Below are 55,240 nucleotides of genomic sequence, written 5' to 3'. Positions count from 1 at the left end.
CCCAGCCCACCGGCAGGGGCACGCTCTTTCATCAGGACTCAAACGTCCAGGAGCCCAGAGTGCTCACCTGCCAGCGGCTACCCGACCCGAGTCTGCCGGATGGCCGACTCACGACTCATTAGGTGCCCTTCACCTCGTCCGCATCGCGCGGTGGCTTCGGGGGTGGGTGTTCAGCGGAAGTTGGCCGAGGAGAAATGCGCGGGTTGCGCCGCGTTTCGGCCACGGGGTGGGAAGCGGTAGTAGGCGATGGCCGCGGCGACCAGGAAACCGATGCCGATCAGCGTGTAGGCGTTGCCGACGATCTGCTGCGAGAACGTCCAGTCCAGCTCGCGGTCGTCGGTGTTCGGCAGGTACCACTGCGGCCCGATGAGCACCGTGAGCGCGCACAACCCCACGGTCAACAACACGCCGTACCAACGATGCCGCAACGACATGGCGAACAGCAGCGCCAGCGTCGGCGCGGCCCACACCCAGTGGTGCGACCAGGAGATCGGCGAAACGAGCAGCACCAGCACCGCGTTGATCATCAACGCCAGCGGTGCGTTGGCCACCCCCAGCGCGTAGCGCATGCCGAACACCGCCAGCACGAGCAGCAGCACCGACCCGGTCAGCCACAGCGAGTTCAGCGCCAACCCGGTCAGCTCCTGCTTCGCCAGCAGGCTGCGCAGCGTGAGGTTGCCCGCGTAGACGGTGCCGATGGAATCCCCGGTGGACACCATCTTGTCCAGCCACCAGTCCGCCGAGTCCCGCGGTGCGGCGAGCACCCCGATCAGCACCGTGGCGGCGAAGGTCGCCCCGCTGACGGCCATCGCCCGGAAATCCCGACGCAGCAGGAACAGCAGCAGGAATCCCAGCGGGGTCAGCTTGATCGCTGCCGCGATGCCCACCAGCAGCCCGCGCGGCCACTTGGTGCGCGGCAGCAGGCAGTCGGCCGCGACCAGCGCCATCAGCATCAGGTTGATCTGCCCGTAGTTGATCGTTTCACGAGCCGGTTCGAGCAGCGTCAACCACGGCATCAGCAGCGCGGTGGCCACCGCCACCTGCCCGGCGCGCGGCGCGAGGTAGCTCGACGAGCGGGCCAGCGAGTAGGCCGTGATCAGGATCGAGACGTGCGACAGCACCGACACCGCCACGATCGCCGCGTCGACCGACAGCCAGGTCAGCGGGATGAACAGCAGTGCCGCGAAGGGCGGGTAGATGAACGGCAGGGTGGCGCTGTCCGGCGTCTCAGGGGTCAGGTCGTCGCCGTACACCTGGTAACCGTTCAGCCACGCGCGGGCACCAAGCCGGTAAATCTCGGTGTCCATGTAGCCGCGGGTGTCGATCCAGTGCACGAACCAAATCGCGAGGATCTCGATGATGATCGCCGCGACCAGCAGGTATCGCCCATCACGCGCGGGTGCCACCCCGTTGCTCACCGCCCCAGAATTCGGCGCCCGCACGCACGCCCAACGTCAGCACGCGGCGTGCGTGGGGCGCGGTCGACGCCGGAGGCGATGCTACCGAAACACGACTCGCCGGATGGGCCGCCTGATGGGTAATAACAACGACGAATAGCTGCGAACGGTACTCGCCAGATGACTCGTTGTGGTGAGAACTGCCTGTTCAAAGGCGGAAACGCGGCCCGCTGACGTGATATCGACACTCCTCGTAGCCATGCGTAGCGGAGAACGTCAACGCGGTTTCGGGCCGGTGGTTCGCCCCCGCTACCCTCGACGGCTGTGAGCTTCGCAGGCTATGACCTGATCGTTGTTGGTTCCGGATTCTTCGGCCTCACGATCGCAGAGCGCGCCGCCACCCAGCTGGACAAGCGGGTGCTGGTGCTGGACCGTCGTGACCACATCGGGGGCAACGCCTACTCGGAGGCGGAGCCCGAAACCGGTATCGAAGTGCACCGCTACGGTGCCCACTTGTTCCACACGTCGAACAAGCGCGTGTGGGACTACGTGACGCAGTTCACCGAGTTCACGGAGTATCAGCACCGCGTATTCTCCCTGTACCAGGGGCAGGTCTACTCGATGCCGCCGAACCTCGCCACCATGAGCCAGTTCGCGGGTCACTATTTGAGCCCGGAGCAGGCCCGCCAATGGGTTGCCGAGCACGCCTCCGAGATCGAAGGCGACGCCGACAACGCTGAGGAGAAGGGCATTTCCCTGGTGGGGCGCCCGCTGTACGAGGCGTTGTTCCGTGGCTACACGGCCAAGCAGTGGCAGACCGACCCGCAGAAGTTGCCCGCCGGGATCATCACCCGTCTGCCGGTCCGCTACAACTTCAACAACCGGTACTTCAACGACAGCTTCGAAGGCTTGCCGGTCGACGGCTACACGGCCTGGCTGCAGAAGATGGCCGACCACCCGAACATCGAGATCCGGCTGAGCACCGACTTCTTCGACGTGCGCGGCGAGCTGCCCGCCGACGTGCCGGTGGTCTACACCGGCCCGCTGGACCGCTACTTCGACTTCGTCGAGGGCGAACTGGGCTGGCGCACCCTGGAATTCGAGACCGAGGTGGTGCCCACCGGCGACTTCCAGGGCACCTCGGTGATGAACTACGCCGACGAGAACGTCCCGTACACCCGGATCCACGAGTTCCGGCACTTCCACCCGGAGCGGGACTACTACCCGACGGACAAGACGGTCATCGTCCGCGAGTACTCGCGGTCCGCGGAAAGCGGTGACGAGCCGTACTACCCGATCAACACCCAGGAGGACCGGCAGAAGTTGGCGGCCTACCGCGAACTGGCCAAGCAGGAGGCCAAGGAGCGCAAGGTCATCTTCGGTGGTCGACTGGGCACCTACAAGTATCTGGACATGCACATGGCCATCGGCTCGGCGCTGAGCATGTTCGACAACAAGATCGCCCCCTACTTCACCGAGGGGCGTTCGCTGGACGGTTCGCTGGAGGACTGACGTGACCGACCGGACCCCCCGAGAGGACCGATCCGCGGCTGCGGGCGAGAGCAAGCTCAGCGATGTGACGTCGATGCGGGCCGGGACCGCCGACGTGGCGCCCGAGCAGGTGCTGCAGCGCGTGGTCTTCCCGCGTGGCGAAGACCCGCTGGACGTGCGCGCGCTGTACATCGACGAGCCCACGGCGCTGAACAGCACCGCGACCGTCGTGTCCCGTCGCCGCCTCCTGGTGCCCGCGCACAGCAAGATCTCGCTCGCGTCCTACTTCAACGCGTTCCCGGCCAGCTACTGGAAGCGTTGGACCAAGGTCGACGAGGTCGTGCTGCGGCTGAAGGTCAAGGGGGCCGGTCGGCTCGACGTCTACCGCTCCAAGTCCAACGGCGACAGCGTCCACCTGCAGGGCACCCCGGTGGACAGCGCGGACTGGACGTCGCTTGAGTTCCGGGTGTCGCTGACGCCGTTCGAGGACGGCGGCTGGATCTGGTTCGACCTGTTCACCAACGACGTGGCGCTGGAGGTCGACGAGGCGGCCTGGACCACCGACCTGCCGCTGCCCAAGCAGAAGGTGCTGATCGGCACCACCACGATCCGGCCCGCGGACTGCGTGCTGGCGTTGCAGACGCTGGGCGAGGACCCGCAGGTGATGGACGTCGTGGAACGGGTCGTGGTGGCCGACCAGGGGCCGCAGAAGATCCGCGACACCGAGGGCTTCGACGAGGCCGCCCGGCGGATCGGCGACAAGCTGCACGTGATCGAGCAGGACAACCTCGGCGGCTCCGGCGGCTTCACCAGGGTGATGTACGAGGGCGTCTACAACTCGGACGCCGCGCAGGTCATGGTCATCGACGACGACATCGCGCTGGAGCCGGACGGCGTGCTGCGGGCGAACGCCTTCGCCCGCGCCGCCTCGCAGCCGGTGATCGTCGGCGGCCAGATGCTCAACCTGCAGGCCCGCTCCCGGCTGCACACCATGGGCGAGGTGGTCGACCTCGCGAATGGCATCTGGCGGGCCGCGCCGGGCGCGGTCACCGACCACGACTTCGCGCGGAAACCGCTGCGCAAGTCCACGAAGCTGCACCAGCGCATCCACTCCACCTACAACGGCTGGTGGATGTGCCTGTTCCCGCGCGAGGTCATCGAGCGCACCGGGCTGCCGCTGCCGCTGTTCATCAAGCACGACGACTCGGAGTACTCGCTGCGCGCGGGCGGCCACGGGTTCCCGACGGTGACGCTGCCGGGTGCGGCGATCTGGCACATGCCGTGGACGGACAAGAACGACGCCACCGACTGGACCGCGTACTTCCACACCCGCAACCGGCTGATCCTGGCCGCGCTGCACAGCCCGGAGGAAGTCAAGACCAGCATCGTCAAGCAGGGCCTCAAGCTCACCCTCCGGCACCTGCTGTCGATGGAGTACTCCACGGTCGCGGTGCAGCAGAAGGCGCTCGAAGACTTCATGGCGGGCCCGGAGGGCCTGTTCGACAGCCTGCGGACGGCGCTGCCGGACGTGCGGGAGCTGCGCAAGGGCTACGACGACGCCAAGACGTTGCCGTCGGCCCGCGAGTTCCCGCCACCGTCGGCGGATCCGATCATGGCCGAGGGGCTGCTGAAGCCGCCGGTGAACCCGGCGGTGATCGCGGCGCGCGCGTCGAAGGCGCTGCTGCACAACCTCAAGGAGCCGTCGAAGACGGCAACGGAGCGCCCGCAGCTGAACGTGCCGGCCGCCAGTGCCCGGTGGTTCCTGCTGGGCAACCTGGACAGCGCGACCGTGTCGAACGCCGACGGCAGCGGCGTGGCGTTCCGCCGCCGCGACCCGGAGGAGTTCCGGCGGCTCGGCATGCGCGCGTTGGCGAACTACAAGCGATTGGGCCAGGAATGGGCCCGGCTGCGGGCCGTCTACCGAACGGCGTTGCCCGAGCTGACCAGCGCGGAGGCCTGGAAACAGGTCTTCGACCAGAAGTGACCTCGACTTACCCGGAGACGATGTGGCAGAGCTGACGACGGTGACGGCCCCCGAAGAACCGGTCGCCGCACCCGCGGACGAAGTACCGGCGGCGGTCACCCCCGAGACCGTCGCACTGCGCAAGGTGCAGGGCGTGCTGGCCAAACCAGCCGTGGTCAAGACCGCACAGGCGATGTCGCTGTTCGGCGAGCACGCGGGCGGCTGGCTGGCCATCGGCGCGCTCGGCGCGCTGGTGGACCGCAAGCGCCGCGGTGAGTGGCTCACCGCCGCCGCCGGGGTCGCCGTCGCGCACGGGGCCTCGATCGCGGTCAAGCGGGTGGTGCGGCGCCGCCGCCCCTCCGACCCCGACGTGCAGGTGCTGGTTGGCACGCCCAGCCAGTTGAGCTTCCCGTCCTCGCACGCGACGTCCACGACGGCCGCCGCGGTGCTCTACGGCGGGTTGGTGGGCAAGAAGCTGACCCCGGCGCTGGTGCCGCCGATGATGGTCAGCCGACTTGTCCTGGGGGTTCACTATCCGAGCGATGTGGTCGCCGGTTCGGCGCTCGGCGGTGCCGTGGCGTGGGGCGTGCGGCGATTCATGAGACGGCGGAGGAACCGTGGCTGACAAGAAGGAAACCGAGGCCGACGCAGTTTCGGTCAAGGCCGACACGACGGGCAGCAACGGCGCCAAGGTCGGCGAAGCCGTGCTGACGGAACCGCGCGAGGATGCCGACGCCAAGGTCGACGCCGGTAAGTCCGGGGACGTCGTGGAATCCGGCTCCGAGGACGCGGCCAAGCAGGCCGAGGTCGAGGCGGATGCGGACGGCACCATCGGCGCCGAGTTCGGCGACCAGGTGCTGGAGTCGCAGCCGAGGAAGTCCGAGGACATCAAGGACAAGTCCTCGGACGCCTACCACGCGAAGGTGACCGCGAAGGCGGGCACCACGGCGGGCCTGGTCTCCGGCCTGGTCAAGGAGCTGCGCCCCAAGCAGTGGGTGAAGAACGTCCTGGTGCTGGCCGTGCCGTTCGCGGCGGGCGAGATCCTGGACCCGCGGATCCTCGGGCACGCGGTCGTCGCGTTCATCGTGTTCTCGATGGCCGCGTCCGGCATCTACTTCGTCAACGACGCGATCGACGTCGAAGCCGACCGGCAGCACCCGACGAAGCGCAACCGGCCGATCGCGGCGGGCCTGATCCCGTTGCCGATCGCCTACGCGGTGTGCGTGCTGCTGCTCGGTGGTTCGCTGCTGATCTCGGCGCTCGTCGGATTGTTCAGCGGCACCGGGTACGGCCTGCTCGCCGTGATGGCGGTCTACATCGCGGTGCAGCTGGGCTACTGCTTCGGACTCAAGCACCAGCCGGTGATCGACCTGTGCATCGTGGCGTCCGGCTTCCTGCTGCGCGCCATCGCCGGTGGTGCCGCCGCGAACCTGAACATCACGCAGTGGTTCTACCTGATCGTGGCGTTCGGATCGCTGTTCATGGTGGCGGGCAAGCGCTACGCCGAAGTGAAGCTGGCGATGGAGACGGGTGCGAAGATCCGCAAGTCGCTGAAGGCGTACTCGCCGTCCTACCTGCGGTTCGTGTGGGCCATCGCGGCGGCGATCACGATCATGTCCTACACGCTGTGGGCGTACGACATCCGCACCGAGGAGATGTCCCGCTGGGGCCTGATCTCGACCATCCCGATGGTGGTGGCGATCCTGCGGTACGCGGTGGACATCGACAAGGGCGTGGCGGGCGAACCCGAGGAAGTGGTCCTGAAGGACAAGGTCCTGATGGTCCTCGGCCTGATCCTCGCAGGCTGCCTGTTCCTGGCCTTCTACCTGTAGAACGACGCAACCAGCGCCCCCGGCCGAACCCCGGTCGGGGGCGCTGTCGTTCGCACCGCGACTCGTTGACCAATAGCACCATTGGCTGACAGAGCGCTGTCCGGTTGACGTTGGATCCTCCTGCGCAGCCCGTAGTTGGTGAGGTACGGGTTGTTCATTTCTTGATCACCCGGAAGGCGGCGGGTCTTCATCGTTCGGGGTAAGAGTGGGGCGTTCCCCGAACGTTGGAGGTCGTTGTGCCTGAACCCACCGCCGTCTCGCGGCGAAGCGTGCTGCTGGGCGGAACCCTCGCCGGTGCTGCTGTACTGTCCACTGTGGCTGCTTTCCCCGCGGCGGCGCTGCCCGGCGCCGGTGCCCTCCGACGCGGCGAGGTCTTCACGCTGGGCGTCGCATCCGGCGATCCCGCGCCCGACGGCGTCGTGCTGTGGACCCGGTTGGCGGCGGATCCGCTGGCCGAGGACGGCATGGGCGGGATGCCGAACAAGGCCCTGCCGGTGCAGTGGGAGGTCGCGGAGGACGAGCGGTTCAAGCGGATCGTGCGGCACGGCGAGGCGCAGGCCGCGCCGGAGCTGGGGCACAGCGTGCACGTCGAGCTCAGCGGGCTCCGCCCGGACCGCGAGTACTTCTACCGCTTCCGCGCCGAGGGATCGCTGTCGCCGACCGGCCGCACCCGCACCGCCCCGCTACCGGGTGCGATGACCGGCCTGTCGATGGCGTTCGCGTCTTGCGCGCAGTACGAGCACGGCTACTTCACCGCCTACCGGCACCTCGGTGAGGACCACCCCGACCTGGTGCTGCACCTGGGCGACTACCAGTACGAGTACAAGGCGGGCGATTACGTGGCGCCGGGCGGCAACCCGCGCGACCACGCCGGACCCGAGACCGAGACGCTGGCCAACTACCGGCAGCGGCACGCCCAGTACAAGTCCGACCCGGACCTGCAGTTCGCGCACGCGGTGGCGCCGTGGGTGGTGGTGTGGGACGACCACGAGGTGGACAACAACTGGGCCGACGAGATCTACGAGAAGCCGGAGATCCCGCAGCCGAATTTCCTGGCGCGCCGCAAGGCCGCTTTCCAGGCGTACTACGAGAACATGCCGTTGCGCCGCGCGCAGGTCCCGCGCGGCATCGACATGCGGCTCTACCGGCGGGTCCAATGGGGACGGTTGGCGACGTTCCACATGCTCGACACCCGCCAGTACCGCGATGACCAGGTCGGCGGTGACAAGTTCCCGAACGCCGACCCGGCCCGGCTCGACCCGTTGCGCAGCCTCACCGGTGCGGAGCAGGAGCGCTGGCTGTTGCAGGGGCTGCGGACCTCCCGCGCCAAGTGGGACGTGCTCGGCCAGCAGGTCATGTTCGCCGAGATCGACTACGCCAACGGCGAGACCGAGGCCTACAACCCGGACGCCTGGGACGGCTACGTCGGGTCCCGGCAGCGCGTCATGCAGGGCTGGCAGCAGGCGAAGGTCCGCAACCCCGTGGTGCTGACCGGTGACGTGCACAGCAACTGGGCCAACGACATTCACAACGGCGACGCGGTGGTGGGCACCGAGCTGACCACCACCTCGATCACCAGCGGTGGCGACGGTTCGGCGAACCTGACGGACCAGCAGAAGGCGTACCTGGCGGAGAACCCGCACGTCCGGCTGTACAACAACCAGCGCGGCTACATCCGCACCAGGTTCACCGAAGGCGAGCTGCGCGCGGACTACCGGGTCGTCCCGTACGTGTCGAAGCAGGGAGCCCCGGTGGAAACCCTGGCCTCCTTCGTCATCGAAGACGGCAAACCCGGCCTCAACGAGGCCTGATCCCTCCAGCGGCGCCACCCGGGTTTCGCGAGAAATCGACGTTCACCCGGGTGGGCCCGTCAGTCGCCGTCGAGGCCGAGGTGGCGGATCACGTCGTGGGCCATCGCGATGGCATAGGACTGGCCGCGGTCCTGCGGGTAGATCTGGGACATCGTGGCCAGGGTGACGCCGGGCATCGAGGTGCGGTGGCCGGGGATCAGCGCCCGGTACTGCGGGGTGACGATCGGCTGCGCGAAGCCCGCCTTGGAGAAGTGCCAGTCCACGATCCAGGACCGGTCGAAGTCCGGATTCAGCTTGCGCAGCCACGGGATGTAGCGCGCCAGCAGTTCGGCGGGCTCGGTGGTGAACCGCCAGTCCTCGCGTGGCACGTAGTTCCCGACGTAGACGAGGTGCCGTCCGCCGTACTCGCTGGGATCGACCATGTTGGTGTGCTCGACGACCGCTAGGAACGGGAACGCCGGGTCGTTGATGTTCAGCCAGTAGTACGGAATGACGCTGCGGTCGCACTCCAGGATGAAGCACGTCGCGCCGAGGTACTGGTTGCGCCACAGCACGTGATCGGCCTCGATCCCGGCCGCCTTCGCGAAAACCGGTTGTGGCACGGTCACGATCAGCTGGTCGAACTCGTAGCTGCTGTCGTCCGCGGTGCCCACCAGCACGGTCGCGCCCGGCTGGCGGATCGTCGACACCGGCTTGCCGAACTCGACCTTCCCGCCGCGCTCGGTCACCGCCTCCAGCAGCGCCCGGTACACCTGCTCGAATCCGCCGTGCACGTAACCGAGTTCGAAGGTGCGGTAGTGGATCCGCGCCCACAGCCAGGCCATCGAGATTTCTTCGGCGTTCGTGCCGAACTTCCCGGTCAGCAGCGGTTCCCAGATCGTCTCGGTGACCCTGGGCCCAGCCCACCGGCGCATCCAGTCCAGTGCCCGCACCGAGTTGAACCGCTGTCCATTTCGGACCGCCTTCAACGCCGCCGACGACGCCCCGAAGCGGATCCGGTCCAGCAGCGAGAACTTCGGGAACCGCAGCATTTCCTGCGGGGTGCCGAAATCGTAGAGGCCCCCGTCGACGTACACGCCGGTGCTGGGCCGGTGGAACCGCAGCAGGTGGCCGAGCCCGAGTTCCTCGACCAGTTCGATCATCGCCCGGTCGGTCCGGAAGCTGTGGTGGTAGAAGCGCTCCAGCGCGGTGCCGCCCACCTCGATCGACGCGGCCAGTCCGCCGAGCTCCGCGGAAGCCTCCAGCACCGTCACGTCGTGCCCGGCCTTGACCGCGTCGAAGGCCGCCGTCAACCCGGTCGCGCCAGCGCCGACGATGCCCAGTCTCATCCGAAGCTCCACTTCTTGTTGATCGCGTATTGGAAGATCAGCACCACCGGCAGCGAACCGGCCTTGACCAGGTTCGGGTCGATGCCCAGCCAACCGGAGAACACCTGTAGCAGCAGGAAGGTCAGCGCGATCCCGGCCAGCCCGACGGCGTAGAACCGCAGGAACCGCACCAGGATCCGATCCCGCTTGCGGAAGTTGAACAACGCGTTGAGCACGAAGTTGTTGGTGATCCCGGCCGTCGTGCTGATCGCGTTCGCCAGCTGCGGGTGCAGCCCGATCACGTTGAACAGCAGCAGGAACAGCAGGTAGTCCAGCAGCACACCGCTGGCACCGATCACCGCGTAGCGCAGCAGCGACCGGCTGATCAGCCCGTCGCGGGCGGCCAGCGGTTCAGTCTTCGTCATGCGAGATCACATTCCGCACGATGTACAGGGGACGCTGTTGCACTTCCTGGTAGATGCGGCCGACGTAGCTGCCGATCACCCCCAGCGACAGCATCTGCAGCCCACCGAGGAACAGCATCGCGACCATCAGCATGGTCCACCCCGAGACGGTGATCGCGGGGAAGAAAAGCCGTAGTGCCACCGCATAAATGATGCCCAGCATCGCCAAACCCAAGCTGATGAACCCCATTCGGGTGATCAGCTTGAGCGGCACGGTGGAGAAGCTGGTGACCCCGTCGGCGGCCAGCCGCAGCATCTTGCGCATCGGGTACTTGGTTTCGCCCGCGACCCGCTCGTCCCGGTCGAAGAGCACCTCGTGCTGTTGGAAACCCATCGAGGCGACCATGCCGCGGATGAACCGGCTGCGTTCCCGGAAGCCGCGCAGTTCCTCGGCGGCCCGCTTGTCGAGCAGCCGGAAATCACCGGTGTCCACCGGGATCTCGACTTCGGCGCAGCGCCGCAGCACCCGGTAGTAGGTGTGCGCGGTGGCTCGCTTGAACGCGGTGTCGCGGCGGGTGCGTCGCCGCGCGGACACGATTTCCGCCCCGGCCAGCCACGCGTCGATCAGCTCCAGGCTGACCCTCGGCGGGTCTTGCAGGTCGGTGTCCATCACGATCACCGCGTCGCCGCCAGCGTGGTCCAGCCCGGCGGTGATGGCGATCTGGTGGCCGAAGTTGCGGGCGAAGTCCACCACGCGCACCCGAGGGTCGTTCTTGGCGAGGTCCTGCAGGATGCCCAGCGAGCCGTCGGCGGAGCCATCGTTGACGTAGACGAACTCGTAGTCGAATTCGGGGCGGCTGGCCACCGTGGCGGTGAGTTCCTCGTGGAACCGGCGGATGCCGTCGGCCTCGTTGTAGACCGGCAGCACGTACGAGATCAACGGTGGCGTGCCCTCGCGGGTGGCCCGTTGCTGCTGCGGCACCGGAATTCGGACCTGGTGGCGCATCGTGTCGGCCATGGTCACTCCCCTCGCCAACCCCACCGTGGAAAAGGAACGCTCTGTACGTCGAATTGGTTGCCTGGTATCGGGTAATCCATCTGAATCAAGTGACCCCATTCGGCGTATTCGGGGGTCTTCTCAACTCCGAGTAGTCGAGTGGGTATTTCTTTCTGGGTGCCGACCTCCGCCATCCCGGCGAAGGTGCCGCCGATGCCGCGCGTGTAGGCGGCGGTTCCGCCGAAACCCAATCCGCTGGGCGGCTTGAGCAGGTACGCGGGCGGTTCCACCAGTCCACCGGCCACCCGCGGCATGTCCCGCGCGCACGGCACGTTCCAGGTCATCGACCAATCCACCAGGATCGGCGCCTTGCCGCGCAGGTACTCGGCGAGCGGGATGACATCGCGGACGCGCGGCCCGGCCACCGCGACCCAACCAGCTGGGTCAGTCGTGTCGTCGACCGCCCGGATCCGCACCCGCTCCGCCCCGCTCGGCACCTCGTTAGCGGAAACGTGCAGGTCACGCCATGCGGGATGGTCCTGCGGACGGTCCTCGACGACGCGTTCGGCCGGATATTCGGCGCGCTCGTCGGAGTCCAGCCAGGTGTCGTCGAGCACGCGTTCGCCGACGATGCCAGTGGCGGAGCCGAATTCGAGCGCGACCCGGTTGCCGTCGCCGCTGCGCCCGGCCACCGCGACGGCGAGTTCCTGGTTCGCGGCCAGCCGGGGTAGCGGATACCAGCCGGTGGTCAGCGTGCCGGTGGAGATCTGGCCGCCGGTGAGGCTGCCCCACAGCTCCCGGACGCCTTCCGGTGCCGCACTGCCCGGCGCATATCCGGTCCCGGCGCTGAAACCGATCGCCTCGGCGCGATCATGCGAGGTCAGCGCACCACCGGGGACGTCGGGGATGGCGACCACGTGGTCCGCGATGCCGCAACTGCCGCCGACGATGGCGGCGATGCCCTGCCCACCGATCGAATACCCGCCCGCCTGCCGGATCGGCGCGGCGATGAACGAGTAGAGCAGGATCGCCACCGTCACCCCCACTGCTCCCGCGCTGATCACGGCGGGCATCCTGATGAGCATTCGCCGGGCTCGGTCCCCACGCGCACGTCCAGGTAGGACGGAGACCACCAGCAGCAGCACGCCAACCGCGAGAAACCACCACCCGGGACTGTTCAGCGGCCGCACCGGCTGCTCTCCCCAGGGCACCCCGTATTGCGAGTGCAGGAACCAGTTGTTTTTCCCAGCGAATGCCAGCGCTGCTGCGAACACGGCGAGTGCGGTGCACAGCAACCCGGCCACCAGCACCGCCCGATCGCGGGCCAACTGCCGGGCACCGAGTGCGATCAGCACCACACCTGCGGTCAGGGTAGCGGCTCCGACCCCGACCAGCGCGCCGAAGTAATGCGTCCATTTGGACGGTGTCAAGGTCATCAGCGCCATGCTGAGCACCAGGCAGACCGGCAGCACGTACCCCAGCCGCAGACCGGGCAGCCGTCCCGCGCCGCGCAACAGCAGCAGTCCGCTGTAGACGACCACCGCCAGCGTCAACAGCACCGGGGCCCGCCGGGCCAAGTCGCCTTGCAGGTCGAAGCCCAGCAGGTACTGGTAGCGCACGATCTCCTGGAACCACGGCACGTCCGGGCCGTAGAAACTGTGCAGCTCGGTGGCCTGCCGGATGCCGAAGAGGGACTGGTCGGCGAACATCGCCACGATCCCGGTGGCCGCGATGCCCGCCAGCAGCGCCGTGACCGACACGCTGAGCAGCCGCCAGATCTGCGGCAGCAGCGCCACGAACGGCGCGATCGCGGTGATGCCCATCGGGCTGACCGCCACCGAAAGCCCGGCCGCGAGCGCGGCCAACCCCAGCCAGCTGACCTGGCCGCGCCGGACCGCTTGCAGCACGCAGGCGAGCACGGCCGCCAGTCCCAGCGCCACGAAGGGCTCCGGCCGGATGCCCAACCCGAAGGGCAACCACCAGGCCAGGAAGCTCACCGCCGCGAGCACCCGGACCGCGCCGCGTCGGCCGTGTTCCGGCAGCACCGGGCCGAGGATGCCGCGGCTGAGCACGAACCAGGTCAACACGGCGGCGAGCACGCTGGGGATCCGCATCGCGAGCGGGTTGATGTTCCACTCGGCCACCGGCACCAGGAGGTGCTGGACCAGCGTGAACGGTGCCTCGGAGGCGTTCTCCCAGCGGTAGTAGTTCCCGATGTCGCCGGTTTGCAGGCCGTTGCGGACGGTCATCGCCGCGAACGAGTCGTCGGGCGTGGTGGGCCCCAGCGCCCACCAGCCGCCGAGCACCGCGAGCACGGCGAGATCGACGAGGTAGCGCAGCGCACTTCGCCGGGCGACCGCACCGGGAACCGGTGCCTTCCGGCAGCCGCGGTCGTGTGCGACGAGCATGGCGAAAGCCAGTGCGACCAGCAGGATCTGGGCCGCGATGAGGAGTTTCTTGGTGTTGGTGGGGGAGTTCTCGAACCAGTTCGCGGTGCTGACCCGCACTTGGGCGCCAGCGGCCTGCTGCGGTGCCAGGTCGGTGGCGAAGGCGACGATGTCGCGGATCCGTTCGCCAGGCAGTTCGACCGATCGGTCGCCGATGCGGGCGCGGCTGCCGGTGGTGTCGGCGTCGATCGCGACATCGCAGGCCTCGGCGATCGGCACGCGCAGCGCCTCGCGGCCCGCGACCAAGGCGATCACCTGATCGTTCGCGGTGGTGACGGCGAAGCCCTCGGTGGGCTGGCCGGGCAGCCGACTGGCCACCAGCGTGGTCGGGGTCTCGCGCTGCTGTCCGGCCCGCACCACCGGGCACGGCACGTGGACGTGAACCTCGGTCGGTTTGTAGGGGACGACGAATGCCAGGGTGCTTTCCGGTAACTGCCCGGCCCGCGGCCAGGTCACCGTGACCTGCTGGGTGTTCACCGGCGCGACCGCGACGGCGATCGCGGCCAACAGGCCCAAGACCCCGACGATGAAACTGACGACAGTGGACAGTGGGCGCTTCCGCTTGCCGGTGGGGCCGCCCGCGGTCGTGGACGTCGGATCGGCCAGCTCCGCGGAAGCCTGTCCGATCCCGTCCGGCACCGGCGTTCCCCCTGGTCAACTCGGTTGAATTGCGGCGAACTCCAGTCTTGGCCAACTCCGCGGATCCCGCAGCGCCTGAACGGGGCTTCCTCGTCAAGATTTCACAATGCGGAAATTTTTCTGTTGGTGGATCTCGGGTCAGTGCTCCTCGAAGGGGTAGGCGGTGTCGCCGTCGGCGCCGCCGATGACTTCGCGGTGCTGCGTCGTGGTGTAGGCATCGCGTTCCGTTTCGTAGCGCACCGCGTAGAGGTGGCCCCAGGTGTTGCCGGGAGCATCGCGCAGCCGACTGGGCAGTTCGAATCGCCGCGACAGCATCGGCACCCCGGCGAACACCCCGCCGATGGTGGGCCCGAACGCCATCGACGCTTCGCCGCCGGGTGGTGTGAGAAGCATCCGAGGACTGGTGGCGGTGCCGTGCGACACCTGCGGATATCCGAACAGGCAGGGGAACACGAAGCTCATCGGCCAGTCGATCAACACCGGCTCCTGCCCGTCGAGCGCCTGCCGCAGCGGTACTACATCTCGCACCACCGGGCCGCCGACGGTCAGCCAGCCCTGCTCGTCGCTGGTGCGGTCCTCGGCGAGCACCCGAACCCGGTCGGCACCGGCCGGGATCTGGTCGGGCTCGATGGTGAGCAGCCGCCAGTCGCGGAAATTCCGCCAGTCGATCGGTCGACCGTGGCGCGGATCGTCGAAGGGCAGCTCCGTCGGCGGTGGATCGCGCAGCTCGTGCACCCCCACCGGCCACACCTGCCGACCTTCCGCAGTGCCGAATTCCAACGCCAGCGAGTTGCCCTGCTCGGGCCGCCCGGCGACCCACACCGACAACGCCTGGTCCCCGGTGAGCTGCGGCAGTCCGAACCAGCGGGAGGTCAGCGAACCGGTCGTCTGCGGCCCGCCCACCTGGCTCGTCCAGGCGAACTGGCTGGCCGAAATCGGCGCCACCGCGTCCTCGGGGGCGTTCGGATCGCGCGGCTGCACCGGCCGCAGCGGTTCGCCGGGCTGTTCTTCGCGCAGGTCGGGCTCCTGCGGCGGGGAGCCACCGACGGTGAAGCCGTCGAGCTCGGCAGCCCCGTCCACCGGCGTCAGCTGCGCGGCGATCGGCAGCGTCTCCACCTCGTTCTCCATCCCGCAACTGCTGGCCCGGATGCTCTGCCAGTTCATCCGCGCGATGGAGAACCGGTCACCCATCGTCTGCGGCGCCGCGATGAACGATCCGATCAACACCAGCACGGACGCCAGCGCCGCCAACCCGAGCACCGAGGTGGGCACGGCGGTCCACATGAGACTGTCGGTCGGCCGGTGCGACACCATCGCGCGGATCCGGGTGAAACCGAAGGTGAGCACCCCGATCGCCGCGCCGGTGACCAGCCACAGCACCGGGTTGTCCAGCGGCAGATCGGGTTGCACGGGAGTGTCGGACCACGGCATCGCGAAGTCGGACTGCATCGGCCAGATGTTCGGACCCATGAACGCCAGGGCGGCGGCCACCGATGCGGCGATCCCGCCGAACACGCCGAGCAGCCGCGCTTCTCGCTTGGCGTGGGCGAGCTTGCCGACCCGAGCCAGCAGCACCACGGTCACCGCGAGCAGCGCCGAGCCGACCCCGGCGAGCGCGCCGAAGTGGTGGGACCACTTCGACGGCGTCAACCACAGCCCGGCCAGCACCGCCGCGACGGAGCCGAGCAGCACCGGCAGGTCGGTCAGCCCGGTCCAGCGGTGCACCTGCCGCATCGCGCAGGACGCCGCGATCAACACGCCGGTCACCACCAGGAAAACGGCCAACCGCTTGCCGGACGCTCCCCAGATCGTCGTGCTGAGCAGGCCCACGTACCGTTCGATCTCCTGGTACCAGCCGAGACTCGGGCCGAACTCGTCGTGCAGCGCGGTCGCCTGCCGGACACCGCCCAGCGTCGAGTCGGCGAACATCGCCACCAGACCCACCGCGGCCAGGCATCCGACCAGCACCACCCTGGTGGGCACGCTGATCCAGCGCGGCAGCGCACCGCGCTGCACGAGCACCCGGCCGATGCGCGGCGCGAAGAAGAGCACGATGAGCAGCGCGCTGACCCCGGTCGGCGTGATGGCCACGGTCAGCCCGGCGAACAGCGCCGCGAGGCCGAGCCAGAAGTGCGGCGCCCGCGTCCGGCTGATCTTCAGCAACGCCGCGACCAGCGCGGACGTGCCCAACGCGACGAACGGTTCCGGCCGGATCCCAAGACCGAACGGCAGCCAGCAGGCCAGGAAGAACACCGCGGTGAGCACGTGCAGCGGCAGTCGCCGGGTGCCCCGGCAGACCGGCGCGACGATGCCGCGGCTGACGATGATCCAGGTCAGCAGCCCGGCGAGCGCGCTGGGCAGCCGCAGCCAGGCGGGCGCGAGGCTGTCTTCGGACACCCAGCGCATCAGGTGCTGCACCAGGGTGAACGGTGTCTCGGAGGAGTTGAACCAGCGGTAGTAGTTGCCGATGTCGCCCGCGCTGTCGTAGTTGCGGATCGTCATCATCGCGAAGCCGTCGTCGTCGGTGAGCGGCCCGATGACCAGCCAACCAGCCAGCACCGCGGCCACCGCGGCATCGATCGGCAGCAGCAGCGGTCGCAGGCGCACCGCGGCGAGCGCGGGCGGGGCGTGGACGAACAGCAGCACCAGCGACGCGAGGGCGAGCAGCAGCGCGGTGCTGATCAGGGTGTGCTTGACGTCGGTCGGCGCGGTGTCGAACCACGAGTAGGTGCGGGCGGTGACCGAAAGCCCGGCCGCTTGCGGCGGTTCGAGGTCGGTGGCGAAGGTGAAGATCTCGGGCGCGGCGATGCCCGGCAGCGTGATCGGCGGATGGTCGTCGACGGTCACCACCGACTGCCCCGAGTCCGCGTGGATCGCCAGCGCGCAGGCTCTCGGCGGCAGCGGCACCTGGAGTTGGCCGAGCACCAGTTCGGGTTCGCCGAGGCGGGCGGTCAGGACCAGGCCTTCGCGGTCGCTGCCTGGCGGCAGCGTGGTCAGGACCGTGGTCCGATGAGGTCGGTCGAGGGCGGCGCGCAGCACCGGGCACGGCACGGTCGCGTCGAACGATGCCGGTCGGTAGGGCGCGAAGAACGCGGTCGTGGACTCGACTTCGGCTGCTGGCCAGCGCACTTCGGTCCGATCCACGAGGACGGGCGCGAATGGCAGGGCGAGTGCGCAGGCGAGGCCGACGACACCGACGCAGCACGCGATCAGGTGCGCCAGCAACTGCCCGAACCGCAACCACGACCGCCTCGGCGGCGCCTCGGCCGTTTCGGCCGGTTTCGGCTCGGCTGGCAGGTCGAGTTGCGGCGGCGGACTGCTCCAGTACTTCACCCGCGCTCCTCGGAAGTTCGAAAACACATCGCCGGTCATCCTGGCGAACACCACGCGCCACCGTCGGCGGCGGCACGCCGAATTCGTCCAGCCGATTGACGATCCGCACCCCGTGATGGTTGTCCTCGCCGCGTTCACCGCGGTGCTGCGGCAACCGGTCGTGGCGCTGGGCGTGGTGTTCGTGCTGGCCAACACCGCCCTCGCGGTGTTCTTGCGCACCGCGGCGCGCGGCAGCGGATATCCCGGTTGGGTCGGCGCGGTCGTTCAACCGGTGCGACTCATGCGCGGCCGATGGCCATGATGTGCGGGCTCGCGCCGAGGAGTTCCGGAACCGCTTCGACCCGGCGGAGGGCGCGCAGCACCGCCTCGCGGTAGGTGGCGTTGGCCAGGCGGTCGCTGTTGGTGGCGTAGGCGGCGGCGCTTTCGATGGCCAGCAATTGGATGTCGTCGAAGTCGGCGTCGGCCAGTTCGTCGTGGAGTTCGCCGGGGCGGTGGAAGAACGTCAGCGTGAACCAGCCCGGGTGCTTCTCGGGATCGTTGCGGTGCACCCCGTCGCGCACGTCGCCGTCCGCGATCACGTCGAATTCGGGGTCGGCGATCTCGCCACCCCGAACACCGTCGAAAGTGGACGCGTACCGGGAAACCGCCGCGGCGAGGAGGATTCCGCCCGGCCGCAGCACGCGGTGCCCCTCCCGCAGCGCGCGAATCCGGTCCTGCCGGTCGATGAGGTGGTAGAGCGGTCCGAGCAGCAGCACCGCGTCCGCGCTGTCGTCGTCGAACGGGAGCTCGCGAGCGTCGCCGACCCGGGCCGAGCTCAGCGGGGCGTCCGGCTGCTCCTGGGAGGCCGCGGCCGCTGCCTCGACGTGCGGCGGCCACGCGTCGACCAGGTGCACTTGATATCCGTTGCGCGCCAACGGGAGCGCGTAAGCACCTCGCGCCCCGCCGACGTCGTAGACCACCGCTGGAGCCGATGGCAGGAACCGCTCCAACAGCTCGGTAGTGCGCAACGCCTCCAACAATCCCCAGGTGGACAACCGATCCCGTTCAGGATCAAACCGGTAGTACCCAGAGATCGCACCCTCAAAGTCCGCCACACCCCCAACCTACGCCCACCCACAAACGAAAAAACCCACACCAGACGAGCCAGCTCCGGCACCAGATCGAACATCGCCAAACCGAAGAAGTTCGGCGCGCCTTGGAATGGTCAGATGAGTAACCCAGATGGGTTCCGGAGCGCGGTTTGGGGGTGGGTGAGGGGCACCCGTGACCAAGTTACTGGGTCACGGGTGCCCCTCACCGTGTCGTCGTTATTGCTTGGGATAACTTCGTCCTTCTCCATCGCGTTCCTTCTCATGTGTAATTCCCGGGCGGAAACTTCTGGTTCTAGGGTTGGGTGAGACGGCGGTCGGGTTTCGTAACCCCCATCCCCCGGCCTGGCCGCCGTCTCCCTGGTTTTTCTGAATCCTTTTCTTGTTGGGTGGTAATGGTGTTTGGTTCGTCTTTGGTCGGGTCGGTGGTGTATTGCGCTGCATGGTGGGTGGCGGCATGCTTTGTGGCCTGCGGAATTGCCTTGGGTGGGGCAGATCCGCGAGACTGTTCGCGGCGACACCGTCACGTTGGCTTAATCATCCGAAGTAGACTGGATCGATCCGAACTGCGGATTCTGCATGGCTCGGGCGCGAGAACCCCGCGATGCGCGGGAAAGGGGATCGAAATGACCGGAGTGGTTTGGATATCCGTGGTCGCCGCCCTACTCGTGGCGCTCGGATTCTTCCCGCTGCGCAGTGGGAACGGGCAGCACGCGCACGCCGGTCCCGGCACCGTCAGCGTGTGGCAGCTCCGCGACAGCGTCGCGCAAGAGCGCGACGCAATCGCGTGGGCCGCGCAAGAGCGCGAGACAATCATGTGGGCCGCAGAAGAAATCGCGTGGCCGACCGAGGATCCCGACCGGGGCCGCCACCACATGCGCAACGTCGACATGCTCTGCCACCGGCTGGCGCTCGCGATCCTCGAACACGGTGTTTTCCGCGCCACCGCACCGATGGACGTGTGCCCGCCCAAAATCAACATCGCGTTCGGGTGAAAACAAAAGCACGGGGCCCGGTTTCCCGGACGCCCGTGCCCCTGCTGCGGTCCGGCGGTCAGTTCTTCAGGTAGTCGACCACTTCGCCGCTGTCGCGGTGCCATTCGATGAAGCCGCGTTCGAACTCGTTGGCCCGGCCCAGCGGGCTGTTGGACTCGCCCGTCACCGGATATCCCAGGTAGGAGCGCTCCCAACCGAGCTGCGCCCAGCGGGCGCGGATCCCGCCGTACACCTCGTGCGCGCCCGCCCACGGCGTCCAGTAGATCGACGCCCCGCCAGCACCGGTGAAGTGGTTGTAGCGGCCGATGCCGTCCGCGGTGGTCTGCTCGTCGGTGGTCGGGTAGCCGAGCACGCCGCCCGGACCGCTCAGCTCGATGTAGCGCTGCGCGATCACGCCCTGCATCGAGTGCGCACCCGTCTGCGGGCTCCACGCGATCCCGGCCGGGAACCTGCCGTCGCCGTTGAACTGGTTGTAGCGCCCGACACCGTCAGGTGCGGCGAGTTCGTCGGTGATGGGGTAGCCCAGCGGGCCGCGTTCCCAACCGGATGCCGCCCACTTGTCCCGGATCGCGCCCCGCACCGCGTTCGGGCCCGACGGTTGGGTCCAGTAGATCGACGCGTTCTCGTGCTGGGCGTTCGGCGTGACGAAGTGGTTGTAGGCGCCGAAACCATCCGGGGTGAGCCGGGTGTCGGTCGCCGGATAGCCGAAGGTGGCATCCTCGCCGAGCTCGCGGAAGTGCTCCAGGATCCGCCCGACGACCAGGTGCGCGCCGGTGCGCGTCGACCAGTAGATCGCCGAGTGGATCACGCCGTCGGTGGTGCGGAAGTCGCTGTAGCGGCCACCTCCGCTGCTGGCCAGTTCGTCGGTGATCGGCACGCCGAGTTCGGCGTGTCCGCCCAGGTCGAGGAATCGGCTGTAGATCATCCCGCGAACCACCGTCACCGCCGTGTCGGGCGTCCAGTAGAACCGGGCGTGGGTGAAGTCCTGCCAGCGCAGGCCTTCGAGCTCGACGACCTCCGGTCCGACCGGCGCGCCGACCTGCGCCCGCTCCTCCGGGGACATCGACTCGTAGCGCTGGCGGATCGCGCCTTCGCCGGGGTCGGCCTCGGCCGGTGCGGTGGGTGCTTGCGATCTCGGCGCTGCGGTCGGCTCGCTCGGGACCTCGGCGGATGTGCTCGGTTCGGTTTGCGCTGCGGCCGGTGCGGTCGCGGTCAGGCCGAGAAGCACTGCGGCAGCGGCGATTGCCGCCGCGAATCGTTTGACGTTCACGCGAAACCCTTTCGTTCAGGGACATCTGTTGATCGCCGCTGAGCCGCAAAAAGTTGCCACCGTATCGGGTGATCTTTTTGGATGCTCCCGGTAAGCCGCGATTTCCGGGCACCCGAAAGGGCCGCAGTTCCAATTGGAAATGCGGACGTTCCGTGGACCCTCCGAAAGTTCAGGGCAGGTGGAGGGTCCACGGACACGGCACCCGGTGAACCCCACTTCGCCAGGTATCCGCGCTTCCTCTGCGCGCAGCGCGTCGGGAAGTCGAAATCCGGGCGGAACCCGCAACAGGACCGCCATGTTGTCATCGCCGCGAGGCGCCGAAACGTTGCCCGGCGTCGGGTTTTCGACGTTGCCGTTACCGATCCGCGACCTGCCGGTCGGCCTCGCGAGGCGGTTGCGCGCCCGAGTTGCGCTCGATCACCGGGTAGTCGTTGCGCGCCAGCGTCGGCAGCCGAGTCCAACCCCACCGGATCTGCTGCGAAACGCTCAGGTCGAAGCGGCCGACCGGGTGCCGGTAGCGGATCACGAACGCATTTCCCCAGGTCAACCTGGGTGGGCCGCCGGGGAGTTCGGCGGCCAGCCGGGTCTGCGTCCACTGCCGGGTCGTCTGCACCCACGCGCCGCCCCACTCCAGGTAGCTGATGTTGTCCAGCCATTCCGGGGGCAGCGTCTCGAATTCGGTGAGGCGCACCGTCGGCGTGTCCGTGATGCCGTCCCGAACACCAACCTGGTCCACGCAGGGCCAAAGCGGTGCGTTCACGTGGTTGGCCAGCACCGGTTGGCCGCGGGTGAGCTCGGTGATCGGGCGGGCTTCGGTCAGCTTCGGCTCCGCGACGGCCAACCAGGACTGCGCACCGGTCACCTGGTCCACCGCGACCACCCGCGCCGATTTCGCACCCGGCGGGATCTCAACCGCCAACTGCTGCCATTCCCGCAACGCCGACCTGCGCAGTTCGGGGTGCAGTTCCTCGGCGACGATGCCGTCGGAAACCGCGAATTCCACCCGGAGTTCCTGGTCGGCGAGGCGGCCCGCCACCGGCACGGTGACGTGCGTGCCCGGCCCGGACAGGGCGTACCAGCCGGTGACGAGCCGACCGACACCCGGCGTCGTGCCGTCCGGCCGGTCGTCGTGCCAGCTGGTCGTCGGCTCGGACCACGGTTCGGCGGGCAGCGGCGCGGGACCGGTCAGGAAGTCCCCGGAGAGCTCCGGCTGCGTCGGTGGGCCGAGGCGTCCCGACGGCAGTTGCACCCGCACGTCGCTGGCCAGGCCGCAACCGCCGCCGAACAGGGTTTGCCAGCCGGAACGCGCCACCGTCCAGCCGGGCGCCTGCCCGATCGGCGCGTAGCAGAACAGCGCGACCAACAGCAGCACCGAACCGATCGAGGCAACCCCCAACATCGCGCGGTCCGGGACCAGACGCACCAACCTGCCGTGCCGACGACGCCACCGCGCCCACAGGTGTGCGAGCAGCGCGACACCGATCCACAGCAGCGGATTGCGCAGGTACAGCGGGCCGAAGTGCGGTTCCAGGTTGTTGGTCTGCGGATCCGGGTTGAGGTGCTCGCCGAAGCGCTGCCCGGCGTCGGAGAACGGCACCCACCAGTTGTCCCCGGCGAAGCTCAACGAGATCGCCCCGATGATCAGCACCATGCTCGCCCCGACGACCACCGGACCGGCCCGCCTCGGCAACGGCGAACGCAGCAGAGCCGCCGCCAGCAGCACCGTCGGCGCGGCGGCCACCGCGTGGAAGTGGCTGACCCACTTCGTCGGGCTGAACGCGATCAGCACCAGCGCCGCCGCCGTGGTGATCGCGCTGGTGATCAGCAGGCGGCGAACCGGATCGCGCCCCATCCCACCGCGCCCGCTGGACAGGGCGACGACCGCGACGAGCGCGAGCGCCAGCAGCACCGGTAATCGCCGTGCCCACCCGGCGGTGTCCAGCAGCGTGTTGTAGTGCTCGAACTCCTCGTACCAGGGGAATGACAGGTAGTACCAGCGGTGGATATCGGTGGCTTCGAGCACATCGCCCAGCGTCGCGTCGGCGAAACCGACCGGCACGACGACCGTCGCCGAGGCCGCCGCCAGCAACAGCGCCGCGATCCGGCCCGACCAGGGCTGCCGACGCAGCCACCGCACCAGCCACGGCACGCTGAGCACCAGGGGAGCGGCTGCGACCAGGCCGGACGGCGACGCCGTCAGGGCCAGCGCGGCGAACGTCGTCGCCAGCGCCAACGCGCCGATCGAATGGCGCAGGTTCGACGCCTCGGCGAACAGCAGCGCCGCCGCCGCGCAGACCACGATCACCGGCTCCGGTCGCAGCGACATGCCGTAGGACAGGAACCAGACCAGGTGCGCGACGAGCAGCGCCCACGGCACCGCGCGGAACTTCGCCGCCCGGCCGAGCATCGTCGCGAACACCACCCGAAGCAGCGCCCACGTCACCAGCCCGCAGAACATCGGGATCAGGCGCATCCACCACAGCGACCAACCACCGAGCTCACCCCACCACTGCAACAGGTATTGGCTGAGCACGAACGGGTTCTCGGTGGCGTTGAACATGTAGACGAAGTTGCCGAGGTAGCCGGTTCCGCCCGCGTTGCGGGCCATCATCAGGTACCAGCCGTCGTCCATGTTGACCGGTCCGAGCACCACCCACGCCGCGGCCACCAGCACCATGACCGCGTCGGCGGCGGCCACGCGGGGCATGGTCAGCACCCGCATCGACTGCGGTCCCCGCCAGCGCCGCCACGCGAGCACCAGCACCGCGAACAGGCAGCCGAGGTGCGCCAGCAGCAGCGCGATCTTCCAGGCGCTGGGCGCGGATTCGTAGCGCGCATCGGTGTGCAAGGCGACCTGGAGACCGACCGCCGAGCCGGTCGTGGACAGCTCGGAGACCTGCGGTGGGAGCAGATCCGGGCGGCTGCGCAGGAGCGTGCCGTCCCGGAAGATCCGCAGGCCCGTGGCGTCGGCGTGGACCCGGTACGCGCAGTTCGCGCGCAGCGGGTCGGCGAGGACCTCCACCCCGTCGACCAGGAAACGCGCCTGACCGGCCTGTGCCACCACGTCAAGACCGGGGGTGTCCAGGGCGTGCGTGCGCAACGCCGATCCGGAACTCGTGCGCAGCGTCTGGCACGGGATCGTGGCGTCGAAGTCCAAGGGGCGGTACGGCGACAGCGGCAGCACCGTCGAGGGCGTCGCATCACCAGCCTTCGGCCAGGTGACCAGCGGCATGTCGGCGTTGACCGGCGCCAGCACCGCGAGCAGCCCCAGCACGATCGTCAGCCCGGCGAGCACCGCTACGCGGCGGTTCCCGGACACCCCGGCGTGGCGGTGCGTCGCTGCCGGGGATCGGTCGTGCAGGACTGGCGGAACGGCTCCCATACCTTGTGGACATTTGACGGGGCCAAGAGGTTTGCCCGTCCGAGTCACGAGTCGATCACAACTCGTCAAGCCGTCAGCGCCGCCGAAAAAGCGGTGAACTTCCCGTGAAATGGGCACTTCGAGCCGCAGCAAGCCGCGCTGCGCAACAACAACGGGGCCGCCGGAGATGCGACTCCGACGGCCCCGTGGGTGTAAGAATCAAAGCAAAACGAGTTCGAAGGCAGGCTCTAAACCGATCAGAACGACAGGCGGCGGAAGATCACCCGCGGCACGTGCCGCAGCACCGTCATCACCCAGCGCATCTGCGCGGGCGCGTACACCTGCTCCTTGCCGGTGCGCACCGCATCCACGATGACGTCCGCGACCTGCTCCGGCGTCTGCGCCATCGGCGGTGGCTTCAGGCCCGCGGTCAGCTTGGTGTGCACGAAGTTCGGGCGGATCACCGTGACCTTCACACCGGATTCGCTGAGCGCGTAGGTCAGCCCGGTGTAGAAGACGTCCAAACCGGCCTTCGAGGAGCCGTAGACGAAGTTCGAGCGCCGCGCACGCTCACCAGCGGGCGAGGACATTACCGCGAGATTTCCGTGGCCCTGCTTGCGCAGCTTCTCGGCCAGCAAGACACCCAGCGCCACCGGCGCGACGTAGTTGATCTCGGCGACGGCGCGGGCGGCCTCGACCTGGGTCCAGCCCTTCTCGTTGTCGCCCTGGATGCCGAAGGCCACCAGCGTGACGTCGATGTCGCCGTCGGCGAAGGCCTTCTCGACGACCTCGGCGTGCGTTTCGGGCTTGCGGGCGTCGAAGTGGAGCGTCGAGACGGTGCTGCCGGTCTCGCGCAGCCGCTCGGCGGCGGCGTTCAGCCGGTCCGACTCCTCCGGGCGATCAGCGAGGATGATCCGCAGCGGACGCCGTTCGGCGTACTTCTGCGCCGTCGCCAGTGCGATGTCGGAGGTGCCGCCGAGCACGAGCAGGGATTGGGGGTTTCCAACCGCGTCAATCATAGGGCCAACCTTCGGGACAGATCGGAGCGGAAAATGCCGTCGGGGTCGACGGCGGCGCGGACCTCGCGCCACTCGTCGAGCCTGGGATACATCTGCCGGACCATCTCCGGCGTGGTGCGCGAGTCCTTGGCGAAGTAGAGCCGCCCACCCGCACCGAGCACCATCTCGTCGAGCTCTTCGCAGAACCGGTGCAACCCGGCCTTGATCGGGAAGTCCATGCTGAGCATCCAGCCCGGGTGCGGCCAGGACAGCGGTGCCGGGTTGCTCTCGCCCATCCGCTTGAGCACGTTGATGAACGACAGATGTCCGGAGTGGACGGTCTTGCGGATGATCTGCGCCAACGTGCCCTCGCCGCCGCTCGGCACCGAGAACTGGTACTGCAGGAAACCCTTCGAGCCGTAGCCGCGGTTCCACTCCCCGAACAGGTCGAGCAGGTGGTAGAACTGCGTCAGGTTCTGCACCTTTCCCCTGCTGTGCTTGGGGAAATTGCGGTACGAGACCTCGTTGAGAACCGGCGCGGTGATCTTGTTGACCATCCCGTTCGGGAAGATGTCCGGCACCGTCAACAGCTGCGGAGCGTCGAACTTCAGCGGTTCACCACGCAGTTCGGCGGGAAGCTCGTCGAGCGTCGCCAGCGAGCCGCGCGAGAACCCGGCTCGACCGAGCTTCGCGCCGGTGGAGATGGTGTCCAGCCAGGCCATCGAGTAGTCGTAGGTGTCGTCCGAGCCGTCGGTGAACAACTCCATCGTCTCGTCGAGGTTCGACGTGCGGTCGTTGTCCACGACGAAGTAGCTGGTCTCGGTCTTCTTCATGCGCACCTTGGCGCGCAGCACGATCCCGGTCAGCCCGACGCCACCGACGGTCGCCCAGAACAGCCGCGCTGCCGGGCCGTCCGGGGTGAGCGTGCGGATCTGGCCGTCGGCGGTGAGCAGGTCCATGGACAGGACGTGGTTGCCGAAGCTGCCGTGCGAGTGGTGGTTCTTGCCGTGGATGTCGCAGCCGATCGCGCCGCCGATGGTGACCTGGCGAGTACCGGGCATCACCGGAACCCACAGCCCGTGCGGCAGCACGGCGCGCATCAGCTGGTCCAGGCTCACACCGGCGTCCACGTCGACGAACCCGGCGTCCGGGTCGATGTGGTGGATCCGGTTCAGCCGGGTCATGTCGATCACGGTGCCGCCCGCGTTCTGCGAGGGGTCGCCGTAGCTGCGGCCGAGACCGCGTGCGATCACGCCGCGATCGTCGGCGGTGCGCACCGCTTCCGCGATCGCGTCGAGATCCGTGGTGCTGAGCACCCGTGCCCTGGTCGGGGCGGTTCGGCCCCAGCCGGTCAGCGTCCGTACCGTGGTGGTCATCTACAGGCTCAGCCTCCGGGACAGGTCCGAGCGGAAGACCCCCTCCGGGTCGACCGTGGCGCGGATCTTGCGCCACTCGTCGATCCGCGGGTACATCCGCTCGATCATCTCGGCCGAGGTGCGCGACTCCTTGGCCAGGTACAACCGGCCGCCAGCGCCGAGCACCATCTCGTCGAGCTCCTGGCACAGCCGGTCCAGGCCGGGCGTGATCGGGATGTCGACGGTCAGCGTCCAGCCCTTGCGCGGGAAGGACATCGGCGCCTGGTTGCTCTCGCCGAAGGTCTTAAGCACGTTCAGGAACGACACCTGGCCGGATGAGCTGATCTTGTCGATCGAGCGGCGGAACATGTCCTCCTGCCCGAACGGCACCATGAACTGGTACTGCAGGAAGCCGTTCGAGCCGTAGACCCGGTTCCACTCGCCGACCAGGTCCAGCGGGTGGAAGAACTGGGTGATGTTCTGCACCATGCCGAACTTCGTCGGCGCCTTGCGGTACCAGACCTCGTTGAACGCGGTGATGGTGAACTTGTTGACCAGGCCGTTGGGGAAGATCGGTGGGGCGGTCATCAGCTGCGGCGCGTTGAACTTCAGCGGGTCCTTGCGCAGCTTCTTCGGCAGGTCTTCGACCTTGGCGGAGTTGCCGCGGGTCAGCAGCGCGCGACCCATCTTCTCGCCGCGGGCCAGCGAGTCGAACCAGGCGACCGAGTAGACGTAGTTGTCGTCCGAGCCGTCGGTGAAGTGCTCGATCAGCTCGTCGAGGTTCTTGGTCTGCACGTTGTCGACCAGGAAGTACGCCGTCTCGACGCGCTTGAGCTGGACCGTCGCGCCCAGGATGATGCCGGTCAGGCCCATGCCGCCGACCGTGGCCCAGAACAGTTCGGCGTGTTCGCCGTCCGGGGTCAGGGTGCGGACTTGGCCGTCGGCGGTGAGCAGGTCCAGCGACAGCACGTGGCTGCCGAACGAGCCCTGCGAGTGGTGGTTCTTGCCGTGGATGTCCGAGCCGATCGCGCCGCCGACGGTGACCTGGCGGGTGCCCGGCAGGACCGGGATCCACAGCCCGTACGGGAGCAGGCGGCGCATCAGGGTGTCCAGCGACACGCCCGCGTCCACGACCACTGTCGCGTTGTCCACGTCGATCTGGTGCACCCGGTCGAGGGCGGTCATGTCGATGACGGTGCCGCCCGCGTTCTGCGAGGGGTCGCCGTAGCTGCGGCCGAGACCGCGTGCGATCACGCCGCGAACACCGGCGGTGCGAACCGCCTCGGCGATCGCCTCGATGTCCGGGGTGCTGACGACGTGCGCCCTGGTCGGCGCGGTGCGCCCCCAGCCGGTCAGCGTCTGTAGCTCGTCGTTTACCGATCCCACCCAGCCGAGTCTATCGGCGGGGTGGATGCCGATACGGGCGGGTGCGCCCGGTCCCGGGAGGAGTGCGATGGGGCATCGCTACACTCGCGTGGGACGTGTGTGCGGTCCGTGCGGAGCTGCTGGCTGGCGAGGTCGGGTTGCCGCGTCTTCGGCGTCTAGCCGGGTGCCCAGGTGCCGAATGCCCTGTCGTCGGATCCCGAGGTGAACCAGTGGCCGTGGCCGAACCCGCAGCCCAGACCGACCCCAAGCGTCTGGGCGTCTTCACCCAGCTGCTCCGCTTCATCATCATCGGCGGCGGATGCGCCGTGATCGACTTCGGGACGTATTCGCTGCTGCTGGGCCTGGCTGGTTGGCCGGTGTGGCTGTCCAAGTCGATCTCGTTCATCCTCGGCACCACCGCGTCGTACCTGATCAACCGGAAGTTCACCTTCCAGGGCGCGAGCACCGGCAACGCCACCGCCAAGGCGGGCGCGTTCGCCCTGCTCTACACCACCACGTTCTTCGTGAACATGGGCTCGAACCAGGTGCTGTGCGTGGTGTTCAACGCGAACGAGCCGTGGCAGTTCACGCTGTTCTGGGTCATCGCCCAGGGCCTCGGCACCTTGATCAACTTCATCATGCTGAAGGTGCTCATCTTCCGCGATTGACGCCGCGTGCTCGTGAGCGGTCGCTCCGGTGCGAACCTGTCTTTGAAGTGGTCGTGTCGGGCCGTCCACCTCGGGTGAGGTGGGCGATTTCGCGCGAAATCGCCGTCTCCCACGCGGGGCGGGTGGCGATTTCGCGCGAAATCGCCAGGTCTGCTACCCGCACCGCAAAGCAAGACGAGCTCAGTTGCGGAAGCCGGTGCCCCGGGCCGGGGCACCGTAGGCGTTGGCGTCGGAGCGGGTGGTTTCGATGTGCGCCGTGGCCACGTGTGCGAAGTTCACCGCGAACCGGCCGCCGTCGGCCGTGGCGAGCGACTTCGTGTGACCGTTGGCCATCAGGTCGGCCAGCACGTCGCGCAGCGCGTCGGCCTCGGCCGAGTCGAGCGCGATGTGCAGCGGCTGGCTCACTCCGGCGAGGTGCAGGACAAGTCCGGGTCGCGTATCGGGCATCAGATCTCCCAGTCGCAGGTGCCCCGACGATCGCCGGGGCAGCTTTCCTTGCTGGTCAAGGACTCCGCCACCCAGCGCACCACGAACCGGCCGGTGCTGGCACCCGATTTCACCCTCAGCAGACCCGGAACCGGTGGCCACCAGCCCTTTTCGCTCACGGCGTATCTCCCGAAGAGCTCGGCGACCGGCTCAACACCGGGTCGCCCGCCGACGACCGCCAGGTCCACGGAAAGGCCATCGCCGACATGGTCGCCGGGGTCGTGGCCGCCTACGGCACCGCCGAAGACCCGCACGCCTACGGGGAAAGCTTCAGTCGGAGCGTTTGCCCCAACGTGCTGCCTTACACCGTCGGCACACCGGCCGCCTACGGCTTCGCCGAGTGGAACGGCCGTTCGCTCACCGACAACGCGCCTGACGTCATGTTCTCGCTCGCCACCAACACGCCCTTCACCATCGGGCTCACGAAGGAGTCCGTCGCCGCCAAGCCGACTCGCACCTTCCCCTACGTCCCGGCGGTGTAATGAGAACTGACGTCTGACGCGGGCGGTTCGAAGCCCTTGACGTCGTTGCGGTCGCCCTGGGATCGCTGGGCCGATCGGGAATGGCCGCTGACGTGAACAATCCCGAGTGCTATCCCGAGCGGTTGCGGGAGGCCGACACCGTGGTGCAGCCGATCTCGGCGTGCCCGGAAGCCATCGTGGGGGCAGAACTGTGCGTCGGCGCCCGCGACGGCAGCATCGCGGCCACCAACATGGACTCCGGCGGGCCCGCGCTGGTCCGCGACGGTGACCGTTGGGCGCTGGCTGGCACGGTCAGCGGCCCCAGCAGCGGCGGGCCGACGCTGTTCACCGACGTCACCAAGCACGCCGACTGGATCAACGGCATCGTCACCGGCACCTCGGTGCCGCCGGAAGTCCCGATCCCGTCCCTGGCAGGTCGGGTGGACCTGGGCAACTGCGTGGGCTCGGTGGTCCGCACCGCCACCTCCCGGTCGGAGGATCCGGCTCTGGTGCTGACCAACGGCCACTGCGTCGATGGTCAGCGGCCCGCACCGGGATCGGCGCTGGTGGATCAACCCGCCGACCGCGAGGTGAGCATCGGCGACCGCGAGGGCTACCCGCAGGCCACGGCCCGGGCGTCCCGGCTGGTGTACGCGACCATGACCGGCACCGACATCGCGCTGTACCGGCTGGACAAGACCTTCGGACAGCTGGACGCCGAGGGCGCGAAGATCTTCCAGCTCGCCACCGCGCCCCCGCGCGCGGGTGACCAGGTGGACGCGATCAGCGGGGCCCGCCGCTACAGCTGCACGGTCGAGGCCGTGGTGCCGCACCTGCGCGAAGAGGGCTACCAGCAGGACGATTCGCTGCGCTACGCGACCACCGACAACTGCCACCTCGGTTCCGGTGATTCCGGCACCCCGCTGGTGGCCACCGATGGCAACACCGTGGTCGGGCTGCACAACACCAGCAACCGGGACGGCGAGCAGTGCACGGTCAACAACCCCTGCGAGGTGGCCGAAGACGGCACGGTGACCGCCGAACGCGGCCGCGGCTACGGCCAGCAGGTCAACGCGATCCCGGCCTGCCTGACCACCGGCTCGGCGCTGGACCTGCACCAACCGGAGTGCACCCTGATGCGCCCGGCCGCCTGACCAGCAGGCCGCGAGGGCTCGCGTTCGCGGGCGCGCAGCAGGCCTGCGCGCCCGCCCCGAGCTGCTCAGAAGCCGTAGAGCGCGGCCGGATTCTCGACGAGGATCCGGCGCCCCGCCTCGGCGCCGGTCCACTCCAGCAGCCGGTCGAGGGCTCGCGCGTCGTCCACCGCCTGGAACGGTTCCACGGTCAGCCGGTTGGCGGCGGTGCGTGTCCGGCCGCCGGTGTGGGGCCAGTCGGTGCCCCACAGCAGGCGCTCCGGTGCGGCGCCGACCAGGGCGCGGGCCAGCGGCGCGACATCGGCTTGGTCAGCGGCACCGGAAATCCGGTGGGGCGCGGAGAGCTTGACGAACGCCGCACCCGATCGCAGCAGGTCGACCAGCTCGGCGAAACCGGGCTGCTCGGGGCCCGCCGCCGCGCGGGCGAGGGCGAAGTGGTCGAGCACCACCGGCACCGGCAGCCGGGCGAGCTCGTCGGCCAGTGCGGCCACCACGGGCAGCCCGGTGAACACCTGCAGGTGCCAGCCCAAATCCGCGATCGCGGCGGCGGTCGCCCGCAACGGCCCGAGCGCCGCCTCGGGTTCGTCAACCGCGAAGGTCGCCAGGTTGACCCGGGCGCCGCGCACTCCCGCGGCGTCCCACTCCCGCAGCGGCGGTTCGGCCGCTGGATCGAACACCACCACCGCGCGAGCGCGATCGCCCCGCTCGCGCAACTGCCGCAGCAGGCACGAGTTGTCGGTGCCGTACGGGCTGGACTGCACGAGGACGGCGCGGCTGACTCCCAGCCGCCAGTGCAACTCGTCCAGCTGCGCTCCGCTGGCCTCGCCCGGGGTGTACGTCCGGTCGGCGGCGAACGGGAACTCCGGGTCGAACACGTGGACGTGGCAGTCGCACGCGCCAGCAGGCACGCCCGTCACGGCTGGGCACCCGCCAGGTCCGACAACCGGGCCAGCACCCCGGAATCCGCCGGCACCCCATCGCGCAGCTGCCGGTGGTAGCGCGCGAGCTCCAGCTCTCCCGGCAGGCGCACGGGCTGCGCCGGGTCCGCGGCCGGGGTGCTGCGCAGAATTCCGGCGAAGTCCGCCATGCGCTCGTCGAGCGCCGCGGCGGGCAGCAGCTTCGTGGTGTCGATCAGGAAGAACACGTGCCCGAGGTTCTGCGGGCGCTCCGGGTCCTCGCTCCACGAGCTGATGCGGGTGAGGTATCCCGCTCCCGACAGCAGTCCGGCGAACAGGTCGATCATCACGGACAGCCCGTACCCCTTGTGCCCGCCGAGCGGCTGGAGGAACCCGTCCAGCGCGGCGGCCGGGTCGCTCGTCGGCCGCCCTTCCCGGTCGGTGGCCCAGGTGTCCGGAATGGACTGTCCCGCCGCGGCGGCGGCCCGGATCTTCGCCCGAGCCGCGACGCTCATCGCGATGTCCAGCAGGATCGGGTCGCCCTCCGCGGCGGGCACCCCGATCCCGAGCGGGTTGTTGCCCAACCGGGCCTCCCGCCCGCCCCACGGCGCGATCGTGGTGGTGGCGTTGCTGGCGATGATGGCCGCGAAACCCTGCTCCGCGGCCCGGAACAGGTAGGGCATCACGGGCCCGAAGTGGTTGCTGCCGCGGACGAAAGCCGCCCCCAGGCCGGTCTCGCGGGCTCCGGCCAGCGCTGCGTCGAGCGCGTGGGAGCCGACGAGCGGGCCGATGCCGTTGGCACCGTCCACCCGGGACAACGCCGGGGTGACCTGGTCGACCACCACCTTCGCGGCGACGTCGACCCCACCGAGGCGCGCGCGATCGAGGTACTGCGCAATCCTGGCCACCCCGTGCGTGCGGATGCCGAAGAGGTCCGCGAGCACAAGCACATCAGCGGCCCGCCGGGCGTCCTCTTCGGACATGCCGCCCGCCACCAGTGCCAGGCCCGCCAGCGCACGCAGCCGGTCGACCGTGATTCGGGTGTCGCTGGTCATCGGTCTCCTTCAGGGTCGGTGAGGTCGAAGTGGGTGGTGGTGGCGAGGTCTTCGCCGAACCACGAGCGGATTCCGGCGAGGCGCTTGCCCACGTATTCCGGACCGGATGGGGTCCAGCGCATCGGGACGTCGTGACCGGGCACCAGAAGCGTGTCCGGGTATTCGCGCCACAGGTCGAGGATCTTCCGCACGGAGGCCTGGCTCGCGTCGCGGTCGAGGGTCATGTCGACATCGCCACCGAGCAACTCGGCCCGGTTCTTCGCCGCGTCCCCGCTGAACAGCACCGTGCCGTCGGCACCGCGGACGCGGTAGACGACCGAGCCAGGGGTGTGCCCGGGCGCGACGAACGCGTCGACGCCGGGCAGGATCTCGCCGTCGCGGGCCACGCGCCGCGTCCGCGGGTTGCTCGCCAGGTCCGCGGCGTACAACTCCGGCAGCGGGTCGAACGCGGCCTGCCGCCCGGCCGCCCAGTCCAGTTCGGCCGCGCCGATCCAGACCGCGGCCGACGGGAACAGCAGGTAGTTCGCCGCGTGGTCGTAGTGCGCGTGCGTGAGCAGCACATCGGTGACCTCGGCGGGGTCGACGCCATGTGCGGCGAGCCGCGCCGCGAGCAGCGAGCGCATCCCGAACGAGCCGGTGTCGGCCAGCAGGAGCCGCTCGCCGTGGCGGACGAGCGTGACGCTGCTCCAACCGAGCCCGCCGTGCTCCGTGCTCTTGCCGGGATATCCCTGGGTGAGCGGCAGAACGTTCACCGGGCACCGCCTTCCGGTACGACCGCGGCCGGGGCAGCCGCGCTCGACTCGTCGTGGTCGAACGTGTTCCGGGCCAGCAGCGCGACGATCGCGGTCACCAGGCCCAGCGCCGCGAGGTAGACGCCAAGACCGTAGGGGCCTCCGGTGGCGTCGTTCAGCCACACTCCGATGATCGGGCCCGTGCCGCCGAACACGGCCTGCGCGACGTTGTACGCCAGCGCGCCCGCGGTGACCCGTACCGCCGTCGGGAAGATCTGGCTGATCGCGAGCAGCGCGGGCAGGGCCAGCAGTCCCTTGCACGCGCCGATGATCGCGCTGCCGGTGACGGCGCCGAGGCCACCGGCCGACGCGAGCGCCAGCGACGGCACTGCGGCGATGGCGACCACCAGCCCCATCAGGCTGAGCGCCCGGCGCAGGCCCAGCCGGTCGGCCACCGGCCCCATCACGAGCGTGCCGACGATGACGAGGAGGTTGCTGACGATGGTCGCGTTGTACGCCTCGTCGCTGCTGAGCTTTCCGACCTTGATCAGGAAGGTCGTCAGGTACGACGTGATCGTGGTGCTCAGCAGCGCGTAGCTCGCCGTGGCGACGATGAACACCACGATCTTGCCCCAGTGCAGGCGCAGCGCGTCCCGCAACGGCGTGGCAGCGGTCTTCGCCTTCTCGCGTGCGGCGGCCAGCATTTCGAACTCCGGGCTCTCCTCGACCCTCGATCGCAGGTACACCCCGAACACGGCGAGCGGCAGGCCGACGAGGAAGAGGATCCGCCAGCCGAAGGTGTTGTACTGGTCCTCGGTGAGCAGGCTGGAGCACACCCGCGCCAGCAGGGATCCGCACAGGATGCCGATGAACGTGGTGGCCACCAGCGCGCTGACGTTGCGGGCGCGCTGCGCGACCGGGCTGTGCTCGAACACGAAGCTGATCGCGCTCGCGTACTCGCCGCCCGCCCCCATCGACTGCGCGAGGCGGCACACCAGCAGCAGCAGCGGCGCGATGATGCCGAGCTGCGCATAGGTCGGCAGCACGCCCATGCACGCCGTGCCGAAGCAGGTGAACAGGATCGAGATGGACAGCGCGCGGCGGCGGCCGAACCGGTCACCGATCCAGCCGAACAGGATGCCGCCCACGGGGCGCGCGATGTAGCCGAGCGCGAAGACGGCGTAGGTGTTGAGCAGTGCGACCGCGGCGTTGTCGCCGGGGAAGAACTTGGCGGCGATGATCGTGGCGACCACCCCGTAGACGCCCCAGTCGTACCACTCGGCGAAGTTGCCGGCCGACGCGGCCACGATGGTCCGGACGCGGCGGGCGCCGGTGAACTCCAGCTCGGTGCTCATAGCGGGTCTTTCCGTTCTCGTCACGAGGAAATGGGGTCAGCCGACGCGGTCCGCGATCGCTCGCGCGACCGCCTCGGGACCACCCGGCGCGGAACCATCGGGGGCGATCCGGACTTCCCCGTCTTCGAGCGCGTTGGCCACGGCCGCGCGAACGAGCCCAGCTTCGGCGGCGTGCCCGAGGTGGTCGAGCATCATCGCGGCGGCGAGGATCTGCCCGATCGGGTTGGCCAGGCCCTTCCCGGCGATCGAGGGGGCACTGCCGTGGATGGGTTCGAAGTAGGCGCTGCCGTCACCGATGTTCCCGGAGCCGCACAGGGAGATGCCGCCGACGGTCGCGCCGCCGAGGTCGCTGAGCACGTCGCCGAGGAAGTTCTCCATCACCAGCACGTCGAAGTCGCCGGGCCGCAGCACCAGGGCCTGGGCTGCGGCGTCGGCGTAGAGGGTCTCGGTCTCGATGTCCGGGAACTCGGCGGCGACCTCGAAGAAGATCTCGCGGAACAGCGCGTGGCTGCGCAGCACGTTGCTCTTGTCCACGCACGTCACGCGGTGCTTGCCGTCGCTCGGCGCGCCACCGCGGCCAGCCGCCAGCTCGAACGCGCGTCGGCAGACCCGCAGGGTGCCTTCCCGCGTGGTGATGAGCGCATCCGAAACCGCCCACCGGTTGCCCACTCCCTTGCCGCGGGAGGCGTAGAGGCCTTCGGTGTTCTCGCGGACGATGACGTAATCGATCCCGCCGGGCCGCACGCTGCCGAGCGGGGACGTGACGCCGGGCAGCAGCAGCGCCGGGCGCACGTTGGCGTAGGCGTCGAGGCCGGTCCGGAGGATGCCGCCGAGCAAGCCGGCCTCGGTGCCGTCCGGGAACCGGACGTCGGGCAGCCCGACCGGTCCCTTTAGGGCCGCCGCGACCCCGGAACGCAGATGTTCCAGGTCTTCGGCCGAACACGCCGTGCCCGTGCGGCGGTAGGTGTCGGCGCCAGCGTCGATCTCGGTGTAGCGGAGCTCGAAGGAGCCCTTCGCGGTCACCGCGCCGAGCACGGTGAGCGAGGCGTCCACCAGCTCGGGGCCGATGCCGTCTCCGCGGATGACGGCGATGTCATGAACCTGCACTACCGCTCCAGCTTGAAAATCAATATAATCAATATTTAAGTGTCAATGTTGACGAATCTGCGGAGACAGTAGTCGCGTGCGAAAAGCCGTGTCAACCCGGCCTTTCCGCGCCGCGACAACGACTCGTCGCTCGTGATCGAGTCAGCACGATCACTAGACTCGACGAAAATCAACACTCGGATCGGGAGGCGCCACTCGTGAGCGATCACACGGAGGTCTTGTCGATCGCCGAGGCAGCCGACGTCCTCGGCGTCAAGCCGAGCACGGTCTACGCCTACATCAGCCGTGGTCTGCTGAACCGTCGGCGGCTGCCCCGAGACCGGCGCAGCTGGCTGTCCCGCAGCGAAGTCGAAGGGTTCGGGCAGCGCAAGGGCACCCGAACGCTGATCCGCGAGAACGAGCCCGCCGAGCAGGAGGCCGCGTCCTCCGTGGCCCGCATCGACGACGACACCCTGCTCTACCGCGACCGGGACGCCGTCGAACTGGCCAGGACCTCGTCCTACGAGGAGGTGGCCGAACTCCTGTGGGGACAGCCGGGCCCGGCCCGCGCGGCCGAGCTCGACCCCGAGCTGGTGACCGCGATTCACCGGTTGCAGAACACCATGCCGCCCACCAGCCTGCCGCTCGACCGGCTGAAGGTGACGGCGATGCTGCTCGGCGCCCGCGACTCGTTCCGCTACGACCTGACCGCTCCGTCGGTGCTCTCGGCCGCGCGCACGCTCGCGCCCGCCTTCGTGGCGTCCCTGCCCCAGCAGGGCGCGCCCGACGCGCCCGGCCAGTCCATCGCCGACCGGTTGTGGGGTCGGCTCACCGCCGAGCCCGCCACGCCGGAGGCGATCGGGGTGCTGTCGGCCGCGCTGGTGCTGCTCGCCGACCACGGCTTGGGTCCGTCCACCCACGCCGTCCGCGACGCAGCGGCCACGGCGGCCGATCCGTACTCGGCCGTGCTCGCCGGTATGAGTGTCGCGAGTGGACTCCTGCTGGGCGGCGGTTCCTCCCTCGCGGTGCAGGCCTGGCTCGGCGACATCACGTCACCGGACTCGGTGTCGCGGGTCCTCGAACAGCGCCTCCTGCGCGGCGACCGGCTGTCCGGCTTCGGCCAGCCTCGTTACCGCGGCGCGGATCCCCGCGCCGCGGCCCTGCTCGAAATGCTCGCCGCGGCCCCGGCGGACCGGGAACGCCTGGCCATCGTCGAAGCGGCCACCGAGCTCGTCCGTCGCCGCCGCAACCTCGAACCGAACGTCGAGTTCGCCCTCGGCGCCCTGTGCTTCGTCCACGGTATGACCGAAGGCGCGGGTGAGGCCGTCTTCGTGATCGCGCGCACCGCTGGCTGGATCGCGCACGCCGTGGAGACCTACGCCGTCCAGTAGCCGGTGCGACGCGACCGCAGCGAGCTGCCCAGCTGAACGACCGGCGCTGCCGCGAAGATCGCCGCCTACTGCTGGGAGTCCTCGTCCTCTTCGGTGGGTTCGAAGCCCTTGACGTCGTTGCGGTCGTCGGAGCTCGGCACGTCGCCCGGCAGTTGCACGGTCTTGGACGTCGGACCCGGCGTCCAAGTGCCCCAGTGCGTCTCCTGGTGCACGTCCATCGCCGCCTGCGCGGGCAGCGCGTCCGGCTCGTACGGGTCGACGGCGTACAGCGAGCCCCAGTCCCGGTGGATGTTGTTCTTCAGGTACGTCGGCAATTCGCGCATGCTGGTCGCCACGTTGAGCCAGCCGAACGGTCCGCCCGCATCCGGTGAGGACCAGCCCTGCCCGATGTCGCGCACCTCGGCCCCGGCCGCCACCCGGAACTTCGGGATTTCGGCGATGCCGTTGTGCACGCCCGGCAACTGCAGGCACGGGTTCACCAGCGCGGCGGTCCACTCCACGAACGTCGGCTGGTCCCCGACGAAGTCGGTCATGTTCACCAGCTGCGGCGCCCGCGGCGCGCTGACCGCCACCCAGCCGTTGGGCCCCAGCGAGTTGTCGGTGGCCACCACCCGCATCTTGGTGGCGCCCTCGGACTTGCCGCCGAGGGTGAACCGGAAGTCCCGCCACGCCGGTCCGGGCTGCTGCACCACGTACTTGCGCTCGGTGATCTGGAAGCCGTGGTCGGTGTCGTGGCCGAACTCCAACGCCACCGAGTTCGCGCCCAGCTCCGCACCGGCCAGCGAGAGCACCACCGGCACCTCGCCGTTGCGCGCCCGATCCGGCAGGTCGTACCACTGGGTGCGCAGCTCCCCGGTGCCGGTGCCAGCGGCGTCGTAGCTGCCCCACACCGGGGCGTTGTCGTTGCCGAACTGGTGCGGCGGCTTCCAGTCCGGTTCCTGCGGGTCGGAGCCGTCGCCGGGCGGCAGGCCGGGCCGGTTGAACCCGACCATCTTGGCCCGCATGTACTGGTCGGCGTCCTCCTTGCCCTCCAGCCGCTTGGGTGGGACGCCGATGTCCTTGTCCTCCGACGGCGCCGCCTTGCCGGGCTGGTTGCTGGACACCCGGAGCATGCCGACCTGCGGGTTGGTCTCCACGTAGACGTAGTCCGACAGCCCGCAGCTGGAGCCGACGATCTGCTTGATGTTGTCGGCGCCGAGGCTGTAGCTGCCCCACTGCTTCTGGATGACCTTGCCGAAGTTGGCGAGCTCGAAGAGCACCAGCAGCGCGCACAGGATCGACAGCGGCGCCGTGCCCAGCCGCAACGCCCTGCTGCGCTTCTCCTCCCGCCCGAAGCGCTCGTCGACCACCTTCGGATTGTTCTCGTCGATGCGCAGGTGCTCGATGAACGCCACGACCAGCGCGATCCCGGCGATGATCAGGAACACCGTGCTCAGGTGGTGGCCGTCGATCTGCGGCGGCATGTTGTACCAGGGCACACCCCAGCCCGAGACGTACCACCAGGCGTTCGGCCCGGTCGCGGCGAACGCCAGGATCACCATCAGCATCGCGAAGAACGCCGCGCGGTTGCGCTTGGACCGCAACACGGTGCTGCTGGTGGCCAGCGCGGTCAGCGCCGCCAGCGCGCCGCCGAACGCGGCGAAGATGCCGAAGTGGTGAGACCACTTGGTGGGGGTCAGGACCAGCACCACGAACGACAGCGCGGTGATCGCGAGCAGCCGTCGGCTCGGGCCGAGTGCGGCGCCCCGGATCCGGCCGCGCCGCAGCAGCACCACCGCGCAGGTGGCCAGGCACAGCATCACCAGCAGCACCGGGAACCGGCGGGTCATCGAGCCGTCCGGCGTCTGGCTGAACAGCAGGTTGTAGCGGCTGAGCTCCTCGTACCAGCTCTGGCTGGGGCCGATCTCGGTGCGCAGTTCGGTGGCGTCCATGACCGACTGCCAGGTCTGGTCGGCGAACACCAGCGTCAGGATCACGAACCCGGAAGCCGCGATCGGCGCCAGCACCGGCAGCCAGCCGAATTCCTGGGCCCGCTTGCGCACCAGCCGGAACAGCGGCTTCAGCGCGGCGATGAAGGGCAGCACGGACACCATGCCGTGCGGGTTCGCACCCACCGACAGCGCCGCGACGACCAGTCCGAGCGCGGCTGGCATCAGCCGCCCGGTGGCCACCGACCGCTCGACGGCGCACAGCGCCAGCAGCGAGAACAGCACCACGACCGGCTCGGGGCGCAGCCCGTTGTTGTAGGGCAGCCAGAACGCCAGGAACACCGCTGCCGCGGCCCAGCCAGCGGCGTTGCTGCGGCGCACCTGCTGGCCGAGCCGGGGCAGCACCTCGCGGCTGATCAACAGCCAGCTGACGATGCCCATCAGCAGCGCGGGCAACCGAACCCAGGGCGTCGAGGTCGACACCTGCACCCACAGCGAATACAGCTCGTAGAACCAGCCGAACGGCGCCTCGGGAACGCCGAACCAGCGGTAGTAGTTGCTGATGTAGCCGAAGCTCTCGCGCGCCCGCGCGATATTCAAGATGTAGCCGTCGTCCGAGGTCATCGCGCCGATGACCCACCAGATGAGCAGCGCGCCGATCACCGAGACGTCCCGGAACGTCGGTTTCCACCAGCCGCTCGGGATCAGCTTCGGCGGACGCCGACCGGCCCGCACGTCCAGCCGCCGCAGGCAGATCACCGAGCCGATGAACGCGGCCACGGCGAGCACCATCACCGCGATCTTGATCTCGGTCGGCTGGCTCTCGTAGCGGTTGTCGACGCGGGCCTCGAAGGACACGCCGCGCACGTCGTCGATGCCGTCGTTGAGGCTGGAGTAGATGCCGGTCAGCTGCGGGCGCTGGTCGCCGCGCAGGTTCGCCAGCGACTCGTCACCGACGCTGGCCGTGGTGCTGTAGGCGTCGGAGTGCAGCGAGACCGAGCAGTCGCCCGCGGGCAGCGGCACCGTGCCCACCTGCTGGCCCTTGGTCAGCAGCGTCAGGTGGCCGCCATCGACCTGCAGCGTCAGCCCGGTCAGCTTGCCGTAGTCCGACGACGGCGGGTTGGTGCTCAGCAGGTTGGCCGGGCCGTTGGTGCGGTCGTCCAGACTGCGCACCGAAGCGCACGGCACGTCGGCGCGCAGCCACACCGGCGAGTAGCTGACCAGCGGCGCCGACACCGATTTGGTGCCTTCGGCGGTCGGCCACTTCAGCGTCGTGATGTTGAAGTTGACCGGAAGAAACGGCACCGTCAGGGCGAGCAGCGTACCGAGCAGCCCCAGGACCGACGCGAACACCTTCAGCCGCTTGGCTGAAGGTTGTCGACGGTTCGTCTCGGTGTGCGCCGAAGCATCGACCGTTCGGCGGCTTTCTTCTTGGCCACTGAGCACGATTGGAGAATAGTAGTTGCTGGTCCGGGCCCTTTCGCGGCATTGGGCCGGTGTGCGAATGGCCACCATGGCCAAGGCCGTGAGCTGCGAACTCAGTCCGTTCTCAGGTCGCTCTTAGTGTCTTGTGACAGTTCGGTTACCAATGCCTGTTCGCGCGGTTTGCGAGGCATGACCTCGCTAACCGAACTCGACCGCCGGACAAGTGGTGAAGCCGCTTTCCGCACAAATTAACCAGGCGCGAGTTCTCCGGCGGACAGCCCGAGCCGACATATGAGCGAGTCGGGCATCCGAACCTGGACGATCCCGGCACCCGTCAATTCGGTCAGCGTCGGAAGAACTTCTCCTGCTGGCCCTGCCGGAGCAAGCGCAGCCACTCCCTGAACGCCTTCGGATCGCGGCGCTGGCCCACGAAGTACAGGCCGAACCGCAGCACCTCCAACGCGCCGATCTTGCGCATTCCCGGCTGCGACAGCAGGTAGCCGCGGTTGCGGTAGGTGTAGTAGCGCTTCACCGCGTCCGACGGGTCCTGGGCGTGGAACCGGCCGCCCAGCATCGGCTTGAACTCCGCGGAGCCGTCCGGGTGCAGGAACCGGGTCTTCAGCGTGGTGCCGAAGGGCAGCCCGGAACGCACCACCCGGCGGTGCACCTCGACCTCGTCACCGCGGAAGAACAGCCGGTAGTCCGGCACCCCAACCACGTCCAGCGTCGAGGAGCGGAACAGCGCGCCGTTGAACAGCGACGCGATGCCCGGCAGGAAGTCACCCTCGCCGAGCTCGCTGACCCGCCGCTTCCAGGTCAGACCGCGGCGCAGCGGGAACGCCAGCTTGTCCGGGGTGTCGATGTTGACCACCACCGGCGACACCGCGGCCAACCGGCGCTTGGTCGCCACGTCCAGCAGCGTCGCCAGCGCGTGCTCGTCGGCCGGTCGGCCGTCGTCGTCGCCCAGCCACACCCATTCCGCACCCAGCGACAGCGCGTGCAGCATGCCGAGCGCGAAGCCACCGGCGCCGCCGAGGTTGCGCCGCGAGACCAGGTAGGTGCTCGGGATCGGGCAGTCGTCCACCACGTCTTGCGCGGGCTGGTCCGGGCCGTTGTCGACCACCACCAGGTGATCCGGTAGCCGGGTCTGGCTCGCGATGATCTTCAGGGACTCGGCCAGCAGCTCGCGACGGTGCCTGGTGACGATCACCGCGACTACGGACCCGGCAGGTAGCTGCTGTGCGGAGTCGGTGCTCATGAGCCTTCTTCGCTCCCGATCGTGGCCCTGGATTCACCGATCCGGGCCAGGGCTTCGTCACTCAGGTTCTCGAAGGGGTCGTACCCCTTGTACTGGGTCAGCACCTCGCGCAGCGACCCCTGCTCGCGCATCCCGCCCTTGTCCATCCAGATGGCGGTGCTGCACAGCTCGATCAGGAACTCATCGGAGTGCGAGGCGAAGACCAGGATGCCGGATCGCTTGACCAGGTTGTTGAGCCGATCCCGGGCCTTCTCCAGGAATTCGGCGTCCACCGCGCCGATGCCCTCGTCCAGGATCAGGATCTCCGGGTCGATCGAGGTCACCACACCCAGCGCCAACCGCACCCGCATACCGGTGGAGTAGGTGCGCAGCGGCATCGCCAGGTAGTCGCCGAGCTCGGTGAACTCGGCGATCTCGTCGACCCGCTTCTCCATCTCCTTGCGGTTCATGCCGAGGAACAGGCCGCGGATGATGATGTTCTCGTACCCGGAGATCTCCGGATCCATCCCCACACCGAGGTCGAACACCGGAGCGACCTTGCCGACCACCCGAGCACTGCCCCGGGTGGGCTCGTAGATGCCGCTGAGCAGGCGCAACAGCGTCGACTTCCCGGCGCCGTTGTGGCCGACCAGGGCCACCCGGTCGCCGTGCCGCAGGGACAGGTTGATGTCGTGCAGCGCCTCGATTATCGGCACCCGGCTGTCGGTGCCGATCTTGCCGCCCGCCTTGCCGAGCACCGCCTTCTTCAGCGACCGGGACTTCGCGTCGAAGATCGGGAAGTCGACCGCCGCGTTCCAGACGTCAATGCTGACCACAGTTATCCAGCCCCCCCGATCAGACCCAGTACGTGACGCGTGCTCGGTAGTTGCGCATGACCAGCAACGCGATCGCCCATCCCACGATCGTGCAGCTGAGGACCACGATCCAGTGGTAGATCTGCTGGTCCTGGCCGATCAGCGGATCGCGGACGATCTCGATGTAGTGGTAGAGGGGGTTGAGGTCCGCGAGGTTCGCGCGCCAGCCCAGCTGCGGGGCCTTCGTCTGCAGGATGTTGGCGTTCCACACGATCGGCGTCATGAAGAACAGCAGCGTGGAAAGGCTGTTGATGACCGGCGGGATGTCCCGGAAGCGGGTCGCGATGATGCCGAACAGCAGAGCCACCCACGCGCCGTTGAACATCAGCAGCATGAACGCCGGTATTGCCGCGATCACGGTCCAGCTGATCGGCATCTGGAAGATCGCCAACACGACCAGGTAGACGACCATGTTGTGCGCGAAGAAGAGCGACTGCCGCCACACCAGGCGCAGGATGTGCACGCTGATCGGCGAGGGCAATTGCTTCATCAGGCCTTCGTTGGCGATGAAGACCTCGGTTCCCTCGGTCAAGCAGCCGAGGATGAAGTTCCAGACGATGAAGCCCACCGTCAGATAGGGCAGGAACGTCCGGATGTCCTCGCCGAACAGCTGCGAGTAGAGCAGCCCGAGGGCGGTCGCGGTCATGCCCATGCCGATGGTGATCCAGAGCGGGCCGATGACCGAGCGCCGGTAGCGCTGCTTGATGTCCTGCCAGCCGAGGTGTGCCCACAGCTGTCGCTGCGAGAGTCCGTCGTTGATGTCCTTGAACGCCTTGCGCCAAGTCCTCGACGACGTTTCGGTTGGGGCTGGGGGTCTGTCTACCGTGCTTGTGGCCTGCACAGTGCGTCAGAGTACCGATCGATGGGATGCCGTCCGGCCCTGGGCTTCACTCGTAGGCGTAGGCACCTCGTGACGCCCGGTGCCCAACCTCCGCTGTGCAGGCCCTGAGCGTCACAGGTACTGGCCGCCGCTGCGCGGTTGGCTGCTCTCGGCTTCGCCGGTGCTGCCCATCGGCAGGCCGCGACGCATCTGCTCCAGTTGTGCGCGGGCCGCCATCTGCTGGGCGAACAGCGCCGTCTGCAGGCCGTGGAACAGGCCCTCCAGCCAGCCGACCAGCTGGGCTTGGGCGATCCGCAGCTCCGACTCGGACGGCGTCGCGTCCTGGGCGAACGGCAGCGACAGCCGCTCCAGCTCCTCGATGAGCTCCGGCGCCAGGCCCTGTTCCAGTTCGCGGATCGAGGACTGGTGGATCTCCTTGAGGCGGCTGCGGCTGGCCTCGTCCAGCGGTGCCGCCCGGACCTCCTCAAGCAGCTGCTTGATCATGGTGCCGATGCGCATCACCTTGGCGGGCTGCTCGACCAGGTCGTTGATGTCCTCGCCGCGCTCCTCGGCATTCCCGGAGGCCCCGATCGGCTTGCCGTCCTCGCCGACCACGAAGACCTGCGGCCTGCCCTCGCTCTGATCGTGGTTCATATCTCCATCCTGGCGGGTCATTCGATCTTGTGGGTCGATTTGCGTAGCTGGTCACCTAGCGGAACTTCAGGCGCCCCGCGGTTGGGATCCCCGACATCATGCACGTCCAACGCACCACCTCGGTTCGGTCCTCCCGAGGAGACTTCCGCACACCCACCTCACGCGGCGGGAAGACGGCTTCGCCGCTGGCCTGACGCCACGGTGCGGTGGAGCACCCGGTGCCGATCCGCGTACCGGGGTCCTACGGCAGCGGGGACTCAATTCTCCCGAGCACTCCGCTGGGTGCGTCAGTGCTGACCCGCGGTGCCGAGTGATGCGATATCGACCACCCGGCAGCGAGATCGAGACGCCTCCTCCGTACGGTGTCACCATGGCGTTCGACGTCGCGGCGGTTCGCGGGCTCTTCCCCGCGCTCGGCGACGGGTGGGTGCACCTGGACGCTCCGGCGGGCATGCAGGTTCCTGAACAAGTGGCGACCGCGGCGTCCACTGCGCTGCGGGCCCCGGTATCCGGTCCGGGTGGGATCTTCCCCGCGTCGCAGCGCGCCGAGGCGATCGTGGATGCCGCCCGTCGCGCTATCGCCGACCTGGTGGGTGCCAATCCGGCCGGGGTCGTCCTCGGCCCGAACTCGGCCGTGCTGCTGCAACGGCTCGCCGACGCGCTCGGCGACGGCTGGATGATCGGGGACGACGTGGTCGTCTCCCGGCTCGACCACCCCGCCAACGTCGCGCCGTGGCAGCGGGTGGCGCAGCGTTCCGGCGGCACGGTGCGCTGGGCCGAGGTCGACATCGAGACCTGTGAGCTGCCCACCTGGCAGTACCAGGAGCTGGTCACCCCGCGGACGAAGGTCGTCGCGATCACCGCCGCGTCCGGCGCGGTCGGCACCCGACCAGATGTGCGCCCGGCGGCCGAAGCCGCGGCCGAGCACGGTGCCTTGTGCGTGGTGGACGCCGCGGCCGCGGCGCCGTTCGTGCCGTTGGACATCACCGCGATGGGCGCGGACGTGGTGGCGGTGAACGCCTCGGCGTGGGGTGGCCCGCCGGTGGGTGCGCTGGTGTTCCGGAACCCGGCGATGCTCGACCAGTTGCCGTCGGTGGCGTTGGAGTCCGGCGCGCGCGGCCCGGAGCGCTTGGAGCTCGGCCCGCATGCCAACCCGCTGCTGGCCGGGCTGGTGGCCTCGGTGGACTACCTGGCGGGGCTGGACGATTCGGCGGTCGGGCCGCGCCGCGAGCGGCTGCTGACCTCGCTGGGTTCGGTGAAGTCGTACCAGGCGGGGCTGCTGGCGAACCTGACCAACGGGCTGCGGCGGCTGCGGCACGTGATGGTGATCGGCGATGCCATGCGCCGGGTCCCGTCGATGGCGTTCACCATCAACGGCGTCAAAGCGGTGGACGCGGTCGAGCACCTCGCCGAACGCGGGGTGTGCGCCTTCGCGGATCCCGGCACCCACGGAGTGTTCGCGGTACTCGGCGTCGGCGAAGTCGGCGGCGCAGTCCGCGTCGGCCTAGCCCACTACACAAACGCCTCCGAAGTGGACCAACTAATCCGAGCAGTCGCCGACCTCAACTAACCGCGCCCCGATCGAGTGGTGAGTGAAGGGCACCTTTGACCGAGTAAGTTGGTCAAAGGTGCCCTTCACCCGGGGTTTTTGCACCCGATCGGGTTGGGTCAGCGGACCAGGAGGATCTTTCCCCGGACGTCGCCTGCTTCGAGCATCGCGTGCGCTCGGGCCGCTTCCGGCAGCGGCACCCGGTCGTGCACCAGCGTCCGAACCTTTCCGGACTCGACCAGCGGCCAGAGGTCCTGTCGCGTGGCGGCCACGACGGCCGCCTTGCCGTTCGGGCCCTCCACCGGCCGACCGCGCAGCCCGAGCACCGAAATCCGCAGCCGCTTGACCAGCATCTTGCCCATGTCCAGCTCGGCCTTGCGGCCGCCCTGCATGCCGATGACGGCCAGGTGCCCGTCGGCGGCCAGCGCGGAGAGGTTGCGGTCCAAATAGGACGCGCCCATGTTGTCCAGGACGACGTCCGCCCCGCCGAGCTTCTTGACGATCGCGACGAAGTCCTCGTCCCGGTAGTTGACGACCGGATCCGCACCCAGCTCGGCGCACAGCTGCCGACTCGCCGCCGACCCGGCGGTCGCCACCACCCGCGCCCCGAGCGCCTTGCCGACCTGGATCGCGCAGGTGCCGATGCCACCGGCACCACCGTGCACCAGCAGCAACTGTCCACTCCGGAGCCCGGCTTCGAGCACCACGTTGGACCACACGGTGCAGCCGACCTCGGGGATTCCCGCCGCTTCGACCAGGTCCACCCCGGCAGGTTTGGGCAGCACCTGCGCGGCAGGCACGACGACCCGTTCGGCGTAGCCGCCACCGGCGAGCAGCGCGCACACCTCGTCGCCGACCTGCCAATCCGCCACGCCCGCACCGATTTCGGCGATGGTGCCGGAGCATTCCAACCCGAGGATCTCGCTGGCGCCCTTCGGCGGCGGGTAGTTGCCCTCCCGTTGGCTGAGGTCAGCGCGGTTCACCGCGCTGGCGGCGACGTCGATGAGCACCTCGCCCGGACCTGGCCGCGGGTCGGGGTGTTCGGTCCATTCCAGCACGTCCGGTTCGCCCGGCTCGCGGATCGAGATCGCGTACATGACGTCGACGGTAGTCAGCTCGGTGGCCTCCGCTGTCGCGGCGGTGCGAAAACCCGTGCCGAGTCGGACAATACGGGAAATATGGGAAAGAATTCCTGCTTCTTAACTCTTCCCGGTACGGACTTGACTTCGCTGAGTGATCCTCTCAAGGCTAGCCAACAAAGAATCCACCCGAAGCGGGGAGCACGATGAGTTTGCGAACCATCACACCCAGGCGCTCGGCGGCGGTTCTCGTCGCGACCTGCGCGGCCGCGTTGTGCACCGTCACCCCGGCCACCGCAGCGCCAGCCGATCTGGGTTCTCAGATCAACGGAAACGCCGTCAACCGTCACCTGATCGCGTTGCAGCGGATCGCCGACCAGAACGACGGGAACCGCGCATCCGGGCTGCCGGGCTACGAGGCGAGCGTCGACTACGTCGTCGGCAAGCTCCGCGGCGCGGGTTTCGACGTCACCACACCGGAATTCACCTACCAGGCTTACTACCTCGACTCGTTCAGCCTGGCGGTGGCCGGTCAGCCGACCGAAGGCGATGTCCTGGAGTACTCCCCGGCCACCCCGCAGGGCGGCATCACCGCACCGCTGGCGGTCGCCCCGGTCGACGACACCCCGGGTTGCGAGGCCACCGACTACGACGGCACCGACATCACCGGTGCTGTCGTGCTGGTGCAGCGCGGGTCGTGCACCTTCGCCGACAAGCAGCGGGTGGCGGCCGACCTCGGCGCGGCGGGCGCGATCATCTACAACAACGTGGACGGTCCGCTCAACGGCACGCTCGGCGACCCCGAGGCGGCGCGGATTCCCAGCGCCGGGGTCACCAAGCAGGTCGGCGAGGCGCTGGCCGGACAGCCGGGCGCCGAGGTGAAGCTGGACATCCAGGCCCGTCTGGAAACCGTCACCACCCGCAACGTCGTCGCGCAGACCCGCACCGGCCGCACCGACAACGTCGTGATGGCGGGCGCGCACCTGGACAGCGTGCCGGAAGGCGCCGGTATCAACGACAACGGCACCGGCAGCGCGGGCCTGCTGGAGACTGCGCTGCGGCTGGGCGGCAACCCGGCGGTCAACAACGCGGTGCGCTTCGCCTTCTGGGGCGCGGAGGAATCCGGCCTGGTCGGGTCGACGAAGTACGTGCAGAGCCTGACCTTCGAGCAGCAGCTCGACATCGCCCTGTACCTGAACTTCGACATGATCGGCTCGCCGAACGCGGGCTACTTCGCCTACGACGGCGACGACTCCGACGGTGTCGGCTCCGGGCCGGGCCCGCAGGGTTCGGCGCAGATCGAGCAGGACCTCGTCGCCGCGATGGCCGGTCAGGGCGTTGCGGTCGAGGGCGACGACTTCGACGGCCGCTCGGACTACGGCGAGTTCATCGCGGTCGGAATCCCCTCGGGCGGGCTGAACACCGGTGCCGAGGTCGTCAAGACCGACGAGCAGGCCGCCAAGTGGGGCGGTACCGCTGGCATCGCCTTCGACCCGAACTACCACACGGTGAACGACAACCTGGCCAATGTGGACCGCGTCGCCCTGGAGCGGAACGCGAAGGCCCTGGCGGCTGTCATCGAGGGCTACTCGCGGAGCACCGAAGGGGTGAACGGGATGCTGACCCGCGCGGAGCGCGCGCAGCTGCGTCCCGCCCAGGGCGCCGTGATGGCGCAGCGCCTCGACGCTGCCTCCGCCAACCACAACCGCAGCTGATTTCCGAGGTGAAGGGCACCTTTCACCAAGTTACTTGGCGAAAGGTGCCCTTCACCCCTGGCTGAACGTGAGGAGATGTTGTGAAGCGTGCTGGTGTGGTCGTTGCGGCGGTGGCTTCCGCGGTGGTGGTGTCCGCTGCGGCGCCGGTTGCGGCACCGACCGCGGCTGCGGTCGCGGTCGAGTCGGTTCGCTTCGCGACGTTCAACGCGTCGCTCAACCGGCCCACCGAGGGCGAACTGCTCTCGGACCTGTCCACTCCGGACGATCCGCAGGCGCGCAAGGTGGCCGAGATCGTGCAGCGGGTGCGCCCCGAGGTCCTGCTGCTCAACGAGTTCGACTACGTCGAGGGCGGCGCGGCGGTCGACGCGTTCCGCGCCAACTACCTGGCGCACGGCCAAAGCGGCGCCGACCCGATCGACTACCCCTACGCCTACACCGCCCCGGTGAACACCGGCGTGCCGTCCGGGATGGACTTGGACAACAACGGAACCATCGGCGGCGGGAACGACGCCTACGGCTTCGGTGAGTTCCCCGGCCAGTACGGCATGGTGGTGCTGTCGAAGTACCCGATCGGCGAAACCCGCACTTTCCAGCTGCTGCGCTGGGCCGACCTGCCGGGCGCGCGACTGCCGGACGATCCGGCGACGCCGCAACCCGCCGACTGGTACTCGCCGGTTGAGCTGCGCGCCCTGCGGTTGTCGTCGAAGTCGCACTGGGACGTGCCGATCGACGTCGGCGGACGCACCGTGCACTTCCTGACCTCGCATCCGACACCGCCGACCTTCGACGGCCCCGAAGACCGCAACGGCCTGCGCAACCAGGACGAAATCCGCTTCTGGGCGGACTACGTCACGCCGGGCCGCGGCGGCTACATCTACGACGACGCGGGCACTCCAGGCGGCCTCGCGCCGGGCGCCCGGTTCGTGATCGCCGGTGATCAGAACTCCGATCCGCTCGACGGCGACAGCACCGGTGCCCGCCAGATCCTGCACGCACCCCGCGTTCTCGACCCGCTGCCCGGTAGCGCCGGAGCGGTCGAGGCGAGCGGGGCGCAGGGCGGCGCCAACGAGAACCAGCGCGGCATCCCGTATTTCGACACCGCCGACTTCAACGACGAAGCGCCCGGCAACATCCGCGTCGACTACGTCCTGCCGTCGGCGCCGCTGATCCCGCTGCGCGCGGGTGTCTTCTGGCCGACCTCGAACGACGAACTCGCTCGCCTCAACGACACCTCGGACCACCACCTCGTCTGGACCGACCTGCTGGTTTGACCTGCGGCGGGTCGGGTTCCGGCCGTCCGCGCGATCGGCGCGGGGGAGTACCTTCGACGGGGCGGCGCGGGTTGTGGAGAGGTGCGGGCAGTGGTCGAGGTCCTGCTGGTGACAGGTAGCACGCGGCATGGTTCGACGAACACCGCCGCACTGCGAACGGCTCGGGAGGTCGCGCCGGACGGCGTGGCGGCCCTGCTCTACGAGGCGCTGGCCGAACTTCCCGCGTTCAACCCCGATCAGGACACCGACCCGCTGCCCGCGCCCGTTGCGGACCTGCGCGGCCAGTTGGCCTCGGCGGATGCGGTGCTGTTCTGCACGCCTGAGTTCGCGGGCACCCTGCCGGGCAGCTTCAAGAACCTGCTCGACTGGACCGTCGGCGGCTCGGCGATTTACCGCAAGCCGGTCGCCTGGATCAACGTCGCCGCACAGGGGCGTGGCGAAGGCGCGGCCGACACCCTCGCCACGGTCCTGACCTACCTGGGCACCGACATCATCAGGTCGGCGTGCGTCCGGCTGACCGTCGCGCGCGATGCCGTCGGCCCGGACGGGACCATCGCGGACCCGCAGATCCGCGCGGCGCTGGCAGAAGTCCTCCGCACGATCACGAACCACGTCGGGTCGTGAATGGGTAGCCGGGTCGGCGCCCGGCTACCCATTCACGGCGTCAGCTCGACTGGTCTGTCAGATCCGTTAGGCCCTCAGCTCCATTGGGCAACGGGTTCCGTGCTGCCCAGCGGCTGGTACTTCAGCACGAGCCCGCTCGCGTCGGCGGGAACGTCGAAGAAGACCTTCCCGCTGCCGGAGTCGCCCCTGGTCAGCAGGGTGGCGAACAGCACGCCGTCAAGGTCGGTGCCGTTGGGTGCGGCGTTGGGGTACTCGGTGCCAGCGGCGTCCACCAGCATGAAGTCCACCGCGGTGACGGCCCCACCGGTGCCGCCGACGAGCTTCGCCTCGACGTCGACGACGACGTACTTGCCTTCCACCGGGGGCACCGCGAATTCGGTGAGGTCCTGCAACGGGCTGGCGGTGATGGCGAACTGGCCACCGTCGTGCGAGGCCCCGGCGGGCGCACCGAACTTGACGTCGCTCGCCAGTTCTTCGGCGGCTGGTTCCGCGTTCTGCTGGGCCGCGGAGTCGGACTGCTGCCCGGAATCGGCGGCTTCGCTGGAACCTCCGGCGCCACAACCGACCAGACCCATCAGCAGCAGCGCGGCGAGCGGCGCGATCAACTTCTTCAATTTTCCTCATTAGGTCATGCGAAAACGAACAAAAAGCATCGTGCCACCGGCTGGGGAATCGGGGCAATGAAGATCGAAAACCAATCTTTGCGCCATTTGAAATGAACTCCGGAACATCGAATTAATGGAGAAGAACGCCGCGACAACGGGTCGGCGGAAAGTGCTGCGACCGGAAACGCTGCCCCTCGGTCGCGCTACTCCGAGAGGTGGGTAGCCGCCGTCGCCACGACGAGCGCGAGCACGGCGACGTCGGCAAGAAGCAGGTGAGCAGGGTCGTGCACCCTGAACCGCGAAGCGGTGGCGCCGAGCATCAGCAGAGCCAGGCCGCTCAGCGCGAGCAGGCCGAGAAGGGGGATCTTGGTTCCGAGTAGGACGCCAATACCGCCAGCGGATTCCAGCAGTCCCACCGCGCGCCAGGTTCCGGGCGCCATGCCGAAGTGGTCGCGGACGGCCAGGCTTTGCCGGAGGCCGATCACCTTGACCCCGCCCGTGACGACGAACAGCGCGCCGACGACGACTGACAACACGACCGCTACCACGCTCACGTGCGCACCCCGGTGAATTCGACGCTAGGGATCAACGCACCGATGATCAGCCATGGCGGTCAGCCGCAGAGCCAACTGTGCTCAGAACCACTGCACCGTCCCCACGAACCGTGCGGAGCCGCACGATCATCCATCGGTTTATGAGGGCATCGAATCGGTGGCGGAGCAAGGGTCTCGGAATTCCTAGCGGCATTTCATGCCGGATTGGCCCAATTTGCCAGTTCCAGGTCCGCAGGCTTGGAACGGCGAGTAGCGTGCTCGTCGAGCACCTCGATCCACCCTGGTAAGCCCCGACTCGATCGGAGCAGGCCGGATGCCTCGTGAGCCGCATGTCCAGGACGTCTCGTCCGAATCCGCCGTACCGCCTCCTCCGGGCGCCGAGCCGCCGCTGCGGGTGCGTCCGGCCCCGCGCCCGTTCTACCTGCGCAGGAAGTTCCTGCGGCTGTTCGTCCCCACCGCGCTGGTCGCCGTCGTCGGACTGGTGTCGCTGCTGCTCTCGGGCACGGCGACGGCACCGTTCGAACGCGTGCTGGTCCTTGAGGGGAAGATGGGCTCGAAAGAGGATTTCTTCAACGACCCCGAGGTCCAGAAGACCCTGCTGCGCCACCACATCCGTGTGCACGTGACCTCCATGGGCTCGCGCGACGTGGTCGTCAGCGGTCTGGACACCTTCGACTTCGTCTTCCCCTCGGGGCAGCCCGCCTCCGACCTGATTCGGGCGATGCGCCAGACCGACCAGGAAACCCGGTTCCACCGCTCGGTGTTCGTCAGCCCGCTGGTGCTGGCCACTTGGCGGGACTACGCCGAAACCCTGGTGGACGCCGGAGTGGCGACCGCGCAGCTCGACCCGGGTTCCGGCGAGCCGTACTACTACCGCCTGAACATGGCGAAGTTCGTGCAGTTGATGCGGGAGGGGAGGACCTGGAACCAGCTGGGGATCGAGAACCACGGCACCAGCAACCGAAACCTGGTGTTGGCGGGCACCTCCGACGTCTGCACCTCCAACGGTGCCGGGACCTACCTCGGCCTGGTCGCCTTCACCGACCTCGGCTGGCCGGTGGCAAACGAGGCGGAGGCCAGGGCGGTGGCCGACAGGATCGAGCCGCTGCTGCGGGCCCAGGGCATGGCCCTGCGGTCGCCGGTGCAGATCTACGCCGCGCCGGAGGGGCGCAAGATCTCGCCGGTCATCGTCCTCTACGAGCACCAGTACCTGAAGCTGCAACTGGACGCCCGGAACCGCAGCGGATCCCTCGATCGCGACCGCGTGCTGCTCTACCCCGACACCGGATTCGTCACCGAGCCGGGTTTCATCTCCCTCACCCCGGAGGGAAGACGGCTGGGCTACCTGCTGGAGACCGACCCCGGCCTCCAGCGGCGCGCCACCGAACTCGGGTTCCGGGTGGTCGGTATCGGACGCGACTACACGAGCCAGGACATGGTCGAGTACCTCGGCGAGCACGGCGTCCCCGTGCCGCCCGGGGGCGCCGACACCAGGGCCCAGCTCCCCGACGTGCGCCTGCTGGAGACCATGATCACCCAGATCGGCCGGTGCCCGCCGGTGATCCCGCGATGACGGCCCGCTTGCTCACCGCGCTGGTAGCGCTCGTCGTGCTGGCCGGGTGCACCGCCACCCCGGCCGAGACGGTGCGGCTGCGAGTGCTCGCCAGCGCCGAACTGGCTGACATGGCCCCGCTGCTGGCCGAGCTGCGCGCCGAGACCGGTATCGAGCTGGAACTCGACCCGCGCGGCACCGTCGACGCCACCGAGTCCCTGACCCCCGGCCAGTACCGCCATGACCTCGCCTGGTTGTCCTCGGACCGGCACTTCCAGCTCAAGCTGCGCGAGTCCGGTTACGCCGGGCCCAAGCCGCTGAGCACCAGCACCATGATGTCGCCGGTGGTCCTCGGCCTGACCCGGCAGGCGGCCGAGCAGCTCGGCTCGGCGCCATCGTGGGCCGACATCGCCGACCGGGCCGCCGCTGGCGAGTTGCGCTTCGCCATGGGCGATCCGGCCAGTACCGGCAGCGGCTTGGCGGCGTTGGTCGGGGTGGCGACCGCGGCCGCGGGCACCGGGCGTGCCCTGCGGACCGAGGACGTGGCCTGCGACCGGCTGAGCGGATTCCGGGTCGGGCACCGGCTCAGCGCCGACAACTCCCGCGATCTGGTCGCCGAGTACCTCGCTCATCAGTCGGAGCTGGACGGGTTGGTGACGTACGAGTCGACCCTGATGACCCTCAACGACAGCGGCAGGGTCGCCGAGCCGCTGCGGATCGTGTACCCGGCGGACGGGATCGTGCAGGCCGATTACCCGCTGCTGCTGCTGGACCCGAGCAAACGCGCCGCCTACGACCGGGTGGTCGAGTGGCTGCGCAGCGCTCCCGTGCAGCAGCGCATCATGGACCGCACCGCGCGCAGGCCGGTGAACCCGGAGGTGCCGCGCAGTCCCCGGCTCAGCGCCGAGCCTGCCAACTCCCTGTACTTCCCCGACGAGTACCAGGTGATCGACACCCTGCTCGCCAACTACCGGACCGGGCCGCGGCAGGTGATCTTCGCCCTGGATTTCTCCGGATCGATGCGGGGAGCGCGGATGGCGGCCCTGCGCACCGCCTTCGCCGACCTCACCGGGGCCGGAGAGGCCGGGTTCTCCCGTTTCCACCAAGGCGAGCGGCTCACCGTGATCCGCTTCGGTGGCCGGGTGATCGACCAGCGGGAATTCACCATCGGTGGCCCCGCCGACCTCGCCGCCGTGCGCGACTTCGTCGGCGTGGAGGCCTACGACACCAGCACGGCGGTCTGGTCCGCTGTTGATCACGCCTACGACCTGGCGGCCCAGCTCGGCCCCGGCGAAGTATCGGTGGTCGTCATGACCGACGGACTCAGCAACACCGGGATCACCGAGTCGGAACTCCTGGCGCGGGTTCGCGCCACCCGGACGCCGCTGTTCGCCGTCCGGTTCGGCGAAGCCGACCCGGCCGCTTCCGCTGGTTCGGGTTGTCCGTCGAGGCGCCGCCCGTCAGCGCAGGCGCCGAGCACGGGACGAACAAGGAGACCTTCCGCAGCTACGTGGAGGAGGCGAAGCCCACCAGCGTCATCGGGGTGGTGGTGTCGGCGCTGCAACGCGAGGGCGACGTCCTCGACGTCGATCTGCGTCGCCGCGAAGTCACCGGTGGTCGTGCCCTGATCAAGGCGCTCACCCTGGACGTGGACGACCCCGCACCCGCCGCAGTGCATCTCGGCACCCTCGACACCTTCGTCTCGGTGCGCGCCTTGTTCCGGGTGGTCGAGCGCACCGAGGACACGACCGTCCTGGAGGCCCGTTACGGCGAGGGCACCGTCCCACCCGAGCCCGCCACCCCGCGAGTCCTGCTCACCTGCGCCACCTCGGGGTTGCGCGGTCACGCGGTTCCCGAGGGCACGTTCCCGGCCCGATGCCTGGCACGCGTTGAACGCTGGGAAGCCGCCAGGCAGGTGCTCATCCTGTACCCCATCGCGATCTTCCGCTGACGCCCGGCGCAGCCCAGCGAACAGCCACGACCCACGAGTTCCCGCCTGCCACGACATCTTTCGCCGGT

The 55,240-nt window shown here is 68.9% G+C and carries 45 protein-coding genes; 18 read left to right on the top strand and 27 right to left on the bottom strand.

Annotated features, from left to right (window positions below; genetic code table 11):
• Positions 1 to 170: 170 nt before the first annotated feature.
• Positions 171 to 1,418 (bottom strand): glycosyltransferase 87 family protein, encoded by a 1,248-nt coding sequence (locus ACTWQN_RS21660; RefSeq protein WP_443205347.1) that lies wholly within the window; start codon positions 1,416 to 1,418, stop codon positions 171 to 173.
• A 303-nt stretch (positions 1,419 to 1,721) separates the two neighbouring features.
• Here ACTWQN_RS21660 and glf point away from each other — a divergent pair, with 303 nt between their 5' ends.
• From glf to ACTWQN_RS21635, 5 genes are all read left to right on the top strand, one after another.
• On the top strand, positions 1,722 to 2,909 hold the full coding sequence (gene glf / locus ACTWQN_RS21655; protein WP_443205346.1) for a UDP-galactopyranose mutase: 1,188 nt from the start codon (positions 1,722 to 1,724) through the stop codon (positions 2,907 to 2,909).
• A 1-nt stretch (position 2,910) separates the two neighbouring features.
• A complete protein-coding gene (locus tag ACTWQN_RS21650) occupies positions 2,911 to 4,872 on the top strand; it encodes a glycosyltransferase (RefSeq protein WP_443205345.1) in 1,962 nt (653 codons plus the stop codon).
• Positions 4,873 to 4,894: 22 nt separating this feature from the next.
• The gene (locus ACTWQN_RS21645; protein ID WP_443205344.1) at positions 4,895 to 5,476 is read left to right on the top strand and encodes a phosphatase PAP2 family protein; all 582 of its coding nucleotides are present in this window, start codon (positions 4,895 to 4,897) and stop codon (positions 5,474 to 5,476) included.
• A gap of 232 nt (positions 5,477 to 5,708) precedes the next feature.
• Positions 5,709 to 6,683 carry a decaprenyl-phosphate phosphoribosyltransferase gene (locus ACTWQN_RS21640; protein WP_443205355.1) on the top strand — a complete coding sequence of 325 codons (975 nt, stop codon included), beginning with the start codon at positions 5,709 to 5,711 and terminating at the stop codon, positions 6,681 to 6,683.
• A gap of 236 nt (positions 6,684 to 6,919) precedes the next feature.
• Positions 6,920 to 8,494 (top strand): alkaline phosphatase D family protein, encoded by a 1,575-nt coding sequence (locus ACTWQN_RS21635; protein ID WP_443205343.1) that lies wholly within the window; start codon positions 6,920 to 6,922, stop codon positions 8,492 to 8,494.
• A gap of 59 nt (positions 8,495 to 8,553) precedes the next feature.
• Here ACTWQN_RS21635 and ACTWQN_RS21630 read toward each other — a convergent pair whose 3' ends face one another.
• From ACTWQN_RS21630 to ACTWQN_RS21610, 5 genes are all read right to left on the bottom strand, one after another.
• Positions 8,554 to 9,822 (bottom strand): NAD(P)/FAD-dependent oxidoreductase, encoded by a 1,269-nt coding sequence (locus ACTWQN_RS21630; protein WP_443205342.1) that lies wholly within the window; start codon positions 9,820 to 9,822, stop codon positions 8,554 to 8,556.
• Complete coding sequence (locus tag ACTWQN_RS21625) at positions 9,819 to 10,226, bottom strand: GtrA family protein (RefSeq protein WP_443205341.1); 408 nt, start codon at positions 10,224 to 10,226, stop codon at positions 9,819 to 9,821. Before ACTWQN_RS21625 ends, ACTWQN_RS21630 begins: the two co-directional genes overlap by 4 nt.
• The gene (locus ACTWQN_RS21620) at positions 10,213 to 11,223 is read right to left on the bottom strand and encodes a glycosyltransferase family 2 protein (protein ID WP_443205340.1); all 1,011 of its coding nucleotides are present in this window, start codon (positions 11,221 to 11,223) and stop codon (positions 10,213 to 10,215) included. Before ACTWQN_RS21620 ends, ACTWQN_RS21625 begins: the two co-directional genes overlap by 14 nt.
• Positions 11,224 to 11,225: 2 nt before the next feature.
• The gene (locus ACTWQN_RS21615) at positions 11,226 to 14,288 is read right to left on the bottom strand and encodes an arabinosyltransferase domain-containing protein (protein WP_443205339.1); all 3,063 of its coding nucleotides are present in this window, start codon (positions 14,286 to 14,288) and stop codon (positions 11,226 to 11,228) included.
• Between the two features lie 138 nt (positions 14,289 to 14,426).
• On the bottom strand, positions 14,427 to 17,621 hold the full coding sequence (locus ACTWQN_RS21610) for an arabinosyltransferase domain-containing protein (RefSeq protein ID WP_443205338.1): 3,195 nt from the start codon (positions 17,619 to 17,621) through the stop codon (positions 14,427 to 14,429).
• Positions 17,622 to 17,733: 112 nt separating this feature from the next.
• On the opposite strand from ACTWQN_RS21610, the gene ACTWQN_RS21605 reads away from it, so the two are divergent.
• Positions 17,734 to 17,922 (top strand): hypothetical protein, encoded by a 189-nt coding sequence (locus tag ACTWQN_RS21605; RefSeq protein ID WP_443205337.1) that lies wholly within the window; start codon positions 17,734 to 17,736, stop codon positions 17,920 to 17,922.
• Here ACTWQN_RS21605 and ACTWQN_RS21600 read toward each other — a convergent pair.
• A complete protein-coding gene (locus ACTWQN_RS21600) occupies positions 17,900 to 18,715 on the bottom strand; it encodes a class I SAM-dependent methyltransferase (protein ID WP_443205336.1) in 816 nt (271 codons plus the stop codon). The genes ACTWQN_RS21605 and ACTWQN_RS21600 overlap by 23 nt on opposite strands.
• Positions 18,716 to 19,335: 620 nt before the next feature.
• Here ACTWQN_RS21600 and ACTWQN_RS21595 point away from each other — a divergent pair.
• A complete protein-coding gene (locus ACTWQN_RS21595) occupies positions 19,336 to 19,704 on the top strand; it encodes a hypothetical protein (RefSeq protein WP_443205335.1) in 369 nt (122 codons plus the stop codon).
• A gap of 58 nt (positions 19,705 to 19,762) precedes the next feature.
• Here ACTWQN_RS21595 and ACTWQN_RS21590 read toward each other — a convergent pair whose 3' ends face one another.
• The 5 genes from ACTWQN_RS21590 to dprE1 (ACTWQN_RS21570) all read right to left on the bottom strand — a co-directional run bounded on the left by ACTWQN_RS21590 (position 19,763) and on the right by dprE1 (ACTWQN_RS21570) (position 28,074).
• Positions 19,763 to 20,974: an LGFP repeat-containing protein gene (locus tag ACTWQN_RS21590; protein WP_443205334.1), complete on the bottom strand. Its 1,212-nt coding sequence runs from the start codon at positions 20,972 to 20,974 to the stop codon at positions 19,763 to 19,765.
• 355 nt (positions 20,975 to 21,329) lie between these two features.
• Positions 21,330 to 24,356 (bottom strand): arabinosyltransferase domain-containing protein, encoded by a 3,027-nt coding sequence (locus ACTWQN_RS21585; RefSeq protein ID WP_443205333.1) that lies wholly within the window; start codon positions 24,354 to 24,356, stop codon positions 21,330 to 21,332.
• A gap of 236 nt (positions 24,357 to 24,592) precedes the next feature.
• A complete protein-coding gene (gene dprE2, locus ACTWQN_RS21580) occupies positions 24,593 to 25,354 on the bottom strand; it encodes a decaprenylphospho-beta-D-erythro-pentofuranosid-2-ulose 2-reductase (RefSeq protein ID WP_443205332.1) in 762 nt (253 codons plus the stop codon).
• Complete coding sequence (gene dprE1, locus ACTWQN_RS21575) at positions 25,351 to 26,709, bottom strand: decaprenylphosphoryl-beta-D-ribose oxidase (protein WP_443205331.1); 1,359 nt, start codon at positions 26,707 to 26,709, stop codon at positions 25,351 to 25,353. Before dprE1 (ACTWQN_RS21575) ends, dprE2 begins: the two co-directional genes overlap by 4 nt.
• Complete coding sequence (gene dprE1, locus ACTWQN_RS21570) at positions 26,710 to 28,074, bottom strand: decaprenylphosphoryl-beta-D-ribose oxidase (protein WP_443205330.1); 1,365 nt, start codon at positions 28,072 to 28,074, stop codon at positions 26,710 to 26,712.
• Between the two features lie 209 nt (positions 28,075 to 28,283).
• Here dprE1 (ACTWQN_RS21570) and ACTWQN_RS21565 point away from each other — a divergent pair, with 209 nt between their 5' ends.
• Positions 28,284 to 28,721, top strand: coding sequence for a GtrA family protein (locus ACTWQN_RS21565; protein WP_443205329.1), 438 nt, complete (start codon positions 28,284 to 28,286; stop codon positions 28,719 to 28,721).
• 180 nt (positions 28,722 to 28,901) lie between these two features.
• Here the strand turns inward: ACTWQN_RS21565 and ACTWQN_RS21560 are convergent, their stop codons facing one another.
• Both ACTWQN_RS21560 and ACTWQN_RS21555 read right to left on the bottom strand, forming a co-directional pair.
• A complete protein-coding gene (locus tag ACTWQN_RS21560) occupies positions 28,902 to 29,168 on the bottom strand; it encodes a hypothetical protein (RefSeq protein WP_443205328.1) in 267 nt (88 codons plus the stop codon).
• Positions 29,168 to 29,326 (bottom strand): hypothetical protein, encoded by a 159-nt coding sequence (locus tag ACTWQN_RS21555; RefSeq protein ID WP_443205327.1) that lies wholly within the window; start codon positions 29,324 to 29,326, stop codon positions 29,168 to 29,170. The genes ACTWQN_RS21560 and ACTWQN_RS21555 overlap by 1 nt, the downstream gene beginning before the upstream one ends.
• A gap of 87 nt (positions 29,327 to 29,413) precedes the next feature.
• Between ACTWQN_RS21555 and ACTWQN_RS21550 the strand changes: the two genes are divergently transcribed.
• Both ACTWQN_RS21550 and ACTWQN_RS21545 read left to right on the top strand, forming a co-directional pair.
• On the top strand, positions 29,414 to 29,689 hold the full coding sequence (locus ACTWQN_RS21550; RefSeq protein WP_443205326.1) for a hypothetical protein: 276 nt from the start codon (positions 29,414 to 29,416) through the stop codon (positions 29,687 to 29,689).
• A 92-nt stretch (positions 29,690 to 29,781) separates the two neighbouring features.
• The gene (locus ACTWQN_RS21545; protein ID WP_443205325.1) at positions 29,782 to 30,822 is read left to right on the top strand and encodes a trypsin-like serine protease; all 1,041 of its coding nucleotides are present in this window, start codon (positions 29,782 to 29,784) and stop codon (positions 30,820 to 30,822) included.
• 65 nt (positions 30,823 to 30,887) lie between these two features.
• Here ACTWQN_RS21545 and ACTWQN_RS21540 read toward each other — a convergent pair whose 3' ends face one another.
• Genes ACTWQN_RS21540 through ACTWQN_RS21520 form a run of 5 tightly spaced genes read right to left on the bottom strand, consistent with a single transcriptional unit; the run spans position 30,888 to position 35,963 of the window.
• Complete coding sequence (locus ACTWQN_RS21540; protein ID WP_443205324.1) at positions 30,888 to 31,736, bottom strand: amidohydrolase family protein; 849 nt, start codon at positions 31,734 to 31,736, stop codon at positions 30,888 to 30,890.
• The gene (locus ACTWQN_RS21535) at positions 31,733 to 32,770 is read right to left on the bottom strand and encodes an Ldh family oxidoreductase (protein ID WP_443205323.1); all 1,038 of its coding nucleotides are present in this window, start codon (positions 32,768 to 32,770) and stop codon (positions 31,733 to 31,735) included. The genes ACTWQN_RS21540 and ACTWQN_RS21535 overlap by 4 nt, the downstream gene beginning before the upstream one ends.
• Positions 32,767 to 33,522, bottom strand: coding sequence for an MBL fold metallo-hydrolase (locus ACTWQN_RS21530; protein WP_443205322.1), 756 nt, complete (start codon positions 33,520 to 33,522; stop codon positions 32,767 to 32,769). Before ACTWQN_RS21530 ends, ACTWQN_RS21535 begins: the two co-directional genes overlap by 4 nt.
• Positions 33,519 to 34,856, bottom strand: a complete 1,338-nt coding sequence (locus ACTWQN_RS21525) for an MFS transporter (RefSeq protein ID WP_443205321.1) — start codon at positions 34,854 to 34,856, stop codon at positions 33,519 to 33,521. The genes ACTWQN_RS21530 and ACTWQN_RS21525 overlap by 4 nt, the downstream gene beginning before the upstream one ends.
• 36 nt (positions 34,857 to 34,892) lie before the next feature.
• The gene (locus ACTWQN_RS21520; protein ID WP_443205320.1) at positions 34,893 to 35,963 is read right to left on the bottom strand and encodes an isocitrate/isopropylmalate dehydrogenase family protein; all 1,071 of its coding nucleotides are present in this window, start codon (positions 35,961 to 35,963) and stop codon (positions 34,893 to 34,895) included.
• Between the two features lie 197 nt (positions 35,964 to 36,160).
• Between ACTWQN_RS21520 and ACTWQN_RS21515 the strand changes: the two genes are divergently transcribed.
• Entirely contained in the window at positions 36,161 to 37,333 is a 1,173-nt protein-coding gene (locus ACTWQN_RS21515) for a citrate/2-methylcitrate synthase (protein WP_443205319.1), read from the top strand.
• 65 nt (positions 37,334 to 37,398) lie between these two features.
• On the opposite strand, the gene ACTWQN_RS21510 is transcribed toward ACTWQN_RS21515, so the two are convergent.
• The 5 genes from ACTWQN_RS21510 to ACTWQN_RS21490 all read right to left on the bottom strand — a co-directional run bounded on the left by ACTWQN_RS21510 (position 37,399) and on the right by ACTWQN_RS21490 (position 44,272).
• Entirely contained in the window at positions 37,399 to 40,614 is a 3,216-nt protein-coding gene (locus ACTWQN_RS21510; RefSeq protein WP_443205318.1) for an arabinosyltransferase domain-containing protein, read from the bottom strand.
• A gap of 415 nt (positions 40,615 to 41,029) precedes the next feature.
• On the bottom strand, positions 41,030 to 41,944 hold the full coding sequence (gene glfT1, locus ACTWQN_RS21505; protein ID WP_443205317.1) for a galactofuranosyltransferase GlfT1: 915 nt from the start codon (positions 41,942 to 41,944) through the stop codon (positions 41,030 to 41,032).
• Complete coding sequence (gene wzt, locus ACTWQN_RS21500; RefSeq protein WP_443205316.1) at positions 41,941 to 42,759, bottom strand: galactan export ABC transporter ATP-binding subunit Wzt/RfbE; 819 nt, start codon at positions 42,757 to 42,759, stop codon at positions 41,941 to 41,943. Before wzt ends, glfT1 begins: the two co-directional genes overlap by 4 nt.
• 19 nt (positions 42,760 to 42,778) lie before the next feature.
• Positions 42,779 to 43,639: a galactan export ABC transporter permease subunit Wzm/RfbD gene (wzm, locus tag ACTWQN_RS21495; RefSeq protein ID WP_443205315.1), complete on the bottom strand. Its 861-nt coding sequence runs from the start codon at positions 43,637 to 43,639 to the stop codon at positions 42,779 to 42,781.
• A 111-nt stretch (positions 43,640 to 43,750) separates the two neighbouring features.
• The gene (locus ACTWQN_RS21490) at positions 43,751 to 44,272 is read right to left on the bottom strand and encodes a bacterial proteasome activator family protein (RefSeq protein ID WP_443205314.1); all 522 of its coding nucleotides are present in this window, start codon (positions 44,270 to 44,272) and stop codon (positions 43,751 to 43,753) included.
• 370 nt (positions 44,273 to 44,642) lie between these two features.
• Between ACTWQN_RS21490 and ACTWQN_RS21485 the strand changes: the two genes are divergently transcribed.
• Positions 44,643 to 45,842, top strand: coding sequence for a cysteine desulfurase-like protein (locus ACTWQN_RS21485; RefSeq protein ID WP_443205313.1), 1,200 nt, complete (start codon positions 44,643 to 44,645; stop codon positions 45,840 to 45,842).
• Positions 45,843 to 45,940: 98 nt separating this feature from the next.
• Here ACTWQN_RS21485 and ACTWQN_RS21480 read toward each other — a convergent pair whose 3' ends face one another.
• Complete coding sequence (locus tag ACTWQN_RS21480; RefSeq protein WP_443205312.1) at positions 45,941 to 46,918, bottom strand: NAD(P)H-quinone oxidoreductase; 978 nt, start codon at positions 46,916 to 46,918, stop codon at positions 45,941 to 45,943.
• 188 nt (positions 46,919 to 47,106) lie between these two features.
• On the opposite strand from ACTWQN_RS21480, the gene ACTWQN_RS21475 reads away from it, so the two are divergent.
• The 3 genes from ACTWQN_RS21475 to ACTWQN_RS21465 all read left to right on the top strand — a co-directional run bounded on the left by ACTWQN_RS21475 (position 47,107) and on the right by ACTWQN_RS21465 (position 50,510).
• Positions 47,107 to 48,615 (top strand): M28 family metallopeptidase, encoded by a 1,509-nt coding sequence (locus tag ACTWQN_RS21475; RefSeq protein ID WP_443205311.1) that lies wholly within the window; start codon positions 47,107 to 47,109, stop codon positions 48,613 to 48,615.
• A gap of 80 nt (positions 48,616 to 48,695) precedes the next feature.
• The gene (locus ACTWQN_RS21470; RefSeq protein ID WP_443205310.1) at positions 48,696 to 49,886 is read left to right on the top strand and encodes an endonuclease/exonuclease/phosphatase family protein; all 1,191 of its coding nucleotides are present in this window, start codon (positions 48,696 to 48,698) and stop codon (positions 49,884 to 49,886) included.
• A 90-nt stretch (positions 49,887 to 49,976) separates the two neighbouring features.
• Positions 49,977 to 50,510 carry an NADPH-dependent FMN reductase gene (locus ACTWQN_RS21465; protein WP_443205309.1) on the top strand — a complete coding sequence of 178 codons (534 nt, stop codon included), beginning with the start codon at positions 49,977 to 49,979 and terminating at the stop codon, positions 50,508 to 50,510.
• Positions 50,511 to 50,584: 74 nt separating this feature from the next.
• Here the strand turns inward: ACTWQN_RS21465 and ACTWQN_RS21460 are convergent, their stop codons facing one another.
• Together ACTWQN_RS21460 and ACTWQN_RS21455 are read right to left on the bottom strand one after the other, a co-directional pair.
• Complete coding sequence (locus tag ACTWQN_RS21460) at positions 50,585 to 51,124, bottom strand: DUF4352 domain-containing protein (RefSeq protein ID WP_443205308.1); 540 nt, start codon at positions 51,122 to 51,124, stop codon at positions 50,585 to 50,587.
• A 194-nt stretch (positions 51,125 to 51,318) separates the two neighbouring features.
• On the bottom strand, positions 51,319 to 51,669 hold the full coding sequence (locus ACTWQN_RS21455) for a DoxX family protein (RefSeq protein WP_443205307.1): 351 nt from the start codon (positions 51,667 to 51,669) through the stop codon (positions 51,319 to 51,321).
• Between the two features lie 313 nt (positions 51,670 to 51,982).
• Here ACTWQN_RS21455 and ACTWQN_RS21450 point away from each other — a divergent pair, with 313 nt between their 5' ends.
• From ACTWQN_RS21450 to ACTWQN_RS21440, 3 genes are read left to right on the top strand one after another with little or no spacing between them, the layout of a single operon-like run.
• On the top strand, positions 51,983 to 53,242 hold the full coding sequence (locus ACTWQN_RS21450) for a hypothetical protein (RefSeq protein WP_443205306.1): 1,260 nt from the start codon (positions 51,983 to 51,985) through the stop codon (positions 53,240 to 53,242).
• Entirely contained in the window at positions 53,239 to 54,849 is a 1,611-nt protein-coding gene (locus tag ACTWQN_RS21445) for a substrate-binding domain-containing protein (RefSeq protein WP_443205305.1), read from the top strand. Before ACTWQN_RS21450 ends, ACTWQN_RS21445 begins: the two co-directional genes overlap by 4 nt.
• A complete protein-coding gene (locus ACTWQN_RS21440; protein ID WP_443205304.1) occupies positions 54,765 to 55,172 on the top strand; it encodes a hypothetical protein in 408 nt (135 codons plus the stop codon). The genes ACTWQN_RS21445 and ACTWQN_RS21440 overlap by 85 nt, the downstream gene beginning before the upstream one ends.
• Positions 55,173 to 55,240: the final 68 nt, after the last annotated feature.

The organism is Saccharopolyspora antiqui (assembly GCF_052246905.1).
In the GTDB taxonomy this organism is placed as follows: domain Bacteria; phylum Actinomycetota; class Actinomycetes; order Mycobacteriales; family Pseudonocardiaceae; genus Saccharopolyspora.
The sequence above is the reverse complement of the archived record's forward strand: the minus strand, read 5'-3'. Positions and strand labels throughout refer to the sequence as shown.

Excerpts from the sequence above, each read along its gene's own strand:
- ACTWQN_RS21630 (WP_443205342.1), bottom strand. The coding sequence starts at position 9,822 with ATGAGACTGGGCATCGTCGGCGCTGGCGCGACCGGGTTGACGGCGGCC.
- ACTWQN_RS21625 (WP_443205341.1), bottom strand. The coding sequence starts at position 10,226 with ATGACGAAGACTGAACCGCTGGCCGCCCGCGACGGGCTGATCAGCCGG.
- ACTWQN_RS21620 (WP_443205340.1), bottom strand. The coding sequence starts at position 11,223 with ATGGCCGACACGATGCGCCACCAGGTCCGAATTCCGGTGCCGCAGCAG.
- ACTWQN_RS21595 (WP_443205335.1), top strand. The coding sequence starts at position 19,336 with ATGACCGGAGTGGTTTGGATATCCGTGGTCGCCGCCCTACTCGTGGCG.
- ACTWQN_RS21585 (WP_443205333.1), bottom strand. The coding sequence starts at position 24,356 with ATGGGAGCCGTTCCGCCAGTCCTGCACGACCGATCCCCGGCAGCGACG.
- dprE2 (WP_443205332.1), bottom strand. The coding sequence starts at position 25,354 with ATGATTGACGCGGTTGGAAACCCCCAATCCCTGCTCGTGCTCGGCGGC.
- dprE1 (WP_443205331.1), bottom strand. The coding sequence starts at position 26,709 with ATGACCACCACGGTACGGACGCTGACCGGCTGGGGCCGAACCGCCCCG.
- ACTWQN_RS21560 (WP_443205328.1), bottom strand. The coding sequence starts at position 29,168 with ATGCCCGATACGCGACCCGGACTTGTCCTGCACCTCGCCGGAGTGAGC.
- ACTWQN_RS21550 (WP_443205326.1), top strand. The coding sequence starts at position 29,414 with ATGGTCGCCGGGGTCGTGGCCGCCTACGGCACCGCCGAAGACCCGCAC.
- ACTWQN_RS21535 (WP_443205323.1), bottom strand. The coding sequence starts at position 32,770 with ATGACCAGCGACACCCGAATCACGGTCGACCGGCTGCGTGCGCTGGCG.
- ACTWQN_RS21525 (WP_443205321.1), bottom strand. The coding sequence starts at position 34,856 with ATGAGCACCGAGCTGGAGTTCACCGGCGCCCGCCGCGTCCGGACCATC.
- glfT1 (WP_443205317.1), bottom strand. The coding sequence starts at position 41,944 with ATGAGCACCGACTCCGCACAGCAGCTACCTGCCGGGTCCGTAGTCGCG.
- ACTWQN_RS21490 (WP_443205314.1), bottom strand. The coding sequence starts at position 44,272 with ATGAACCACGATCAGAGCGAGGGCAGGCCGCAGGTCTTCGTGGTCGGC.
- ACTWQN_RS21485 (WP_443205313.1), top strand. The coding sequence starts at position 44,643 with ATGGCGTTCGACGTCGCGGCGGTTCGCGGGCTCTTCCCCGCGCTCGGC.
- ACTWQN_RS21480 (WP_443205312.1), bottom strand. The coding sequence starts at position 46,918 with ATGTACGCGATCTCGATCCGCGAGCCGGGCGAACCGGACGTGCTGGAA.
- ACTWQN_RS21475 (WP_443205311.1), top strand. The coding sequence starts at position 47,107 with ATGAGTTTGCGAACCATCACACCCAGGCGCTCGGCGGCGGTTCTCGTC.
- ACTWQN_RS21450 (WP_443205306.1), top strand. The coding sequence starts at position 51,983 with ATGCCTCGTGAGCCGCATGTCCAGGACGTCTCGTCCGAATCCGCCGTA.
- ACTWQN_RS21445 (WP_443205305.1), top strand. The coding sequence starts at position 53,239 with ATGACGGCCCGCTTGCTCACCGCGCTGGTAGCGCTCGTCGTGCTGGCC.